The 57671-nt window shown below is 56.3% G+C and carries 46 protein-coding genes (1 of these 46 running past the window's edge); 28 read left to right on the forward strand and 18 right to left on the reverse strand.

Features of this window, described 5'->3' with window-relative positions:
- The first annotated feature begins 77 nt into the window (after window positions 1-77).
- Genes ugpA through ugpQ form a run of 4 tightly spaced genes read left to right on the forward strand, consistent with a single transcriptional unit; the run spans window position 78 to window position 3619 of the window.
- Window positions 78-965 (forward strand): sn-glycerol-3-phosphate ABC transporter permease UgpA, encoded by an 888-nt coding sequence (gene ugpA / locus GYRE_RS06115; protein WP_038253857.1) that lies wholly within the window; start codon window positions 78-80, stop codon window positions 963-965.
- Window positions 962-1807, forward strand: a complete 846-nt coding sequence (ugpE, locus tag GYRE_RS06120; protein WP_006817600.1) for a sn-glycerol-3-phosphate ABC transporter permease UgpE — start codon at window positions 962-964, stop codon at window positions 1805-1807. Before ugpA ends, ugpE begins: the two co-directional genes overlap by 4 nt.
- 1 nt (window position 1808) lies before the next feature.
- Window positions 1809-2882 carry a sn-glycerol-3-phosphate import ATP-binding protein UgpC gene (locus GYRE_RS06125; protein WP_038253858.1) on the forward strand — a complete coding sequence of 358 codons (1074 nt, stop codon included), beginning with the start codon at window positions 1809-1811 and terminating at the stop codon, window positions 2880-2882.
- Window positions 2879-3619 carry a glycerophosphodiester phosphodiesterase gene (gene ugpQ, locus GYRE_RS06130; RefSeq protein WP_038253860.1) on the forward strand — a complete coding sequence of 247 codons (741 nt, stop codon included), beginning with the start codon at window positions 2879-2881 and terminating at the stop codon, window positions 3617-3619. The genes GYRE_RS06125 and ugpQ overlap by 4 nt, the downstream gene beginning before the upstream one ends.
- Here the strand turns inward: ugpQ and GYRE_RS06135 are convergent.
- Window positions 3616-3984: a DUF2756 family protein gene (locus GYRE_RS06135; RefSeq protein ID WP_006817597.1), complete on the reverse strand. Its 369-nt coding sequence runs from the start codon at window positions 3982-3984 to the stop codon at window positions 3616-3618. The two genes, ugpQ and GYRE_RS06135, sit on opposite strands and share 4 nt — an antisense overlap.
- Window positions 3985-4108: 124 nt before the next feature.
- Here GYRE_RS06135 and ggt point away from each other — a divergent pair, with 124 nt between their 5' ends.
- Complete coding sequence (gene ggt, locus GYRE_RS06140; protein ID WP_038253862.1) at window positions 4109-5848, forward strand: gamma-glutamyltransferase; 1740 nt, start codon at window positions 4109-4111, stop codon at window positions 5846-5848.
- Between the two features lie 40 nt (window positions 5849-5888).
- On the opposite strand, the gene yhhY is transcribed toward ggt, so the two are convergent.
- Window positions 5889-6377 carry an N-acetyltransferase gene (gene yhhY, locus GYRE_RS06145; RefSeq protein WP_006817595.1) on the reverse strand — a complete coding sequence of 163 codons (489 nt, stop codon included), beginning with the start codon at window positions 6375-6377 and terminating at the stop codon, window positions 5889-5891.
- A gap of 269 nt (window positions 6378-6646) precedes the next feature.
- Here yhhY and GYRE_RS06150 point away from each other — a divergent pair, with 269 nt between their 5' ends.
- The 11 genes from GYRE_RS06150 (at window position 6647) to glgP (ending at window position 22628) form a co-directional block, all read left to right on the forward strand.
- Complete coding sequence (locus tag GYRE_RS06150) at window positions 6647-7684, forward strand: oxidoreductase (protein ID WP_038253865.1); 1038 nt, start codon at window positions 6647-6649, stop codon at window positions 7682-7684.
- A 123-nt stretch (window positions 7685-7807) separates the two neighbouring features.
- A complete protein-coding gene (locus tag GYRE_RS06155) occupies window positions 7808-8503 on the forward strand; it encodes a pirin family protein (protein ID WP_006817593.1) in 696 nt (231 codons plus the stop codon).
- A 93-nt stretch (window positions 8504-8596) separates the two neighbouring features.
- Window positions 8597-9592, forward strand: coding sequence for a gluconate operon transcriptional repressor GntR (gntR, locus tag GYRE_RS06160; RefSeq protein ID WP_006817592.1), 996 nt, complete (start codon window positions 8597-8599; stop codon window positions 9590-9592).
- Between the two features lie 138 nt (window positions 9593-9730).
- Window positions 9731-10261: a gluconokinase gene (gene gntK, locus GYRE_RS06165; RefSeq protein WP_006817591.1), complete on the forward strand. Its 531-nt coding sequence runs from the start codon at window positions 9731-9733 to the stop codon at window positions 10259-10261.
- Window positions 10261-11601 carry a gluconate transporter gene (gntU, locus tag GYRE_RS06170; protein ID WP_006817590.1) on the forward strand — a complete coding sequence of 447 codons (1341 nt, stop codon included), beginning with the start codon at window positions 10261-10263 and terminating at the stop codon, window positions 11599-11601. The genes gntK and gntU overlap by 1 nt, the downstream gene beginning before the upstream one ends.
- 287 nt (window positions 11602-11888) lie before the next feature.
- Window positions 11889-12995: an aspartate-semialdehyde dehydrogenase gene (gene asd, locus GYRE_RS06175; protein ID WP_006817588.1), complete on the forward strand. Its 1107-nt coding sequence runs from the start codon at window positions 11889-11891 to the stop codon at window positions 12993-12995.
- Window positions 12996-13246: 251 nt separating this feature from the next.
- A complete protein-coding gene (glgB, locus tag GYRE_RS06180; protein WP_038253868.1) occupies window positions 13247-15433 on the forward strand; it encodes a 1,4-alpha-glucan branching enzyme in 2187 nt (728 codons plus the stop codon).
- The gene (gene glgX, locus GYRE_RS06185; protein WP_038253870.1) at window positions 15430-17406 is read left to right on the forward strand and encodes a glycogen debranching protein GlgX; all 1977 of its coding nucleotides are present in this window, start codon (window positions 15430-15432) and stop codon (window positions 17404-17406) included. Before glgB ends, glgX begins: the two co-directional genes overlap by 4 nt.
- Window positions 17407-17434: 28 nt before the next feature.
- A complete protein-coding gene (gene glgC, locus GYRE_RS06190; RefSeq protein WP_006817585.1) occupies window positions 17435-18730 on the forward strand; it encodes a glucose-1-phosphate adenylyltransferase in 1296 nt (431 codons plus the stop codon).
- Window positions 18730-20163: a glycogen synthase GlgA gene (gene glgA / locus GYRE_RS06195; RefSeq protein ID WP_006817584.1), complete on the forward strand. Its 1434-nt coding sequence runs from the start codon at window positions 18730-18732 to the stop codon at window positions 20161-20163. The genes glgC and glgA overlap by 1 nt, the downstream gene beginning before the upstream one ends.
- Before the next feature lie 17 nt (window positions 20164-20180).
- Window positions 20181-22628, forward strand: a complete 2448-nt coding sequence (glgP, locus tag GYRE_RS06200; RefSeq protein ID WP_006817583.1) for a glycogen phosphorylase — start codon at window positions 20181-20183, stop codon at window positions 22626-22628.
- 47 nt (window positions 22629-22675) lie between these two features.
- Here the strand turns inward: glgP and glpD are convergent, their stop codons facing one another.
- A complete protein-coding gene (glpD, locus tag GYRE_RS06205; protein ID WP_006817582.1) occupies window positions 22676-24184 on the reverse strand; it encodes a glycerol-3-phosphate dehydrogenase in 1509 nt (502 codons plus the stop codon).
- Window positions 24185-24375: 191 nt separating this feature from the next.
- Between glpD and glpE the strand changes: the two genes are divergently transcribed.
- The 3 genes from glpE to GYRE_RS06220 all read left to right on the forward strand — a co-directional run bounded on the left by glpE (window position 24376) and on the right by GYRE_RS06220 (window position 26478).
- Entirely contained in the window at window positions 24376-24702 is a 327-nt protein-coding gene (gene glpE / locus GYRE_RS06210) for a thiosulfate sulfurtransferase GlpE (protein WP_006817581.1), read from the forward strand.
- A 169-nt stretch (window positions 24703-24871) separates the two neighbouring features.
- Complete coding sequence (gene glpG, locus GYRE_RS06215) at window positions 24872-25702, forward strand: rhomboid family intramembrane serine protease GlpG (protein WP_006817580.1); 831 nt, start codon at window positions 24872-24874, stop codon at window positions 25700-25702.
- Window positions 25703-25719: 17 nt separating this feature from the next.
- Window positions 25720-26478, forward strand: coding sequence for a DeoR/GlpR family transcriptional regulator (locus GYRE_RS06220; RefSeq protein ID WP_006817579.1), 759 nt, complete (start codon window positions 25720-25722; stop codon window positions 26476-26478).
- Window positions 26479-26487: 9 nt separating this feature from the next.
- On the opposite strand, the gene malT is transcribed toward GYRE_RS06220, so the two are convergent.
- Window positions 26488-29193, reverse strand: a complete 2706-nt coding sequence (malT, locus tag GYRE_RS06225) for an HTH-type transcriptional regulator MalT (RefSeq protein ID WP_038253941.1) — start codon at window positions 29191-29193, stop codon at window positions 26488-26490.
- Between the two features lie 622 nt (window positions 29194-29815).
- Between malT and malP the strand changes: the two genes are divergently transcribed.
- Entirely contained in the window at window positions 29816-32206 is a 2391-nt protein-coding gene (malP, locus tag GYRE_RS06230) for a maltodextrin phosphorylase (RefSeq protein WP_038253872.1), read from the forward strand.
- A 10-nt stretch (window positions 32207-32216) separates the two neighbouring features.
- A complete protein-coding gene (gene malQ / locus GYRE_RS06235; RefSeq protein WP_038253875.1) occupies window positions 32217-34301 on the forward strand; it encodes a 4-alpha-glucanotransferase in 2085 nt (694 codons plus the stop codon).
- A gap of 58 nt (window positions 34302-34359) precedes the next feature.
- On the opposite strand, the gene gntT is transcribed toward malQ, so the two are convergent.
- From gntT to gntX, 3 genes are all read right to left on the reverse strand, one after another.
- On the reverse strand, window positions 34360-35676 hold the full coding sequence (gene gntT / locus GYRE_RS06240) for a gluconate transporter (RefSeq protein WP_006817573.1): 1317 nt from the start codon (window positions 35674-35676) through the stop codon (window positions 34360-34362).
- Window positions 35677-35985: 309 nt separating this feature from the next.
- On the reverse strand, window positions 35986-36561 hold the full coding sequence (nfuA, locus tag GYRE_RS06245; protein WP_006817572.1) for a Fe-S biogenesis protein NfuA: 576 nt from the start codon (window positions 36559-36561) through the stop codon (window positions 35986-35988).
- Window positions 36562-36620: 59 nt separating this feature from the next.
- Window positions 36621-37295 carry a DNA utilization protein GntX gene (gene gntX, locus GYRE_RS06250; RefSeq protein ID WP_038253877.1) on the reverse strand — a complete coding sequence of 225 codons (675 nt, stop codon included), beginning with the start codon at window positions 37293-37295 and terminating at the stop codon, window positions 36621-36623.
- A gap of 37 nt (window positions 37296-37332) precedes the next feature.
- Between gntX and bioH the strand changes: the two genes are divergently transcribed.
- Window positions 37333-38115 carry a pimeloyl-ACP methyl ester esterase BioH gene (bioH, locus tag GYRE_RS06255; protein ID WP_038253879.1) on the forward strand — a complete coding sequence of 261 codons (783 nt, stop codon included), beginning with the start codon at window positions 37333-37335 and terminating at the stop codon, window positions 38113-38115.
- A gap of 117 nt (window positions 38116-38232) precedes the next feature.
- Window positions 38233-38520 carry a YdgH/BhsA/McbA-like domain containing protein gene (locus tag GYRE_RS06260; protein ID WP_006817569.1) on the forward strand — a complete coding sequence of 96 codons (288 nt, stop codon included), beginning with the start codon at window positions 38233-38235 and terminating at the stop codon, window positions 38518-38520.
- 31 nt (window positions 38521-38551) lie between these two features.
- Here the strand turns inward: GYRE_RS06260 and feoC are convergent, their stop codons facing one another.
- The 5 genes from feoC to greB form a co-directional block, all read right to left on the reverse strand.
- Entirely contained in the window at window positions 38552-38791 is a 240-nt protein-coding gene (gene feoC, locus GYRE_RS06265; RefSeq protein WP_038253882.1) for a [Fe-S]-dependent transcriptional repressor FeoC, read from the reverse strand.
- 9 nt (window positions 38792-38800) lie between these two features.
- Window positions 38801-41119 (reverse strand): Fe(2+) transporter permease subunit FeoB, encoded by a 2319-nt coding sequence (feoB, locus tag GYRE_RS06270; RefSeq protein ID WP_038253885.1) that lies wholly within the window; start codon window positions 41117-41119, stop codon window positions 38801-38803.
- Window positions 41120-41148: 29 nt separating this feature from the next.
- Complete coding sequence (gene feoA / locus GYRE_RS23595) at window positions 41149-41376, reverse strand: ferrous iron transporter A (RefSeq protein WP_071777495.1); 228 nt, start codon at window positions 41374-41376, stop codon at window positions 41149-41151.
- 340 nt (window positions 41377-41716) lie between these two features.
- A complete protein-coding gene (locus GYRE_RS06275) occupies window positions 41717-44053 on the reverse strand; it encodes a Tex family protein (RefSeq protein ID WP_038253886.1) in 2337 nt (778 codons plus the stop codon).
- An 89-nt stretch (window positions 44054-44142) separates the two neighbouring features.
- The gene (gene greB / locus GYRE_RS06280; RefSeq protein ID WP_006817565.1) at window positions 44143-44616 is read right to left on the reverse strand and encodes a transcription elongation factor GreB; all 474 of its coding nucleotides are present in this window, start codon (window positions 44614-44616) and stop codon (window positions 44143-44145) included.
- Window positions 44617-44843: 227 nt separating this feature from the next.
- On the opposite strand from greB, the gene ompR reads away from it, so the two are divergent.
- Entirely contained in the window at window positions 44844-45566 is a 723-nt protein-coding gene (ompR, locus tag GYRE_RS06285; RefSeq protein WP_006817564.1) for an osmolarity response regulator transcription factor OmpR, read from the forward strand.
- A complete protein-coding gene (gene envZ, locus GYRE_RS06290; protein WP_006817563.1) occupies window positions 45563-46912 on the forward strand; it encodes a two-component system sensor histidine kinase EnvZ in 1350 nt (449 codons plus the stop codon). Before ompR ends, envZ begins: the two co-directional genes overlap by 4 nt.
- Before the next feature lie 73 nt (window positions 46913-46985).
- Here envZ and pckA read toward each other — a convergent pair whose 3' ends face one another.
- The 5 genes from pckA to GYRE_RS06315 form a co-directional block, all read right to left on the reverse strand.
- Window positions 46986-48602 (reverse strand): phosphoenolpyruvate carboxykinase (ATP), encoded by a 1617-nt coding sequence (gene pckA / locus GYRE_RS06295; RefSeq protein WP_038253887.1) that lies wholly within the window; start codon window positions 48600-48602, stop codon window positions 46986-46988.
- Window positions 48603-48949: 347 nt separating this feature from the next.
- A complete protein-coding gene (hslO, locus tag GYRE_RS06300; RefSeq protein WP_006817560.1) occupies window positions 48950-49828 on the reverse strand; it encodes an Hsp33 family molecular chaperone HslO in 879 nt (292 codons plus the stop codon).
- Window positions 49829-49852: 24 nt separating this feature from the next.
- The gene (hslR, locus tag GYRE_RS06305; protein ID WP_006817559.1) at window positions 49853-50254 is read right to left on the reverse strand and encodes a ribosome-associated heat shock protein Hsp15; all 402 of its coding nucleotides are present in this window, start codon (window positions 50252-50254) and stop codon (window positions 49853-49855) included.
- Window positions 50255-50256: 2 nt separating this feature from the next.
- Window positions 50257-50934, reverse strand: coding sequence for a GMP/IMP nucleotidase (gene yrfG / locus GYRE_RS06310; RefSeq protein WP_006817558.1), 678 nt, complete (start codon window positions 50932-50934; stop codon window positions 50257-50259).
- Between the two features lie 60 nt (window positions 50935-50994).
- Window positions 50995-53124 (reverse strand): intracellular growth attenuator family protein, encoded by a 2130-nt coding sequence (locus GYRE_RS06315; RefSeq protein ID WP_038253890.1) that lies wholly within the window; start codon window positions 53122-53124, stop codon window positions 50995-50997.
- A 319-nt stretch (window positions 53125-53443) separates the two neighbouring features.
- Between GYRE_RS06315 and nudE the strand changes: the two genes are divergently transcribed.
- Entirely contained in the window at window positions 53444-54004 is a 561-nt protein-coding gene (gene nudE, locus GYRE_RS06320; protein WP_006817556.1) for an ADP compounds hydrolase NudE, read from the forward strand.
- Window positions 54005-54049: 45 nt separating this feature from the next.
- Here the strand turns inward: nudE and mrcA are convergent, their stop codons facing one another.
- Window positions 54050-56602 carry a peptidoglycan glycosyltransferase/peptidoglycan DD-transpeptidase MrcA gene (mrcA, locus tag GYRE_RS06325; protein ID WP_038253892.1) on the reverse strand — a complete coding sequence of 851 codons (2553 nt, stop codon included), beginning with the start codon at window positions 56600-56602 and terminating at the stop codon, window positions 54050-54052.
- Window positions 56603-56721: 119 nt separating this feature from the next.
- Here mrcA and GYRE_RS24455 point away from each other — a divergent pair, with 119 nt between their 5' ends.
- Window positions 56722-57471 carry a type IV pilus biogenesis protein PilM gene (locus GYRE_RS24455; RefSeq protein WP_038253893.1) on the forward strand — a complete coding sequence of 250 codons (750 nt, stop codon included), beginning with the start codon at window positions 56722-56724 and terminating at the stop codon, window positions 57469-57471.
- A 2-nt stretch (window positions 57472-57473) separates the two neighbouring features.
- A protein-coding gene (locus GYRE_RS06335) for a PilN domain-containing protein (protein WP_038253894.1) crosses the window boundary here: on the forward strand, window positions 57474-57671 show its beginning. The gene runs 330 nt beyond the window's last position; 198 of the gene's 528 nt are visible here — the first part of the coding sequence; its start codon is at window positions 57474-57476; its stop codon lies off the right edge, out of view.

Raw genomic sequence — 57671 nt, forward strand, 5'->3', positions numbered from 1 at the left:
CTGTTCAGAGCCGTCTTTCTCCCTCGCCCCTGTGGGGAGAGGGCCGGGGTGAGGGGAAACTAACTTAGAGTTTAACTATGTCATCATCCCGTCCGGTGTTTCGCTCCCGCTGGCTGCCTTACCTGCTGGTAGCGCCGCAGCTGCTTATCACCGTCATTTTCTTTATCTGGCCTGCGGGCGAGGCGCTGTGGTACTCGCTGCAAAGCGTCGATCCGTTTGGGCTTTCCAGCCAGTTTGTCGGCCTGGATAACTTCATTGCGCTGTTCCATGATAGCTACTACCTGGACTCGTTCTGGACGACCATCAAATTCAGCGCCATGGTGACCATCAGCGGCCTGCTGGTTTCGCTATTCTTCGCCGCGCTGGTGGATTACGTGGTGCGCGGCAGCCGTTTGTACCAGACGCTGATGCTGCTGCCCTACGCGGTGGCACCTGCCGTAGCGGCGGTGCTGTGGATCTTCCTCTTTAATCCGGGGCGCGGGCTGATTACCCATGCGCTGGCGGGGATCGGTTACGACTGGAACCACGCGCAGAACAGCGGTCAGGCGATGTTCCTCGTGGTGTTTGCTTCGGTATGGAAGCAGATTAGTTACAACTTCCTGTTTTTCTTTGCTGCGCTACAGTCTATCCCACGTTCTTTAGTCGAAGCCGCGGCGATCGACGGCGCGGGTCCGGTGCGTCGTTTCTTCAAACTCGCGCTACCGCTGATAGCACCGGTGAGCTTCTTCCTGCTGGTGGTCAACCTGGTGTACGCCTTCTTCGATACCTTCCCGGTTATTGATGCGGCGACGGCGGGCGGCCCGGTGCAGGCTACGACCACCCTCATCTACAAAATCTACCGTGAAGGCTTTGCCGGCCTCGACCTTTCCGCCTCTGCTGCGCAGTCGGTGGTGTTGATGCTGCTGGTGATTGTCCTGACGGTGGTGCAGTTCCGCTATGTTGAAAGTAAGGTGCGTTATCAATGATTGAGCATCGTCGCGGGCTGACTATCTTCAGCCACAGCATGTTAATCCTCGGCATCGCGGTGATTTTGTTCCCGCTGTACGTCGCCTTTGTGGCGGCGACCCTCGACAATCGTGCGGTGTTCGAAACCCCCATGACGCTTATTCCCGGCGGTCACTTGCTGGAGAACATGGCAACCATCTGGACCCAGGGCGTGGGGGCCAACAGCGCGCCGTTCTGGCGCATGATGTTGAACAGCTTTGTGATGGCGTTTGGCATTACGGTGGGCAAAATTGCCGTGTCGATGCTTTCTGCGTTTGCCATCGTCTGGTTCCGCTTCCCGCTGCGTAACCTGTTCTTCTGGATGATTTTTATCACCCTGATGCTGCCGGTGGAAGTGCGAATTTTCCCGACGGTTGAGGTGATTGCGAATCTGAAGATGCTCGACAGCTACACCGGCCTGACGCTGCCGCTGATGGCGTCGGCGACCGCCACGTTCCTGTTCCGCCAGTTCTTTATGACCTTGCCGGATGAGCTGATAGAAGCGGCGCGTATCGACGGCGCCTCGCCGATGCGTTTCTTCCGCGATATCGTCCTGCCGCTGTCGAAAACCAACCTTGCAGCGCTGTTCGTTATCACCTTTATCTATGGCTGGAACCAGTACCTGTGGCCGCTGCTGATCGTGCAGGACGTCAATCTCGGCACCGCTGTTGCGGGTATTAAAGGGATGATCGCCACCGGCGAAGGCACCACGCAGTGGAATCAGGTGATGGCGGCGATGCTGCTCACGCTGATCCCTCCCGTTGTTATTGTATTAGCCATGCAGCGCGCGTTCGTGCGTGGTTTAGTGGACAGTGAGAAATAAGATGGCTGGTTTAAAATTACAGGCAGTAAGCAAAAGCTGGGACGGCGGTAAGACACAGGTCATCCAACCGCTGACGGTGGACGTGGCCGACGGTGAGTTTATCGTGATGGTCGGGCCTTCCGGCTGTGGGAAATCGACCCTGTTGCGCATGGTGGCCGGGCTTGAACGGGTGACCAGCGGCGACATCTGGATTGACCGCCAGCGCGTGACCGAAATGGAGCCGAAGGATCGCGGCATTGCGATGGTGTTCCAGAACTACGCCCTGTACCCGCACATGAGCGTGGAAGAGAACATGGCGTGGGGGTTAAAAATCCGCGGCATGGGCAAAGAGCATATCGCCAGCCGTGTGCAGGAAGCGGCGCGTATTCTGGAGCTGGATGGCCTGCTGAAGCGCCGCCCGCGCGAGCTCTCCGGCGGCCAGCGCCAGCGTGTGGCGATGGGGCGCGCCATTGTGCGTGACCCGGCGGTGTTTCTGTTTGATGAACCGCTATCAAACCTCGATGCCAAGCTGCGGGTGCAGATGCGCCTTGAGCTGCAGCAACTGCACCGCCGTCTCAATACTACCTCGTTGTACGTGACTCACGACCAGGTAGAAGCGATGACGCTCGCCCAGCGGGTGATGGTGATGAACAAGGGCATTGCCGAGCAGATTGGCACACCGGTTGAGGTGTACGAGAAACCGGCCTCGCGCTTTGTGGCAAGCTTTATCGGCAGCCCGGCGATGAACCTGCTGGATGGGCGAATCAGCACCGGCGGCACCCATTTTGAGCTCGAAAGCGGTATGGCGCTGCCAATAAGCTGGCAGTTCCGCGGCTATGCCGGGCGCAGGATGACGCTGGGTATCCGCCCGGAACATATTGGGGTAAGCTCGCAGACGGAGGGCGGTATCCCGCTGGTGCTGGATACGCTGGAAATTTTGGGTGCCGATAACCTGGCGCACGGGCGTTGGGGAGCGCAGAAGCTGGTGGTCAGATTGCCGCATCAGCAGCGCCCTCAGGCGGGCAGCACGCTGTGGCTGTACCTGCCGGAGAATCATCTGCATCTGTTTGATGGAGAAACAGGATTACGCGTATGAGCCACTGGCCTTATCCTCATATCGTCGCCCACCGTGGCGGCGGTAAGCTCGCCCCGGAGAACACCCTGGCGGCGATTGATGTGGGTGCGCAGCACGGGCACACCATGATTGAATTCGATGCCAAGCTGTCGCAGGACGGTGAAATCTTCCTGCTGCATGACGACACCCTTGAGCGCACCAGCAACGCCTGGGGCGTCGCGGGTGAACTGCCGTGGCAGACACTGGCGAAAGTGGATGCCGGGAGCTGGTTCAACGGCTCCTTCAAAGGTGAACCGTTACCGCGGCTCTCAGAAGTGGCCGACCGCTGCCGTGAGCACGGCATGATGGCCAATATTGAAATTAAACCGACCACCGGCCTTGGGCCATTAACCGGCAAGGTTGTGGCGCTGGCGGCGCGCGAGCTGTGGCGCGGGATGACCGCACCGCTGCTCTCGTCGTTTGAAATTGATGCGCTGGAAGCGGCGCAGGCGGCGGTACCCGAGCTGCCGCGCGGCCTGCTTTTAGATGAGTGGCGTGACGACTGGCAGGCGCTGACGACGCGTCTTGGCTGCGTGTCGATTCACCTCAACCATCGTTTGCTGGATGAGGCGCGTGTACGGCTGCTGAAAGACGCGGGATTGCGAATTCTGGTGTACACCGTGAACAAACCCCAGCGGGCGGCCGAGCTGCTGCGCTGGGGTGTGGACTGTATCTGTACCGATGCGATTGACGTCATCGGGCCGGATTTCCAGCCTTAAGGCGTGCTGTTGTTCAGCATGTCACCATTCTGACGCGGCGGTAGCATGTGCTGCTGACCGCTGTTCTGCGATCCACCGTTGAGCATCCCGCCGTTGGTGTTCGGCAGCGTCTGATTACCCTGCAGGGCACGCTGGCTATTGTTATTCAGCTGGTTCTGCAGATTCTGTTGCTGCATCTGATTCTGCGTCTTCACCTGCTGGTTTAACATCCCTTTCTGCTGCTGTTGCTGAATGTACATATCATTCTGCATACGCTGCGTGCTTGGGTTCTGGAAGCCCGGCTGGTTCGGATTATTGGTGAGGTTCAGTGGCTGTGCAAGAGCAGCAAAAGGGAGCAATGCTGCTATCAGTAATAATCGTTTCATTCTCGTCTCCTCCTTCTGAGGCTTATCTTAAGTTTACCTCGATTCCGCCATAACGATGATTTTTTAGGAGTTCTGAACCAGGCTTAAGCGGGAGCATAAACCCTGATACCTGGAGATAATAACAATGATTAAACCTGCTTTTTTGCGTTGGATGGCGGTCGCTGCCTTACTGGCGGGCAGCACGTTTGCGGCGGCGGCACCCCCTCCGCCTCCGGTTTCTTATGGCGTTGAAGAAGATGTTTTCCACCCGGTACGTTCGCAGCATGGAATGGTGGCCTCGGTGGATGCGCTGGCGACGAACGTCGGCGTGGAGATCCTCAGGCAGGGCGGTAACGCCGTTGATGCCGCCGTTGCCGTCGGCTATGCGCTGGCGGTCACGCATCCGCAGGCCGGGAACCTCGGCGGTGGCGGTTTTATGATGCTGCGCACCAAAGACGGAAAAACGACGGCGATTGATTTCCGCGAGATGGCACCGGCTCAGGCCTCGCGGGATATGTTCCTCGATGGCCAGGGCAACCCGGACAGCAAAAAATCTCTCACTTCGCATCTGGCTTCCGGCACCCCGGGCACGGTTGCTGGCTTCTCGCTGGCGCTGGAGAAATACGGCACGCTACCGCTCAATAAGGTGATCCGCCCGGCTATCAAGCTCGCGGAAGAGGGTTTTGTGGTGAATGATGCGCTGGCAGACGATCTCAAGGTCTACGGTAGTGAAGTGATCCCGCAGCATGAAAACAGCAAAGCTATTTTCTGGAAAGACGGCGAGCCGCTGAAAAAGGGCGACCGGCTGGTGCAGAAGAATCTTGGCAAAAGCCTGGAGCTTATCGCCGAGCACGGTCCCGACGCGTTCTATCAAGGGGCCATCGCCGATCAGATAGCCGAAGAGATGCACAAAAACGGCGGACTTATCAGCAAAGCCGATCTGGCAGATTATAAGGCTATTGAGCGCACGCCGATAAGCGGAGACTACCGCGGATACCAGGTGTTCTCCATGCCACCACCGTCCTCTGGCGGTATTCACATCGTACAGATCCTGAATATCCTCGAGAACTTCGACCTGCATAAATACGGTTTCGGCAGCGCCGACGCGATGCAGATTATGGCGGAGGCCGAGAAGCACGCCTATGCCGACCGTTCTGAGTATCTGGGGGACCCGGATTTCGTGAAGGTGCCGTGGCAGGCGTTGACCAGCAAAGCCTACGCTAAATCGATTGCCGACCAGATTGATGTGAATAAAGCGAAACCATCGAGCGAAATTCGCCCCGGCAAGCTGGCGCCGTACGAAAGCAATCAGACCACCCACTTCTCGGTGGTCGATAAAGACGGTAACGCGGTAGCGGTGACCTATACGCTCAACACCACCTTCGGTACCGGGATTGTGGCAGGTAACTCCGGTATTCTGCTGAACAACGAAATGGATGACTTCTCGGCGAAGCCAGGCGTGCCGAACGTCTACGGGCTGGTCGGCGGTGATGCCAACGCGGTAGGGCCGAAAAAGCGCCCACTTTCGTCGATGTCGCCGACAATCGTGGTTAAAGATGGCAAAACCTGGCTGGTGACCGGTAGTCCTGGCGGCAGCCGCATCATTACCACCGTGCTGCAAATGGTGGTGAACAGCATTGATTTTGGGATGAACGTCGCCGAAGCGACCAACGCCCCGCGTTTCCACCATCAGTGGCTGCCGGATGAGCTGCGCGTTGAGAAGGGCTTTAGCCCGGACACGCTGAAAATGCTGGAGCAGAAGGGGCAGAAAGTGGCGTTGAAAGAGGCGATGGGTAGCACCCAGAGCATTATGGTCGGCCCGGACGGCACGCTGTACGGTGCCTCGGACCCGCGTTCGCCGGGGGATTTAACGGCGGGATATTAAGGTAGCAACCCCTCTCCCTACAGGGGAGAGGGGCAAAGCATTACTTCATCCGCGCCATGAAATAGGCATCAACATATTCACCGTTACGCAGCGCGTACTTCTTACCGGTACCTTCAATCTCGAAGCCAAATTTCTGGTACACCGCCACCGCAGGGGCGTTGTCGACAAAGACCGTCAGCTCAATGCGATCAACCCGCAGCCAGTTGTCGCACATGTCGATCATCGCACGCATCATGGCGCTTGCCACACCGCGGTTCTGCCACTGTGCGCCAACGCAGATACCGAAATCAGCGACGTGGCTGCGGCGCGGGCGCGGGCTCACCTCAATACCAAGGTGCCCGACGACCACATCATCGATACAGGCAACAAGCTGTTTGACGCCCGGTTTGTCGCCTAGCCGGTCATGCCACATCTGCTCAGAAGGATGAGGAACCTGTAGCGTGTTGTGATACACCTCCGGCTGGGCGTGGATCTGACGAATCGCGTCGTAATCTTTCGGTTCAGCGTGGCGTATCACTATCTCGCTCATTCCTAATCTCCTCATGGTTAATATCCTCTTTACAGTCGCTGAGAATAAAAAATGCGTCAACGCCTAAATTTTTCAAAAATCAGTAGACAAGCGAGAATGATAATGATTATTATTACTGTGCGTTCAGGAACACCCCTGTGGGAAACCTGAAAGCACGACATTGCTCACATTGCTTCCAGTATTACTTTTATAGCCAGCCGGGTGCTGGCTTTTTTTTATCCTTATCTTGCGCTAAGGTATGCTGAGTTACCTTCATAAAGGACAGCATCATGACCTTGCACTGCGCATTCATCGGGTTTGGTAAGAGCACCACCCGTTACCATCTTCCCTATGTGCTTAACCGTAAAGACAGCTGGCATGTGGCGCACATTTACCGCCGCAGCGCGAAGCCGGAAGAGCAGCAACCGCAGTATCAACACATCCACTTCACCAGCTCACTCAACGATGTTTTTGACGATCCAAAGGTCAAATTGGTTATCGTCTGTACCCATGCAGACAGCCACTTCGAGTACGCCCGCCGCGCGCTGGAAGCCGGGAAAAACGTGCTGGTAGAGAAACCCTTTACGCCTTCGCTGACGGAAGCCAGGGTGCTGTTTGAACTGGCGAAAAGCAAAGGGCTCACGGTGACGCCGTATCAGAACCGTCGCTTCGACTCCTGCTTCCTCACCGCCAAAAAGGCGATTGAAAGCGGTAAATTGGGTGAAATCGTCGAAGTTGAAAGCCATTTTGATTACTACCGCCCGGTGGCAGAAACCAAACCTGGCCTGCCGCAGGATGGCGCGTTTTACGGTCTTGGTGTACATACCATGGACCAAATTATCTCTCTGTTCGGCCGCCCGGACCACGTGGCGTATGACATTCGCAGCCTGCGTAACCACGCAAACCCGGACGATACCTTCGAAGCGCAGCTGTTCTATGGCAACCTGAAGGCGATTGTGAAAACCAGCCATCTGGTGAAAATCGACTACCCGAAATTTATCGTCCACGGTACTAAAGGTTCATTTATCAAGTACGGTATCGACCAGCAGGAAACCAGCCTGAAGGCCAACATCATGCCGGGCGAACCGGGCTTTGCGGCGGATGACTCCACCGGCCCGCTGGAGTATGTGAACGACGACGGCGTGACGGTGAAAGAAGTGCTGAAACCGGAAACCGGCGACTATGGCCGCGTGTACGACGCGCTGTATCAGACCATTGCCAACGGTCAGCCGAATTACGTCAAGGAATCTGAAGTTCTCACCAACCTTGAGATCCTCGAGCGCGGCTTTGAACAGCCCTCTCCGGCGACGATATCCCTCGCCCGATAAGCCTGAATGACTCCTCTGGCTTTGTTCATATTTTTTGAACAGAGGAGTCAATTTTCACCCACTATGATCCCGGCCTGATGTGGTCCACACTTATCCCATCGAAACGAACATGGGGTGAACACAATGATCTTCTTACGCAAAGCAAACGACCGTGGCCACGCGAACCATGGCTGGCTGGATTCCTGGCATACCTTCTCTTTTGCGAACTATTACGACCCGAATTTTATGGGTTTCTCCGCGCTGCGGGTGATTAACGACGACGTGATTGATGCCGGGCAGGGGTTTGGTACCCACCCGCATAAAGATATGGAAATCCTGACCTACGTGCTGGAAGGCGCGGTAGAGCATCAGGACAGCATGGGGAACAAAGAGCAGGTGCCTGCGGGTGAATTCCAGATCATGAGTGCCGGTACCGGCGTTCGTCACTCTGAGTACAACCCGAGCAAAACTGAGCGACTGCGCCTCTACCAAATCTGGATCATTCCAGAAGAAACCGGCATCACGCCGCGTTACGAGCAGCGCCGCTTTGATGCTCTGCAGGGCAAACAGCTGGTACTGTCTCCGGATGCCCGCGATGGCTCGCTGAAAGTGTACCAGGATATGGAACTGTACCGCTGGGCGCTGGCGAAAGATGAGCAGTCTGTGCATCAGATTGCCGCAGACCGCCGCGTGTGGATCCAGGTAGTGAAAGGTAGCGTGACTATCAACGGCACCAAAGCGACGACCAGCGATGGCCTGGCCATCTGGGACGAGCAGGCGATTTCGGTTCATGCCGAAGAAGGTAGCGAAATTCTGCTGTTTGACCTGCCGCCGGTATAAATAAAATCTCAACCTTCCCCTTTCTCAGGGGAAGGTTGAGTCATCTCCGTGATAAACTGAGGGAATGTTTCTCAAGCGATTTCTCTCAGGACGATGAAAAAGAAAAGACCCGTACTTCAGGATGTAGCCGATCGCGTCGGTGTGACCAAAATGACGGTCAGCCGTTTCTTGCGTAACCCGGAGCAGGTTTCCGTGGCGCTGCGCGGCAAAATTGCGGCGGTCCTCGATGAGCTGGGTTATATCCCCAACCGCGCGCCTGACATTCTGTCGAATGCCACCAGCCGGGCGGTGGGAGTCCTGTTACCCTCCCTGACCAACCAGGTTTTCGCTGAAGTGTTGCGCGGTATCGAAAGCGTGACCGATGCACACGGCTATCAGACCATGCTTGCCCACTACGGTTATAAACCGGAGATGGAAGAGGAGCGCCTGGAATCCATGCTGTCGTGGAATATCGACGGCCTCATCCTCACCGAACGCACCCACACGGCGCGTACGCTCAAGATGATTGAGGTAGCCGGTATCCCGGTGGTTGAGCTGATGGACAGCCAATCGCCGTGCCTCGACATTGCCGTCGGCTTCGACAACTTTGAAGCAGCCCGCCAGATGACCGCCGCGATTATTGGCCGTGGTCACCGTCATATTGCCTATCTCGGCGCGCGTCTTGATGAACGTACTATCATCAAGCAGAAGGGCTACGAGCAGGCGATGAACGAAGCCGGATTAATGCCGTACAGCGTGATGATGGAGCAGTCGTCTTCGTATTCATCGGGGATCGAGCTGATGCGCCAGGCGCGTCGTGAATATCCGCAGCTGGACGGGATCTTCTGTACCAACGATGACCTTGCGGTAGGCGCAGCGTTTGAGTGCCAGCGCATGGGGCTCAAAATCCCTGATGATATGGCGATTGCCGGTTTCCACGGCCACGATATCGGGCAGGTGATGGAGCCGCGTCTGGCGAGCGTCCTGACCCCGCGTGAACGTATGGGACAGATTGGCGCAGAGCGCCTGCTGGCGCGCATTCGTGGTGAAGCAGTGACGCCGAAGATGTTAGATTTAGGTTTCACGTTGTCACCGGGCGGATCTATTTAGCGCGACAACTTTGATGTAGCTCACACTTATTAATTTCCCGCACGAATGGAGATTGCTTCTCTGCAAGCCGGGGAAGACAATGTTACCGATAACTGTTACCCGTAACAATGTGATTAACTGTGCTGTGGGAGCTATACAATGAGCACGACTAACCATGATCACCACGTTTACGTCCTGATGGGCGTATCCGGCAGTGGCAAATCCGCTGTCGCAAGCGAAGTGGCGCATCAACTGAATGCCGCGTTTCTTGATGGCGACTTTCTCCATCCGCGCAGCAACATTGTCAAAATGGCTTCCGGCGAGCCGCTGAACGACGACGATCGCAAACCCTGGCTGCAGGCGCTGAACGACGCCGCTTTCGCCATGCAGCGCACCAACAAAGTGTCGCTGATTGTCTGCTCGGCGCTGAAAAAAACCTATCGCGACATCCTGCGCGATGGCAACCCTAACCTCTCTTTCATCTACCTGAAAGGCGATTTCGATCTCATCGAAAGCCGTCTGAAGGCCCGCAAAGGTCACTTCTTCAAAACCCAGATGCTGGTAACGCAGTTTGAAACCCTGCAGGAGCCGGATGCGAAGGAAAGTGATGTGCTGATCGTGGATATCGATCAACCGCTGGACGGCGTTGTCGCCAGCACCATTGAGGTGATCAACAAAGGCCGTAAATAGTGAGTACGTTAACGCTGGTGTTAACAGCAGTCGGTTCAGTTCTGCTGCTGCTGTTTTTGGTCATGAAGGCGCGTATGCACGCCTTTGTGGCATTGATGGTGGTTTCTATTGGCGCGGGTCTGTTTTCGGGAATGCCTCTCGATAAAATCGCCGCCACGATGGAAAAAGGGATGGGCGGTACGCTGGGCTTCCTGGCTATCGTCGTGGCGCTTGGCGCCATGTTTGGCAAAATTCTTCATGAGACCGGGGCGGTCGACCAGATTGCCATCAAAATGCTGAAGTCGTTCGGCCACAGCCGGGCGCACTATGCGATTGGTCTTGCCGGGTTAATCTGCGCCTTGCCGCTGTTCTTTGAAGTGGCGATTGTGCTGCTGATTAGCGTCGCCTTCTCCATGGCGCGCCATACCGGCACCAACCTGGTGAAGCTGGTTATCCCGCTGTTTGCCGGGGTGGCGGCTGCTGCTGCATTTCTGCTACCGGGGCCTGCGCCGATGCTGTTGGCTTCCCAGATGCACGCCGACTTTGGCTGGATGATCCTGATTGGCCTGTGTGCGGCGATTCCGGGGATGATTATTGCCGGACCGCTGTGGGGCAATTTCATCAGCCGCTACGTTGAGCTGCACATTCCGGACGATATCAGCGAGCCGCACCTGGGCGAAGGTAAAATGCCTTCCTTTGGCTTCAGCCTGGCGCTTATCCTGCTGCCGCTGGTGCTGGTTGGCTTGAAAACTATCGCAGCGCGCTTCGTGCCGGTGGGATCTTCTGCCTACGAATGGTTCGAGTTTATCGGCCATCCGTTCACGGCGATCCTCGTGGCCTGTCTGGTGGCGATTTACGGCCTGGCGATGCGTCAGGGAATGCCGAAAGACAAAGTGATGGAAATTTGCGGTCATGCGCTGCAGCCTGCGGGTATCATTCTGCTGGTGATCGGGGCTGGTGGCGTGTTCAAACAGGTGCTGGTTGACTCCGGCGTTGGTCCGGCGCTCGGTGAAGCCCTGACCGGCATGGGCCTGCCGATTGCGCTTACCTGCTTCGTGCTGGCGGCGGCCGTGCGCATCATCCAGGGTTCCGCGACCGTTGCCTGTCTGACGGCGGTAGGGCTGGTGATGCCGGTGATTGAACAGCTGAACTTCAGCGGCGCACAGATGGCGGCACTCTCTATCTGTATCGCAGGTGGTTCTATCGTGGTGAGCCACGTGAACGACGCCGGTTTCTGGCTGTTTGGTAAATTTACCGGCGCCACCGAAGCGCAAACGCTGAAAACCTGGACCATGATGGAAACCATCCTCGGCACCACCGGTGCCATCATCGGGATGATTGCTTTCCAGCTCCTGAGCTAAAACCCAGGCCCGGCGGGACCTCTCGTCGGGCCAGTTCTCGTATTACCCCTCATAAAAACCGCTCAGCCGAGAATAAAATCCATAATCTCGATCAACAAAGCGGCTGCGGAAAATGTTCCCTCCGTCACCTTTTTGCCCCGATAATCCCGTTGAATTAGCGCCTTTTCTGATGAGAGAACGATCATTGATTAATTTCACTTGCGACTTTGGCTGCTTTTTGTAATGTGAGGGATATCCCAGTTTCAACTGGCTCGCACAACAGCACACACCTCTGCAGGAAAAACGCTATGAAAAACGTTGGTTTTATCGGCTGGCGCGGTATGGTCGGCTCTGTTCTCATGCAACGCATGGTAGAAGAGCGCGATTTCGACGCCATTCGCCCGGTCTTTTTCTCCACCTCCCAGCTGGGACAGGCGGCACCGACATTCGGTAACGCAACCGGTGGAACACTTCAGGACGCTTACTCTCTGGAAGCACTGAAGGCACTCGACATTATCGTCACGTGCCAGGGCGGCGATTACACCAACGAGATTTACCCGAAGCTGCGTGAAAGCGGCTGGCAGGGCTACTGGATTGACGCCGCCTCTTCACTGCGAATGAAAGATGACGCCATCATCATTCTCGATCCGGTGAACCAGCAGGTCATCACCGACGGGCTGAACAACGGCGTGAAAACCTTCGTGGGCGGCAACTGTACCGTCAGCCTGATGCTGATGTCGCTCGGCGGCCTGTTTGCCAACGATCTGGTGGACTGGGTCTCTGTTGCCACCTATCAGGCCGCCTCCGGCGGCGGTGCGCGCCATATGCGTGAACTGCTGACCCAGATGGGGCAACTGCATCACCACGTGGCGGATGAGCTGGCGAACCCGGCTTCGGCCATCCTCGATATCGAGCGTAAAGTCACCAGCCTGACCCGTAGCGGCGAGCTGGCGGTTGATAACTTCGGCGTACCGCTGGCGGGTAGCCTGATCCCGTGGATCGACAAACAGCTCGACAATGGCCAGAGCCGCGAAGAGTGGAAAGGGCAGGCGGAAACCAACAAGATCCTCAACACCGCGAACGTCATTCCGGTCGATGGCCTGTGTGTCCGCGTTGGCGCTCTGCGCTGCCACAGCCAGGCGTTTACCATCAAACTGAAAAAAGATGTTTCTATCCCGACCATCGAAGAACTGCTGGCCGCGCATAACCCGTGGGCAAAAGTGGTGCCGAACGATCGTGATATCACCATGCGCGAACTGACCCCGGCGGCGGTAACCGGCACGCTCACCACGCCGGTCGGTCGTCTGCGTAAACTGAATATGGGGCCGGAGTTCCTCTCCGCCTTTACCGTTGGCGACCAGCTGTTGTGGGGCGCCGCAGAGCCATTACGCCGCATGCTCCGGCAGTTGGCGTAACATTTGCTAAACAACTATGGGGTGCGCTGACACCCCTTTTTTTGCGTAATACAAGGAGTAAGCGCAGATGTTTTATTTTTTTACCAGGAGTCAATAAAGCGTTGGCTATGCTTTAAGCAGGGGTACTGAGCAGGAACCTTGCCTGAAGGTAGGACGGAGCAGAGAGGATGCACGATGTGCTGCGCCGTTCGGGTCAAAAATGTCGCCACCGGTCTGGAAACAGGCGACACACATAAAACAGGATGAGCACCATGTCTTTCCTTATCGATAGAGACGTGATTAACGCGCTAATTGCCGGTCATTTTGCGGATCCTTTTTCCGTGCTCGGCATGCACTGCACCGACGCCGGGCTTGAGGTCCGCGCACTGCTACCCGACGCCACCGAAGTCTGGGTTATCGAAAGCAAAACCGGACGTAAAGTTGGCACACTGGAATGCCTCGACGCCCGCGGTTTTTTTAGCGGTATCATGCCGCGACGTAAAAATCCCTTCCGCTATCAACTCGCCGTGAACTGGCATGGCCAGCAAAATCTTATCGACGATCCGTATCGCTTCGGCCCGCTGCTGCAGGACGTGGACGCCTGGCTTTTGTCGGAAGGTACCCACCTGCGCCCTTACGAAACGCTGGGCGCGCACGCGGACACCATGGATGGCGTTACGGGAACGCGTTTCTCGGTATGGGCTCCGAACGCCCATCGTGTTTCAGTGGTTGGGCAGTTTAACTACTGGGACGGCCGCCGCCACCCGATGCGGTTGCGCAAAGAATCCGGTATCTGGGAGCTGTTTGTCCCCGATGCACACAACGGCCAGCTGTATAAATTTGAGATGATCGACGCGCACGGCAAGCTGCGCATCAAAGCGGACCCGTATGCCTTCGAGGCACAGATGCGCCCGGAAACGGCATCGCTTATCTGCGGCCTGCCGGAAAAAATCGAGCAAAGCGAGGAGCGCAAGCAGGCCAACCGCTTTGATGCTCCTATTTCCATCTACGAGGTGCACCTGGGCTCCTGGCGCCGTCATACCGATAACAACTTCTGGCTGAGCTACCGTGAGCTTGCCGATCAGCTCATCCCTTACGTGAAGTGGATGGGCTTTACCCACCTTGAACTGCTGCCGGTTAACGAGCACCCGTTCGACGGCAGCTGGGGCTATCAGCCTACCGGGCTGTATGCGCCAACGCGCCGCTTCGGCACCCGCGACGATTTCCGCTATTTCATCAACGCCGCCCACGCCGCCGGGCTTAACGTGATCCTCGACTGGGTTCCGGGCCATTTCCCTTCCGATGATTTTGGCCTCGCGAAATTCGACGGTACCGAGCTGTACGAGCATAGCGATCCGCGCGAAGGCTATCATCAGGACTGGAACACGCTTATCTATAACTACGGTCGGCGAGAGGTGCAGAACTATCTGGTGGGTAACGCCCTGTACTGGATAGAGCGTTTTGGCATTGATGCGCTGCGGGTGGATGCGGTAGCGTCGATGATTTATCGCGACTACAGCCGTAAATCTGGCGAATGGATCCCCAATGAGCACGGTGGACGTGAGAACCTCGAAGCTATTGAGTTTCTGCGCAGCACCAACCGTATTCTCGGCGAGCAGGTGCCGGGTGCGGTGAGTATGGCGGAAGAGTCGACCGATTTCTCGGGCGTCTCCCGGCCATCCGATATGGGCGGTCTGGGTTTCTGGTACAAGTGGAACCTCGGCTGGATGCATGACACGCTCGACTACATGAAGCTCGACCCGGTTCACCGTCAGTACCATCACGACAAGCTCACCTTCGGCATGCTCTACAACTACACCGAAAACTTTGTTCTGCCGCTCTCTCACGATGAAGTGGTACACGGCAAAAAATCGATTCTTGACCGCATGCCGGGCGATGCCTGGCAGAAGTTCGCCAACCTGCGGGCCTACTATGGCTGGCAGTTTGCGTTCCCGGGTAAGAAGCTGCTGTTTATGGGCAACGAGTTTGCCCAGGGTCGCGAGTGGAATCATGACGCCAGCCTCGACTGGCACCTGCTGGAGGGCGGGGACAACTGGCACCATGGCGTACAGCGTCTGGTCCGCGATCTTAACCACCGTTATCGCCACCATAAAGCGCTGCACGAGCTGGATTTTGAGCCTTACGGTTTTGAATGGCTGGTGGTGGACGATGCCGAACGCTCGGTGCTGGTATTTGTGCGTCGTGATAAGCAGGGTAACGAAGTTATTGTCGCCAGCAACTTTACCCCGGTACCGCGCTACGGCTATCGCTTTGGCATCAACCAGCCGGGGCGCTGGCGCGAGGAGCTGAACACCGACTCGATGCACTACCACGGCAGCAACGCCGGTAACGGTGGCGTGGTAGCGAGTGAACCGGTGGAAAGCCATGGCCGCGCCCACTCTCTGTGCCTGACCTTACCGCCGCTGTCCACTATCTGGTTGGTTCGGGAGGGCGAATGATCCTTCTTACACCAGGAAAACCTACACCGCTCGGCGCGAGCTATGACGGACACGGCGTGAACTTCACGCTGTTTTCAGCCCACGCGCAGCGGGTGGAACTCTGTGTGTTTGATGATAACGGCAACGAAATGCGCCAGCTGCTGCCGTCGCGCAGCGGCGATGTCTGGCATGGCTATCTGGCAGAGGCGCGCCCGGGTTTACGCTACGGCTATCGCGTTTACGGCGCGTGGGATCCGGCGCAGGGGCATCGTTTCAACCCGGCAAAACTGTTGCTCGATCCGTGCGCGCATCGCGTTGAAGGCGTGCTTGTGGATTCCCCGTTACTGCACGGTGGTATTCATGAGCCGGATCTCCAGGACAGCGCCAGCGTTGCGCCGCGTTCGGTGGTGGTCGATCTGCATTATGACTGGCATGACGACACACCGCTGCGTACGCCGTGGGGACAAACGGTCATCTACGAAGCCCACGTGAAGGGGCTGACGTACCTGCATCCTGAGCTGCCGGCGGAGATCCGCGGTACCTGGAAAGCGCTTGGACATCCGGTGATAGTGAAATACCTGCGTGAGCTCGGTATCACCGCGCTTGAGCTGATGCCGGTGGCGCATTTTACCAGCGAAGCGCGCCTGCAGCGGCTGGGGTTAAGCAACTACTGGGGCTATAACCCGCTGGCTATCTCCGCCCTCGATCCCCGCTATGCCACTTCCCCTGACACCGCTCTGGTGGAGTTTCGCGATGCGGTTAAAGCGCTGCATCGGGCCGGTATCGAGGTCATTCTCGACGTGGTGCTTAACCACAGTGCGGAAATCGATCTTGAGGGGCCGACCTTCTCCCTGCGCGGAATTGATAACCGTAGCTATTATTGGATAAGGGAAGACGGCGATTACCAGAACTGGACCGGCTGCGGCAACACGATCAATCTCAGCGCGTCCGGGGGCGTGGAATATGCCCTGGCCTGCCTGCGCTTCTGGGTGCAGGAGTGCCACGTTGATGGTTTTCGTTTCGACCTGGCCTCGGTGATGGGGCGCACGCCGGAGTTTCGCCAGGATGCGCCGCTGTTTACGGCTATCCGCAACGATCCGCTGCTGTCGGAGGTGAAGCTCATTGCTGAACCCTGGGATATTGGGCCTGGCGGCTATCAGGTGGGGAATTTCCCGCCGCCTTTTGCCGAGTGGAATGACCATTTCCGCGACGCGATGCGTCGTTTCTGGCTGCAGCAGGATCTTTCGCTCGGGGAGTTTGCCTCGCGCTTTGCCGCCTCAAGCGACGTGTTTCAGCGCAACGATCGAGCGCCGTCGGCGTCGGTTAACCTGGTGACAGCGCACGACGGATTTACCCTGCGCGACTGCGTTTGTTTCAATCAGAAACACAATGAGGCCAACGGCGAAGAGAATCGCGATGGCACTAACAATAACCATAGTTTCAATCATGGTATAGAAGGGATAGACGGCACACTGGAAGTGACGGAACGGCGACGAGACAGCGTTCATGCTCTGCTGACCACGCTGCTGCTGTCGCAGGGGACGCCGATGCTGTTGGCCGGTGACGAACACGGACACAGCCAGCACGGTAATAACAACGCCTATTGCCAGGATAACGCCCTGACCTGGCTCGACTGGCAGCAGGCGAACCACGGTTTGACCACGTTTACGGCGGCGCTTATCCACCTGCGTCAACGGATCCCGGTACTCACCCTGGATCGCTGGTGGCAGGAGGGTGATGGCAATGTGCGCTGGCTGAATCAGTACGCACAACCGCTTTCTACTGATGAGTGGCAATCCGGTATTAAACGTATGCAAATTCTGCTTTCTGACCGCTGGCTTATCGCCATCAACAGTACGCAGGAAGTTGCCGACATCGTTTTACCCGCGGGGGAGTGGCACGCCGTTCCTCCATTTGCCGGTAAGGATAATCCAGTCATCCTGACTGTCTGGCATGGGCCCGCGCACGGAGTGTGCGTATTTGAAAGGTCATAAGATCTGACGAGCATAAAAGGAGTTAATCATGGTTAGGCTAGAAAAAAACGATCCGTTGATGCTGGTGCGTCAGCTGCCCATTAAAACCGTTGCACTTATCCTTGCTGGCGGGCGCGGTACCCGACTGAAAGATTTGACCATTACCCGCGCGAAACCTGCCGTCCACTTTGGCGGTAAGTTCCGTATTATCGATTTTGCACTTTCTAACTGTATTAACTCCGGCATTCGTCGTATCGGGGTCATCACGCAGTACCAATCCCACACGCTGGTGCAGCATATCCAGCGCGGCTGGTCGTTCTTTAGCGAAGAGATGAACGAGTTTGTTGATCTGCTGCCTGCGCAGCAGCGCGTTCATGGGGAGAACTGGTATCGCGGCACCGCCGATGCTGTCACTCAGAACCTCGACATCATTCGCCGCTACAAAGCGGAATACATCGTGATTCTCGCAGGCGATCATATCTACAAGCAGGACTACTCGCGCATGCTTATCGACCATGTCGAAAAAGGGGCACGATGCACCGTTGCCTGCATGCCGGTGCCCGTTGAAGAGGCAAACGCCTTCGGCGTAATGGCTGTAGACGAGCACGATAAAATTATCGATTTCGTAGAAAAACCGGCGAATCCGCCGACCATGCCGGGAGACGCCAGCAAGTCACTTGCCAGCATGGGTATCTATGTCTTTGATGCAGATTACCTTTATGAGCTGCTGGAAAAGGACGACCAGAACGAAAACTCCAGCCACGATTTCGGTAAAGACATCATTCCGAAAATCACCGAGGCTGGCATGGCTTATGCACATCCTTTCCCGCTGTCCTGCGTACAGTCTGACCCCGACGCCGAGCCCTACTGGCGTGATGTGGGAACGCTGGAAGCGTACTGGAAAGCGAACCTCGATCTCGCGTCGGTCACGCCTGAGCTTGATATGTATGACCAGGACTGGCCTATCCGCACGCATATGGAATCGCTACCGCCAGCGAAGTTTGTGCAGGACCGCTCCGGTAGCCACGGGATGACGCTGAACTCGCTGGTATCCGGTGGTTGCATCATTTCGGGTTCGGTCGTGGTGCAGTCGGTGCTGTTCCCGCGTGTGCGGGTGAATTCATTCTGTAACATTGATTCGGCAGTCTTGTTACCAGACGTCTGGGTGGGGCGTTCATGCCGCCTGCGTCGCTGTGTGATTGACCGCGCCTGTGTCATTCCGGAAGGCATGGTCATTGGAGAGAACGCGGAAGAAGATGCCCGTCGCTTCTACCGCTCTGAGGAAGGCATCGTGCTGGTGACGCGCGATATGCTGCGCAAACTGCAGCACAAACAGGAGCGATAATGCAGGTTCTACACGTTTGTTCAGAGTTGTTCCCGCTGCTGAAAACCGGCGGGCTGGCAGATGTTCTGGGCGCATTACCGGCGGCGCAAATTGCCGATGGAGTGGATACCCGCGTACTGTTGCCTGCATTTCCGGATATCCGACGTGGGATCCCGGATGCTCAGGTCGTGACGCGTCGCGATACCTTCGCCGGACGTATCACGCTGCTGTTTGGGCACTACAACGGCGTGGGGATCTACCTGATTGATGCCCCCCATCTGTACGAACGCCCGGGGAGCCCGTATCACGACACCAACCTCAATGCGTACACCGACAACGTGCTGCGCTTTGCGCTACTGGGTTGGGTAGGGTGCGAAATGGCCTGCGGGCTGGACCCGTTCTGGCGTCCTGATATCGTCCATGCCCACGACTGGCATGCCGGGCTTGCGCCCGCGTATCTCGCGGCGCGTGGCCACCCGGCGAAATCGGTGTTCACAGTGCATAACCTGGCCTATCAGGGACAGTTTTATGCCCATCACATGAATGACATCCAGCTGCCATGGGCGTTTTATAACATGCACGGGCTGGAGTTTAATGGCCAGATCTCCTTCCTCAAAGCCGGGTTGTACTACGCCGATCACATTACGGCGGTGAGCCCGACCTACGCGCGGGAGATAACTGAACCTGAATTTGCCTACGGGATGGAAGGGCTGCTGCGTCAGCGTCATCAGGAAGGGCGCCTTTCGGGCATTCTCAACGGGGTGGATGACACCATCTGGAACCCGGAAACCGACCTGCTGCTGAACTCGTGTTACACCCGGGATAGGCTGGAAGAGAAGGCCGAGAACAAACGGCAGTTGCAAATCGCCATGGGGCTTAAGGTTGACGATAAGGTGCCGCTGTTTGCGGTGGTTAGCCGTCTCACCAGTCAGAAAGGGCTGGATCTGGTGCTTGAAGCGCTGCCGGGGCTGCTGGAGCAGGGCGGGCAACTGGCGCTTCTGGGCGCGGGCGATCCGGTACTGCAGGAAGGATTTCTTGCGGCGGCGGCAGAGCATCCGGGCCAGGTGGGGGTACAGATTGGCTATCACGAAGCCTTCTCGCACCGCATCATGGGCGGCGCAGATATTATCCTGGTGCCGAGCCGCTTCGAACCCTGCGGTCTGACGCAACTGTATGGCCTTAAATACGGCACGCTGCCGCTGGTGCGCCGCACCGGTGGGCTGGCGGATACCGTCTCTGATTGTTCGCTGGAAAACCTCGCCGATGGCGTCGCCAGCGGTTTTGTCTTTGAAGACAGCAACGCATGGTCGTTATTAAGAGCGGTGCGTCGTGCTTTCGTGCTCTGGTCGCGCCCGTCGCTGTGGCGTTATGTCCAGCGTCAGGCAATGAGCATGGACTTTAGTTGGCAGGTTGCGGCGCATGCTTACCGTGAACTGTATCAGCGCCTGATGTAATCACAGGAATCAAAGCTATGAATGAATCATTTAGCTATGCATCACCGACACTCAGCGTTGAGGCCCTGAAGCACTCAATTGCCTACAAGCTGATGTTTACCATCGGTAAAGATCCGGTGATTGCTAACAAGCATGAGTGGCTCAACGCCACCTTATTCGCCGTGCGCGACCGTCTGGTAGAGCGCTGGCTGCGCTCCAATCGTGCCCAGCTGTCGCAGGAAACGCGCCAGGTGTACTACCTGTCGATGGAGTTTCTGATTGGCCGCACCCTGTCCAATGCGCTGTTATCGCTTGGCATTTATGACGATGTAAAAAACGCCCTGGAAGGCATGGGGCTGGATCTCGAAGAGCTGATTGACGAAGAGAACGACCCAGGCCTTGGCAACGGCGGCCTTGGGCGACTCGCGGCCTGCTTCCTTGATTCGCTGGCGACCCTTGCTCTACCGGGGCGAGGTTACGGCATTCGTTATGATTACGGCATGTTCAAACAGAACATCGTCGACGGGCGGCAAAAAGAGTCCCCGGATTACTGGCTGGAATACGGTAACCCCTGGGAGTTCAAGCGTCACAATACCCGCTACAAGGTACGCTTCGGCGGTCGTATTCAGCAGGAAGGTAAGAAAACGCGCTGGATTGAAACCGAAGAAATCCTGGCCGTGGCCTATGACCAGATTATTCCCGGCTACGATACCGATGCCACGAACACGCTGCGCCTGTGGAATGCCCAGGCGAGTAGCGAAATCAACCTGGGTAAATTCAATCAGGGGGATTACTTCGCGGCGGTGGAAGATAAAAACCACTCCGAGAACGTATCGCGCGTGCTCTATCCGGATGACTCGACCTATTCCGGGCGTGAGCTGCGTCTGCGTCAGGAGTACTTCCTGGTGTCTGCGACCATTCAGGATATCCTGAGCCGTCACTACCAGTTGCACAAAACCTATGCCAACCTGGCGGACAAAATTGCCATTCACCTCAACGACACGCACCCGGTGCTGTCGATTCCTGAGCTGATGCGCCTGCTGATCGACGAGCATAAGTTCAGCTGGGATGAGGCCTTTGAGGTGACCTGCCAGGTCTTCTCGTACACCAACCACACGCTGATGAGCGAAGCGCTGGAAACCTGGCCGCTGGATATGCTCGGCAAGATCCTGCCACGCCATCTGCAGATTATTTTCGAGATTAACGACTACTTCCTGAAAACCCTGCAGGAGCAGTATCCCAATGATACCGGTCTGCTGAACCGCGCTTCTCTGATTGACGAATCTAACGGTCGCCGGGTGCGGATGGCCTGGCTTGCGGTGGTGGTGAGCCACAAGGTCAACGGGGTGTCGGAGCTGCACTCTAACCTGATGGTGCAGTCGCTGTTTGCCGACTTTGCCCGCATCTTCCCGATGCGCTTTACCAACGTGACCAACGGCGTGACGCCGCGTCGCTGGCTGGCGCTGGCGAATCCGCCGCTCTCCGAAGTGCTGGATGAAAACATCGGTCGCACCTGGCGCACCGATTTAAGCCAGCTCAGTGAACTTGAGCAACACGTCGATTTCCCGACGGTGAATAAAGCGGTTCGTGATGCCAAGCTGTTGAACAAAAAGCGTTTGTCGGTCTATCTTGCGATGCATCTCAATGTGGTCGCCAACCCGAAAGCGCTGTTCGATGTGCAAATTAAACGTATTCATGAATACAAGCGCCAGCTGATGAACGTGCTGCACGTGATCACGCGCTATAACCGTATCAAAGCCGATCCTGGTGCCGACTGGGTGCCACGCGTGAATATCTTTGCCGGTAAAGCGGCCTCGGCCTATTACATGGCGAAGCACATCATTCATCTTATCAATGACGTAGCGAAGGTGGTGAATAACGACCCGCAGGTTGGCGATAAGCTGAAGATCGTGTTTATTCCGAACTACAGCGTGAGTCTCGCGCAGCTCATCATTCCGGCCGCCGATCTCTCTGAGCAGATTTCGCTCGCCGGGACAGAGGCCTCCGGGACCAGCAACATGAAGTTTGGCCTGAACGGTGCGCTGACTATCGGTACCCTCGATGGGGCTAACGTCGAGATGCTGGAGCACGTCGGTGCGGACAATATCTTTATCTTTGGCAACACGGCGGAAGAAGTTGAGGAACTGCGCAAGCAGGGCTACCAGCCGCGTGAGTACTACGAGCAGGATGAAGAGCTGCGTCAGGTGCTGACACAGATTGCTACCGGTCTGTTTAACCCCGAGGAGCCGAACCGCTATCGTGACCTGGTGGATTCGCTGATTAACTTTGGCGACCACTATCAGGTGCTGGCGGATTATCGTAGCTACGTGGATTGTCAGGATCGCGTGGATGAGCTGTATCGCCAGCCGGAGGAGTGGACGACGACGACGATGCGTAATATCGCCGGGATGGGTTATTTCTCGTCAGACAGAACCATTCAGGAGTATGCGAAGCACATCTGGCATATCGATCCGGTGCGGTTGTAAAAAAATGCCCGGTGGCGATCCTGCTCGCTCACCGGGCGTTCGTTATATCATGATGCCAGCGACAATTTACCCTTTCCCACCTGCTGGGTCAGCCACTGGGCGACGCGGGACTGCTGTTCTGCGTTCAGCCACATGCCGAGTTTAGTACGACGCCACAGCGCATCGTCCATACGGCGAACCCATTCGTGTTCAACCAGATAACGCAGCTCGGCCTCATACAGTTCGTGGCCGAAATCCTCGCCTAAATCTTCAATGGAGCTGGCGTTACCCAGTACCCATTCGCTGTTGCTGCCGTAGGTGCGGGCATAGTGACGTGCCAGCGATTCGCTGATGAACGGGTAACGACGACGCAGCTTCGCCGCGTAATCATCGCGATCGCCGTCGATCTCCCCACCCGGCAGCACTGCCGTTTTAGTCCACGCCGGGCCGATACCTTTATAGTAAGGTGTCAGTTTTTCCAGCGCGTGCTCCGCGAGTTTACGGTAGGTGGTGAGCTTGCCGCCGAATACCGACAGCAGCGGCGCCTGGCCGTTGTCATCGTGAATATCCAGGGTGTAATCACGGGTGATGGCCTGCGGTGAATCCGATTCGTCATCGCACAGCGGACGCACGCCGGAGTATGTCCAGACGATATCGTTGCGGGCGAGCTGTTTCTTAAAGTGAGCGTTGTACACCTTCAACAGGTAGTTGATCTCGCTTTCATCGATCTCAACGTTTTTCGGGTCACCCTTGTACTCAACATCGGTAGTCCCGATGATGGAGAACTCATCCATCCACGGGATCACGAACACAATGCGTTTATCTTCGTTCTGCAGGATGTAGGCCTGTTTTTGCGTATGTACGCGCGGCACCACAATGTGGCTGCCTTTGATCAGGCGGATGCCATACGGTGACGGCAGATGCATGCCATCATCAAAGAACTGTTTCACCCACGGGCCGGTGGCGTTAACCAGGCCGCGTGCCTGCCAGGTGTATTTCTTGCCGGTATCGATATCTTCGGCTTCGACTACCCACATACCGTTTTCGCGTTTTGCAGACGTTGCGCGGGTGCGGGTCATGACTTCACCGCCCTTACGCGTCACCATCTGCGCATTGGCGAGTACCAGGCGGGCATCGTCAACCCAGCAGTCGGAATATTCGAATCCGCGCACGATTTCCGGCTTCAGTACGGACTCTGCGCCAAAACGCAAACCGTTAGAGCTCGGCAGGCTGGTGCGTTTGCCGAGGTGATCGTACAGGAAAAGACCAGTGCGAATCATCCACGCCGGGCGCAGGTGCGGGCGGTGTGGCAGACGAAAACGCATCGGGAACGCGATGTGCGGGGCCATTTTCAGCAGCACTTCACGCTCGGCCAGCGCCTCGCTCACCAGGCGGAATTCGTAGTGTTCAAGGTAACGCAGACCACCGTGGATCAGTTTAGAGCTGGCGCTCGACGTTGCGCAGGCTAAATCCTGGGCTTCCAGCATCAGCACGGACAAACCACGCCCTGCGGCATCCGCCGCGATGCCGGCACCGTTGATGCCTCCACCTATCACAATCAGATCTTTGGTTTCCATGCTGCTACCTCGTGGACTTTCGTTATAGCTCAAAAATGTTCGATATCGCTCATCATAGCAAACGATCGCGCTTTTGGTAACATCAAAAAAACAATTTGGAGTGATGTGTATAACAAATTAGTATTTCTCTGCCGTTTTGCTGTAATGCAGACGGTAGAATCTGTCTATCCGTAATAAATGAAGAGAACCCCATGGATCAGTTTGAATGTATTAACGTAGAAGAAGCCCATCAGAAGCTGCAGCAGGGCACGGCGGTGATGGTCGATATTCGCGACCCGCAGAGCTATGCCATGGGCCACACCCCGCAGGCGTTTCACCTGACGAACGACACGCTGGGCACGTTTATGCGTGATAACGATTTTGAGACCCCGGTGATGGTGATGTGCTATCACGGCAACAGCAGCAAAGGTGCTGCTCAGTATCTGCTGCAGCAGGGCTATGACGCGGTATACAGCGTCGACGGTGGATTCGATGCCTGGCACCGCCACTTTCCCTCGGAAGTGGCACACGGTGCCTGAGAAGGTATATACCCGTCATACCTCAAGCTGCAGATGCGCTGGCTTTCCTCACTCACCCCAGTCACTTACTTGAGTAAGCTCCTGGGGATTTGCTGCGTCGCCGCCTTCCTGCAACTCGAATTATTTAGGGTATACTGTCCCCTTTTGTGTGGAATAAGCGACCTTCCGTATGTTGATGATCACCTCTTTTACTAACCCGCGCGTTGCCCAGGCGTTTGTGGACTATATGGCAACGCAGGGTATTATTTTGACTATTCAGCAACATACGCAGAGTGATGTCTGGCTGGCAGATGAAAGTCAGGCGGACAGAGTCCACAAAGAGCTGGCGTTGTTTCTGGAAAACCCGGCCGATCCGCGCTATCTGGCGGCAAGCTGGGAATCCGGGCACACCAACAGCGGTCTGCAATATCGTCGTTTCCCGTTTCTCGCCACCCTGAAGGGCAATGCCGGGCCGTTTACACTGCTCATCGCCGCGCTGTGTATTGTGGTGTTTATCATCATGAATATTGTCGGCGATCAGCCAGTGATGCTGCTGCTGGCGTGGCCTTACGATCCATCGCTTAAGTTTGAACTGTGGCGCTACTTCACCCACGCCTTCATGCATTTCTCGCTAATGCATATCCTCTTCAACCTGCTATGGTGGTGGTACCTTGGCGGAGCTGTGGAAAAGCGCCTGGGCAGCGGCAAGCTGATTGTCATCACGGTAATTAGCGCACTGTTGAGCGGCTTTATTCAGCACAAATTCGGTGGCCCGTGGTTCGGTGGACTTTCCGGCGTGGTATACGCGCTGATGGGCTACGTCTGGCTGCGCGGTGAGCGTGATCCAGAGAGCGGTGTGTACCTGCAGCGCGGGCTTATTCTCTTCTCGCTCGTCTGGCTGGTGGCCGGGTGGTTTGATCTTTTCGGCATGTCGATTGCGAACGGTGCGCACGTCGCCGGGTTGGTGGTGGGCCTCGCGATGGCGTTTGCTGATACGCAGAATGTGCGAAAACGAACATAATTTTTCAGGGATAATCCATGAAGCAGACACAACGTCATGACGCGATCATCGAGCTGGTAAAAAAACAGGGTTACGTCAGCACCGAAGAGTTAGTGGAGCAGTTTGCCGTCAGCCCGCAGACGATCCGTCGCGATTTAAACGATCTCGCCGATCAGAAGATGATTCTGCGCCATCACGGCGGTGCCGCGCTGCCTTCAAGCTCGGTGAACACCTCGTGGCACGATCGTAAAGCCACGCAGACCGCCGAGAAAGAGCGCATCGCCCGCAAAGTGGCGAGCGATATTCCCAACGGTGCGACGTTGTTTATTGATATCGGCACCACGCCGGAAGCCGTGGCGCATGCGCTGCTCGACCACAGCGATCTGCGGATTGTGACCAATAACCTGAACGTGGCGAATACGCTGATGCAGAAAGATGATTTCCGCATCATCCTCGCGGGCGGTGAACTGCGCAGCCGCGACGGCGGGATCATCGGCGAAGCCACTCTCGACTTCATCTCTCAGTTCCGCCTCGACTACGGCATTCTCGGCATCAGCGGTATCGACACCGACGGTTCATTGCTGGAGTTTGATTATCATGAAGTCCGCACCAAGCGCGCGATCATTGAGAACTCGCGTCACGTGATGCTGGTGGTGGATCACTCAAAGTTTGGTCGTAACGCGATGGTGAACATGGGCAGCATCAGTATGGTGAACGCGGTATACACCGACACCATGCCGCCTTCTGGCGTGCTGCAGGTGATTGCGGATAATAAAATTCAGCTGGAGCTGTGCTGAGGAAAGGAATTACACCCCGTACCCCATCATCTTCAACAGCTTTTGCGCGTGCTGCACCGCGTCCTGCCGGTGCGCCACGCCAAGCTTCTGATACAGATTGCGAATGTGCGTTTTAATCGTCGTCGCCGCCACGTCGAGCTCACCGGCAATCTGCTCATTGCTGTAGCCAGAATAGATTAATCCCAGTACCTGCCATTCACGCTGGGTCAGCGGACTCGTGCGGATAAGCTCCGGTACCTGCGGGTGGTTGAGCAGGCGCTCAACAAACCCTTCGTCGAAGTGGGCGAACTTGTGGCGGTGATGCTGGTTGATATCACGCAGAATACGCTGGGCGCGGTGCTGCTCAAGTTCAGGCAATGTGTTGAGCTGGATAAGCTGGCGCAGCTGCTGCGCCATCGCTTCTCCTTCAATCACAAAGTGGCTAATGAACCCGGTGCGGTTAGCGAGCGTCAGCGCTTCCATTAATACGCGCTGGGCGTCAGCTTTGCGTCCGGCCAGCCAGTAGAGCTGGTTTAACAGCAGCAGGTTGCGGTTGAGATCGCTCATCAGTCGCAGCGTGCGCGCGTTTTCGTTTAATTCTTCAAGCACCATCTCTGCCGGGTCATACTCGCCCAGCAGGATCTGCGCCCTGGCAATGTTGCGCCACTGGCTTTGCAGGAAATGGTTGTTGGCAAACGCCGGTTTCGGGGTATGGCGCAGCCAGTGGGTAGCGGACTTTTTATCGTTGGTCATCTGCCAGTAGATAACCCGCACCTTATCGGCGTTAGAGACCCAGTCGCTGTGGTACTGACCGTTGCCGAGCAGGTTCTCCAGACGGTTCAGATGGCTGCGGGCGTTATCGAGATTGCCGCGCGCGAGCGAGGACTGCACCAGCAGTGCCAGACACTGTAGCTGCTGCTGAGGCTGGTAGGCCGCCAGCACGTTCATCCCTCTGCGGGCCACGGATTCAGATTCATCGAGCCGTGCCCATGCCCACAGCAGCTGCGCACGGATGCGTAGCAGGAACTCATGCATTGGCAGCTGTTCGAGGTGCTGATCGCGGATAAGCTGGAACGCTTTCTCCTGGGATTCCCAGGCCGCCTGTAAAAAGCCCTGCGCAAACAGAATTTCACTCTGCTGGATGAGGCTCCATAGCGCATAGTGCCAGACCTCATAGCGGCGGGCCATCTGCTCGGTCTGCTGCATGACCGCCAGCGATTTACTCAACTGGCCCTTGCAGTGCAGGACTTCACCATGCACCGATGTCGCGACGATACGGCTGTAGTAGCTGCCGAGCGGCAGTGCTTCCAGTGCGACCATCGCCAGGCGTTCCGCTTCTTCCTGATCGCCATCGTTGATAGCGACCTGAGCGCGCAGCGCGTTAAAGTCGGCATGCAGAATGTCATCTATTTCGACCGTCATCTCCTGCTCGGCGCGGGCCAGCAGGTTGTTGACTTCGCTATAGCGGTGCTGGCTCTGCATCAGCCAGGCCTGCAGCAGCACCAGGCGTGGGTTCTCCAGCAGACTTTCCCACGGCAGGGCGGCCAGAGATTCTTCAAGCAGCGACAGCTCACTGTGGTTGAACAAACCCCAGGCATGGTTCAGGAGAATATCGCGCAGCATGGTGGCATCACCTGCCGCGAGCGCATGGTGGATGGCTTCGGTCGGGAAACCCTGTGCCATCCAGCTTTCGGCGGCGGCGCGGTGGATATCCGGCAGCTCGGTGGCAAGCTCCCACTGGCAGCGCTGGCGCAGGAAGTTGCCAAACAACGGGTGATAGCAGAACCACTCGCCGGAGTCGTCCATACGCTGGAGGAACAACCCCTGGCGCTCAATCTCCTCGAGGCGCATCTGGCCGTTCTCTTCGCCGGTGACGCGGACGATCAGCGCATCGTTCATCGAGCGCAGCACGGCGCTTTTCAGCAGGAAGTGGCGGGTGGCGGTATCGACGTTATCCAGCACCTCGTCCACCAGATAGTCAGACAGATGGCTGGCGTTAATCCCCGCCAGGCGGCGCGCCGAGTCGTGGGCGGCGCTGTTATTTTGTCGGGCAGAAAGGGCAATCAGCTGTAGTGCGGTTGCCCATCCGGCAACGTCATCACACAGGCGACTGGTCTCTGCCGCTTCAATGGGGGAGGTGAGCCGGCAATCGAAAAACTGTTTGGCTTCATGGTGGGTAAAGGCGAGCTGCTGGCTGCCGATTTCCAGCAGCTGATCCCGAACCCGCAGGTTAGCGATGCCGAGCTGCGGCAGGTTGCGCGACAGCACCACCAGCGTCATGTTCTCTGGCTGATGGCGCAGGAAAAAGCGCATCGCATCGTGGATAACCGGGTTAGCAATCAGATGGTAATCGTCAATGACGAGGAATAACGGTCGGTCCCACTCCGCCAGTTCAATAAACAGCTGGGCAAACAGTGAGGTCAGGCTCGCGTACTGGCGCTTTTGCACCATCATTTCGCTGGCAGGACAGCGTCCACCGGTTGCTTGCTGAACGGCGGCAATTAAATAGCTCGCGAAGCGCTCCTGCTGGTTATCCCCCTCATCTAATGAGAACCAGCCAATGTCACGTTTACCCGCGGCCCACTGCGAAACGAGCGTCGTTTTACCGTAGCCCGCCGGGCTTGTGACCAGCGCAAGACGATAGTTGTTCGCGCCGGAAAGTTTCGCCAACAGCCGCTCCCGCACTACCGTGTGGTCAAGGCGAACCGGACGACTTAGTTTTGACGGAATTAACATAGTTAGCACTTCACTGTGACGTAAATAAGAAGGGGATTTTTTTTGCGCTTCGTAATTAATGGCTACACGTTCGGACATTGCAGAATATATTGCAAGTTATGTCTGAGTTTGATGTTTGTGAATTTGCTGTGTGTCACAAATCTTAAACAGATTTGAAAAAAGTCACTGAAACCGGTAACAGTGCTTGCTGCGCCTGGGTTAAGCGGGCGGTCGAGACGCGAATGTGCAGAGTATTTAATCTCCTGTGTTTTATTCCGGGTATCGGGTAAAGACATAACAAACGCAGGGGAAATAAGTCATGTATCGTAGTGATTAACTGGAATGTATTATTTTATATAAGTAACCATTCCTCTGGTCATCTATTTTCCGACAAAACGGCATTTCATTTTTCTGACGTATTACGCGATTATCTTCAGAAGCTTCATCGGCACTTTTCATTGCGAAAAGTCAGCCTGTAAACCGAACAGATTTGCGATCTCCGGCTAACGTTAGAGTGGCAGCGGTCACACTTTTCGCTCATCCCTGCTACTCCTCCCTGTCTAATCCCTGCCGGGATGAGGACGCTCTCACGGGAGCCGGGCACACTAGTGCCAATGTATCTTACAAGGACCAGGATTCAGTTATGTCTCAGCCTTCCTTCAATCAAGCTCAATTTCAGGCTGCTCTGACCCGTCAGTGGCAGCGTTTTGGTTTACAGGCCGCCAGCGAAATGACCCGGCATCAGTGGTGGCAGGCGGTCAGCGGCGCTCTGGCGGAGCTGCTAGCAGCGCAGCCGGTGGCGAAACCCGTAAAAGGACAGCGCCACGTAAACTACATTTCGATGGAGTTTCTCATCGGTCGCCTGACCGGCAACAACCTGCTCAACATGGGCTGGTATCAGGGCGTTAGCGACGAACTCCGCGCGTTCGACATCAACCTCAGCGACCTGCTGGAAGAAGAGACCGACCCGGGGTTGGGCAACGGAGGCCTGGGGCGTCTGGCAGCCTGCTTCCTGGACTCGATGGCAACCGTCGGGCAGTCCGCGACCGGCTACGGCCTGAACTACCAGTATGGCCTGTTCCGTCAGTCCTTCGTCGAAGGTCACCAGATGGAAGCGCCTGACGACTGGCATCGGGGCAGCTACCCGTGGTTCCGCCACAATGCGGCGCAGGATGTTCAGGTGGGTATCGGCGGTAAAGTGGTGAAGGGCCACTGGAAACCTGAATTCATCCTGACGGGAGAAGCCTGGGATCTGCCGGTGCTGGGCTATCGTAACGGCATCGCACAGCCGCTGCGCCTGTGGCAGGCTAAACACGCGCATCCGTTTGACCTGACTAAATTTAACGACGGGGATTTCCTGCGCGCCGAGAAGCAGGGCATTGAGGCGGAAAAACTGACCAAAGTGCTCTACCCGAACGACAACCATCAGGCCGGGAAGAAGCTGCGCCTGATGCAGCAGTACTTCCAGTGTGCCTGTTCGGTTGCCGATATTCTGCGTCGTCATCACCTGGCGGGCCGCAAGCTGAGCGAGCTGGCTCAGTTTGAGGTGATTCAGCTGAACGATACGCACCCAACGATTGCCATCCCGGAGATGCTGCGCGTGCTGCTGGACGAGCATCAGCTAAGCTGGGACGACGCGTGGGCTATCACCAGTAAAACCTTCGCCTACACCAACCACACCCTGATGCCGGAAGCACTGGAGTGCTGGGATGAAAAACTGGTGAAAGCACTGCTGCCGCGTCATATGCAGATTATCAACGATATCAACTATCGCTTTAAAGCGCTGGTCGAGAAGACCTGGCCTGGCAACAAAGCGGTATGGGCAAAACTGGCGGTCGTACACGATAAACAGGTGCGCATGGCGAATTTGTGCGTGGTGGGCGGTTTTGCGGTCAACGGTGTGGCGGCGTTGCACTCGGATCTGGTGGTGAAGGACCTGTTCCCGGAATATCACCAGTTGTGGCCAAACAAGTTCCACAACGTCACTAACGGCATCACACCGCGCCGCTGGATCAAACAGTGCAACCCGGAACTGGCTTCGCTGCTGGATAAAACGCTGAAAAAAGAGTGGGCTAACCATCTCGATGTGCTGATTGGGCTGGAGAAATACGCCGATGATGCAAAATTCCGTAAGCAGTACCGCGAGATTAAGCAGGCAAACAAAGTACGGCTGGCCGAGTTCGTGAAGCTGCGTACCGGAATTGAGATCAACCCGCAGGCGATTTTTGACGTGCAGATCAAACGTCTGCACGAGTACAAACGTCAGCACCTGAATCTGTTGCACATTCTGGCGCTGTACAAAGAGATTCGTGAGAACCCGAAAGCCGATCGTGTGCCGCGCGTGTTCCTGTTCGGCGCGAAGGCGGCTCCGGGTTACTACCTGGCGAAGAATATTATTTATGCCATCAACAAAGTGGCAGAAACCATCAACAATGACCCGAAAGTGGGCGATAAGTTGAAAGTGGTGTTCCTGCCGGATTACTGCGTATCCGCGGCAGAAATGCTGATCCCGGCGGCGGATGTCTCAGAGCAGATCTCCACGGCGGGTAAAGAAGCCTCCGGCACCGGTAACATGAAGCTGGCGCTGAACGGCGCGCTGACGGTCGGTACCCTCGACGGCGCGAACGTGGAGATCGCCGAGCAGGTAGGTGAAGAGAATATCTTTATCTTTGGCCACACGGTGGAAGAGGTGAAAGCGCTGAAGGCGAAGGGCTACGATCCGCTGAAATGGCGTAAGAAAGACAAGCTGCTGGACGCGGTGCTGAAGGAACTTGAAAGCGGTATTTACAGCGACGGTGACAAGCACGCCTTCGACCAGATGCTGCACAGTATGGGCAAACAGGGCGGCGACCCGTACCTGGTGCTGGCCGATTTTGAAGCCTACGTTGAAGCGCAAAAGCAGGTGGATGTGCTCTACCGTGATCAGGAAGCCTGGACACGTGCTGCCATCCTCAACACCGCGCGCTGCGGTATGTTCAGCTCCGATCGCTCGATTCGTGATTATCAGCAACGCATCTGGCAGGCAAAACGCTAAGGACAGGCCTATGGAGAATAAACGCCTTGATAATGCCGCGCTGGCGGCGGGTATCAGCCCCAGCTATATCAATGCGCATGGTAAACCGCAGTCTATCGGCGCCGAGACCAAACGGCGCCTGCTCGACGCAATGCACCACACGACTGCCGCGTCTGCGGCAGTCACACCGGTGCCTCGTGTGCAGGTTTTTACCCATGGTAAAAAAGCGACGCTGCCCGTTTCCGGGAGCGGTGAGTATGACTGGCTGTTGACTACCGAAGAGGGAAAACAGTATCAGGGGCGGGCGGTGAGCGGAAAACCGCTGGCGCTGCCCGCGCGCCTGCCGGAGGGGTATCACACCCTGACGCTGCTGCAGGATGACAGCCGCTGGCACTGCCGGGTGATTATCGCCCCGGAGCGCTGCTATGAACCCGAAGCGCTGAAAACCGGTAAGAAACTGTGGGGCACCTGCGTGCAGCTCTACACCCTGCGCTCGGAACAAAACTGGGGGATTGGCGATTTCGGTGACTTGCAAAAGATGTTGCCGGAAATTGCCCGTCGCGGCGGGTCGTTTATCGGCCTGAACCCGATTCATGCCCTGTACCCGGCAAACCCGGAGAGCGCGAGCCCGTACAGCCCTTCCTCCCGCCGTTGGCTGAACGTCGTTTATATCGATGTTTCTGCCGTGGAGGATTTCAGGCAGAGCAAAGCGGCGCAGGCGTGGTGGAAGCAGCCGGCGACGCAGAAGAAGCTGAAGGCCGCGCGGGAAACGCCATGGGTGGATTACACCGCGGTAACTGAGCTTAAAATGACCGCGCTGCGCCTGGCGTGGGCGACCTTTTCTCTGCGTGATGACGAACAGATGGCCGCGTTCCGTCAGTTTGTTGGGCGCGAGGGGGAAAGCCTGTACTGGCAGGCGGCTTTCGATGCGCTGCACGCCGCTCAGGTGAAAGCGGATCCGCTGCGCTGGGGCTGGCCTGCCTGGCCGGAAAACCTGCGTGACACGCAAAGCCCGGCGGTGAAGGACTTCTGCCAGCAGCATACTGATGAAGTGGATTTCTATCTGTGGCTGCAGTGGCTGGCTTATTGTCAGTTTGCCGCCTGCTGGGCGCAATGCCAGCAGCATGATATGCCGGTGGGCTTATATCGTGACCTGGCGGTAGGGGTGGCAGAAGGCGGCTCCGAGACCTGGTGCGATCGCGAGCTGTACTGCCTGAAAGCGTCCGTGGGTGCTCCGCCGGATATCCTTGGGCCGCTGGGGCAAAACTGGGGCCTGCCGCCGATGGATCCGCACATCATCGAAGCGCGGGCCTATGAGCCGTTTATTGAGCTTCTGCGGGCAAACATGCAGAACTGTGGTGCGCTACGCATCGATCACGTGATGTCGGTGCTGCGTCTGTGGTGGATCCCATACGGTGAAACTGCCGATCACGGAGCCTACGTGCAGTATCCGGTAGACAGTCTGCTGTCGATCCTTGCGCTGGAGAGTAAGCGTCATCGGTGCATGGTGATAGGCGAAGATCTTGGCACCGTACCGGTCGAAATCGTCGGCAAATTGCGTAAGAGCGGCGTCTATTCTTACAAGGTGCTGTATTTCGAAAGCGACCATGAAAAGCGTTTCCGTGCGCCGAAGGGCTACCCGGAGCAGTCGATGGCGGTGGCAACCACCCACGACCTGCCTACGCTTCGCGGTTATTGGGAAAGCGGGGATCTGACGCTGGGCAAAGCGCTGGGGTTATATCCTGATGAAGTTATTCTGCGTGGTCTTTACCAGGACCGGGAACGGGCGAAGCAGGGGCTGCTGGATGCGCTTCATCAATACGGCTGTCTGCCGCAGCGCGCCGGACACAAGGCTTCGCTGATGGCGATGACGCCGACGCTTAATCGCGGGATGCAGCGTTACATTGCCGACAGCAACAGCGCGCTGCTGGGACTGCAGCCGGAGGACTGGTTAGATATGGCGGAGCCGGTCAATATCCCCGGAACCAGCGATCAGTACAAAAACTGGCGGCGCAAGCTTTCGACCACCCTGGAGGCAATGTTTGCCGATGAACAGGTGAACAAGCTGATTAAGGATTTGGATAAGCGCAGAAAGGCGTTAACGAAGAAGCGCTGATGGCGTCGGGAACTGAAAGCAAGCCGGGTAAGCGCAACCGCTACCCGGCTTTTTTACATCAGATGGCCATATTCAGAAGCAGACATCCCACCAGACCGCAGACGGAGATAATAGTCTCCAGCATTGACCAGGACTTGATGGTCTCGCCGATGGTCAGGTTGAAGTACTCTTTGAACAGCCAGAAGCCTGGATCGTTCACGTGAGAGAAAATAACGCTACCAGAACCTACCGCGATAACCATCAGCTCCGGGCTCACGCCGGTGGTGGCAATCAGCGGGGCTACGATACCCCCTGCGGTAATTGCCGCGACGGTAGCAGAGCCCAGCGCGATACGCAGCACTGCCGCGATAGACCACGCCATCAGGATCGGGGAGATGTTGCTTTCGTGCATCATGGAGGCGATGTATTTATCCACGCCGCTGTCGACCAGCACCTGCTTGAACGCACCACCACCGCCGATAATCAGCAGCATCATGGCAATGATTTTGATGGATGAGGTCAGCGTTTCGTTAATCTGATCCATGGAGCGACCGCGGTTCAGACCGAAGGTGAAGAGCGCAATCAGTACCGCAATCAGGGTTGCCATCACCGGGTCACCGAGGAATTCGGCAACGGACAGGAACGCGTGACCTTTCGGCAATACCATCTCTGCGACAGCACGCATCGCCATCAGCACGACCGGCACCAGAGAGGTCCAGACGCTGACGCCAAAACTCGGCATTTCTGCTTCGGTGAAGGTTTTCGCGCTGTACAGACCTTCCGGAATTGGCTTATCGATGCCTTTCAGGCAGCGGGCAAACACTGGGCCGGCGAGGATAACGGTCGGGATCGCCAGGATGGTACCGAACAGCAGCGTTTTACCCATGTCGGCGTGGAAGATGGTGGCGATAGCGGTCGGGCCCGGGTGCGGCGGCAGGAAGCCGTGGGTGACGGACAGCGCCGCAGCCATCGGTACGCCCACAAACAGCAGAGGAATGTTCGCCGCAGCCGCAATGGTGAACACCAGCGGCAGCATCAGCACAAAGCCCACTTCGTAGAACAGCGCGAAGCCGACGGTGAAACCGGTCAGGACGACGGCCCACTGAATGTGTTTTTTACCAAACTTGTCGATAAGCGTGGTGGCAATTCGCTGGGCACCGCCGCAGTCTGCCAGCATTTTGCCGAGCATCGCGCCGAAGCCCATGATCAGCGCGAGGCTGCCGAGCGTTCCGCCAACGCCTGCCTTGATGGAGCTAATAACTTTCACCAACGGCATGCCTTGCATCAGGCCGACGGCAAGCGCCACCAGCACCAGTGCGATAAATCCGTTCATCTTGAAACGGATCATCAGCAGCAATAATAAAGCGACCCCGATAGCTACGATAACTAATGGCATGATTTACCTGGCCTTTAATTTGTTATGGGTAACGTCATTGTTTCGATGACAACTTCCAATTGCCCCATGATGGGAACAGAGTTCTTCCGGCACTGAGTCAGATCCCTTTCTATCCTTTCAAGAATAGCTGGCTAATTTTTTTACAACAGTGCTTGATGCGGATGATACGGGTAACATGGAGGGGTTGAGAATATCCCCAGCGATCAAAATGTGAATTCTGAGAGGCAGGTCATGTTATGGGGGAAGGGCACAGAAAAACCTGCCCGGTAATTGAGACATTACCGGGCAAATCGGGAGCGGGGGTAGGGCTTAGTAGTAGGAGTGCTCGCCGCGCTGGTGTTCGGTCAGGTCGCGAACGCCTTTCAGCTCCGGGAATTCGTTCAGCAGCTGCTTTTCGATCCCTTCTTTCAGCGTGACGTCGACCATGGAGCAACCGTTACAGCCGCCGCCAAACTGCAGAATTGCGTAGCCTTCGTCGGTGATTTCCATCAGGGAAACACGACCGCCGTGACCGGCTAACTGCGGGTTGATCTGCGACTGCAGCATGTACTCGACGCGTTCCATCAGCGGTGCGTCGTCGGAAACCTTACGCATTTTGGCGTTAGGGGCTTTCAGCGTCAGCTGTGAACCCAGCTGGTCGGTGACGAAATCAATTTCAGCATCTTCAAGATACGGCGCGCTCAGCTCGTCGACATATGCGGTCAGCAGATCAAATTTGAGGGCAGTGTCACTGGCTTCCACCGCATCCGGCGGGCAGTAAGATACGCCGCATTCAGCGTTAGGAGTGCCGGGATTAATCACAAATACGCGGATTTGTGTCCCTTCTTCCTGATTTGCCAGCAGTTTAGCAAAGTGCGCTTGTGCAGCATCGGAAATACGGATCATAGCGTTGGCCTAATAGTTGACTAATTTACCAGGATAATAATACGCCCCTCTGCAGGGGTCTACAAGGTACGACACAGGCACCATACCTCAACCTTCGCTGCGCCGTTTCGCAAAAGCAGGCGGGAAATCTCAGCGACAGTGCTGCCGGTTGTGACGACATCGTCCACCACAACGATATGGAGACCCCGCACGTCGAATTCAAGGTGAAAGGCATTCTTCAGGTTGTATTTGCGTAACCGCGCCGAAAGATGGTGCTGCACCGGTGTTGCCCGCGTCCGACGTAGTGCTCGCGCATACCACTGACAACCCAGCCAGCGTGAGAGCGCGGCGGCGAGTAAGTCGCTCTGGTTAAAACCGCGTCGCCACTGGCGTTTTTGCCACAGAGGAACGCTGATAATACCATCAGGCTGGCTGCCCTTAGCGTTTAACATCGCGCGCCACAGCAGCAGACGCGCGAGCGCATTTGCCAGTTCAGGCTTGCCGGAGGATTTGAACTGTTGAACCAGCTGGCTGAGCGGTGCGATGTAGTCGTTGACGGCCACCAGTTGCTGCCACGGAGGCGGTTTCTGCAGGCAGCGACCGCAGGGGAGCGTGGTGCTGGCTGAGGGAAGTCCGCATCGCGGGCAAAGCGGGTGCGGATACAGGAGCATACGGGCACAGCGTGAGCAGAATCCCCAGTGGGCGAGGGCAAGCGGTAATCGGCATAGCCAGCACAAGCTGTGGGCTGTTAGCATAGTTCACCTCGGCATATGTGAGTGAGAACAATAACTGATGAAAGAGATCTGGTGGCACACCGAAGGGGAAGGAAATTGCCATCTTGTGCTGCTGCACGGATGGGGACTGAATGCGCAGGTTTGGGATTGCATTACGCCGGAATTGCGCTCGCATTTCACCCTACACCTGGTCGATTTGCCCGGCTTTGGCCGCAGCAGCGGTTTTTCGGCGATGAGCCTGAGCGACATGGCGCAATGGGTACTGGCGCAGGCGCCGGAGAAAGCCATCTGGCTCGGCTGGAGTTTAGGTGGGCTGGTAGCAAGTCAGGTGGCGTTAACCCATCCTGAGCGGGTTCAGGCGCTGGTGACGGTGGCCTCTTCGCCGTGCTTTAGCGCACAGGGCGACTGGCCGGGAATTAAGCCCGAGGTGTTGAGCGGTTTTCAGCAGCAGCTGAGTCTTGATTTCCAGCGCACGGTAGAGCGCTTTCTGGCGCTGCAAACGATGGGAACAGAAAATGCCAGACAGGATGCGCGCAAGCTAAAAAGTGCGGTGCTGGCGCTGCCAATGCCGACAGAAGCGGTGTTGAATGGTGGTCTGGAAATCCTCAAAACGGTGGACCTGCGCGAACCGCTCAGTGGGTTGAAAATGCCCTTCCTGCGCCTCTATGGCCGCCTCGACGGCCTGGTGCCGCGCAAGATTATTCCACTGCTGGATGCGCAGTGGCCCGCCAGCCAATCGGTGGTCTTTGATAAGGCCGCGCATGCGCCGTTTATCTCCCACCCTGAGGCGTTCTGTGACGTATTACTGGATTTAAAACAAAACGTTGTCGGGAAAATTTAAGTACTGGAAAAAGTACAATTTTGCAGCAATACTCTTCATTGGTCGTTGTAAAGACTCGGTAGATGATAGCCGGACGGGCGACCACTAAAATAACAAACCATATGGAGAGTAAAGGCTATGAAATTTGTTACAGGCATTGTTGCAACTCTGGTTATTGGGTCGCTGTCTTTTGGTGCATTCGCGGCAAAAGAGATTGAGAAAGACAAGCTTCCGGAAATGATCAAAAGCGAGAAACTGGTGAAAGTGGGCACTATCACCACTTCTGACACCACTGCGCCGATGGATGCGAAACGTGAGCTGTCCAAAAAAGCAGATGAGAAAGGTGGTCAGTACTATGTGATCATTGCCGCGGACAAAGGTGACAAATACGTTCACGCCAACGCTGATGTGTACAAGAAGCAATAATTACAAGAAGCGGGCCATCTGGCCCGCTTTTTCACGACGGTAGTTCCCACCATTCCCGCAGGCAGGCTTTGCCTTCCGGACAGCTTTTACAACTCCCCGATAAACACCCGTCAGGTTCCTCCTGAATGCGCCGGGCTTTGCCCATCGCTTCCAGGCGGCTGAGCATGGCATCGATCATCGGCTGCGGGGTATTCAGGCGGGCGCTGAGCTGCTTAGCTTCCATACGTCCCTGTAATGCCAGCATGTCGCGAATTTCAATTAACGATGCCATAAATGCTCCTTAATGACAGCTGCCTTCCGGGCTCTGACAACAGCTGTTGACCGTTTTGCGGGTCGCCAGCAGGTTGACGTCCACCCGACTGCGGGCACGCCGCAGTCCGCCAATTACCACCACGTTAAACAGAATCACTGCCAGGATACACACCAGGCTGTAACGCGGGTGCTGGCTGAAGCTGCTGACCTGATAGAACAACGTCGACAGAGAGTAGGCAATGTTCAGCCCCCACAGCACTGAGAAGCCCATCCAGCCGCGGCTGGACTCGCGAGCAATCGCACCCATCACCGAAATGCACGGAATGTAGAGCAGCACGAAGATGAGGTAGCTGTACGCTGCCGCAGCACTGCCGAATTTAGTGCTCATAACCCCCATCGCGCCGGTGGCCATTTCGCCGTCACCTTTGCTTGCTTCGATTGGGTTCGCCAGTACGCTCAGGCTGAAGGTGTTTTTCAGACTCTGCCAGGTCTCTTCAACCGCGCCACCCAGCTCGTCGAGCAGGTTGAATTCGGCAGGGTTGAACTCTTCTTCCTGAATGTTCTCAGCGGTGTAGAGCGTGTTCAGCGTACCGACGACCACTTCTTTCGCCATGGCACCGGTAAACAGGCCTACGGTTGCCTGCCAGTTGTCTTCATGCACGCCAATCGGTTTAAAGACAGGGGTGATGACGCGGCTGACGGAGGCGAGAGCAGAGTCATTAATATTGTCCGCCGCTTTGCCGCTAAGGGTGAAGCTGTTCAGCGCACTCAGGAAAATACTGACGATGACAATAACTTTACCGGCACGAAGCACGAAGCCTTTCAGGCGCTGCCAGGTCTGGATAATCAGGCTTTTAAGATGCGGAACGTGGTACACCGGCAGTTCCATCACGAACGGAGAAGCCTCGCCGCGCATGATAGTGTATTTGAGCATCAGGCCAGTCAGGATGGCCATGACGATCCCCAGCACGTACAGCGAGAACACCGCCAGTGCGCCTTGCTGGCCGAAGAAGGCCGCAGCAAACACGGCAAAGATAGCCAGACGTGCACCGCAGGACATGAACGGTGCCATCATGATGGTCATCAGACGTTCACGCGGCGCATCCAGGGTACGCGCACCCATGACCGAGGGCACGTTACAGCCGAAGCCGACAATCAGCGGTACAAAGGATTTACCCGGCAGACCCAGCGACTGCATCAGACGGTCCATGACGAATGCTGCACGCGCCATGTAGCCGGAATCCTCAAGGAAGGAGAGGAACAGGTACATCATGCCGATTTGCGGTACCAGCGGCAGCACGGTGTTGATACCACCGCCGAGGCCCTGAGCAAGGAAAATGGTCAGCCAGTCCGGGAAGTGAAGCGTGGCGCCCAGCCACTGAATGCCGTGCACGAAAATGGCGACGGATCCGGCATCGAAAATCGGCTGCAGTGCGCCCCCGATGTTGATAGCCAGCAGGAACATCAGATACATCACAAACAGGAAAATCGGCAACCCGAGGAAACGGTTGAGGATGATTTTATCAACCGCAGTTGTGAAGCGGCTTGGCTCGGCGGTCAGGGTGTTGCTGACGCTGTCGCAGACGGCGGCAATGGTCTGATAGCGGGCGTCGGCAATGTGCAGTGCCGGATCGTCCATGGTGTCCTGCAGACGGGCGATTGCCGCAGGCAGTTTATCCGCAGCGGGGCCCGCGTAGGCCTGGCTGTAGATATCGCCTTCCAGCATCTGCAGACCCAACCAGCGGCGCTGCTGTTCCGGCATGCCGTGGTCCATGGCATCAGCTAATACCTGCGCTTCCTGTTTCAGCGGTTCGGCGTAATGCACCAGATCAATAGCCTGATTACCCTGATGGCGATCGATAGCCAGTTTCAGGGCTTCAATACCGCGACCACGGGTAGACACCAGCGGAACTACCGGGCAGCCGAGGCGGGCGGAGAGGGCATCAACGTCAATGCGGATCTGCTGCTTTTCAGCGATATCCAGCATATTCAGTGCCACGACGCAGGGGATGCCCAGCTCGAGCAATTGCAGCGTCAGGTAAAGGTTACGCTCCAGGTTTGAAGCATCCACCACGTTAATCAACAGATCGGCATCCCCGCTCAGGATGTAGTGACAGGCAATTTGTTCATCGAGCGAGGTTTGCGAGGAGATGGTGGTCAGCGAGTAAGTGCCTGGCAGGTCAACCAGCGTCACCTGATGGTCGGTGGTGCTGAAGGCGCCTTCTTTACGCTCGACGGTGACCCCTGCCCAGTTACCCACGCGCTGGCGTGCACCGGTTAACTGGTTAAATAACGTGGTCTTACCCGAATTTGGGTTACCAATTAAGCCAATGGTTAATTTTTTCATTCGTGAACTCGTTGTTCTGACAAACCGAATTAACGGGAAGCTGCTTCCACTTCAAGGAAAGCTAAATCTTTCTTACGTAATACCAGGTTAACGCGACGTGTTTCGATATGAACGGGGTCGCCTAAAGGTGCAACACGCACCACATTAAAGGAGGAACCTGGCAGCATTCCTAATGAAAGTAATTTCTGTCGATAAGCCGGACTAATATCTCGGGAAAACCCGGTAATTTTCCACGCGCTGTCTGGAGTGAATTGCATAGAGCCTACTTATCCTTCGCTAACTGAAAGTTGCGCTTCTGGCCGCAGAAGGACCCGAAGTATCAAAGGGAGGTTAAATAATCAACATTACGATGATAATGAGAATGGTTTTTATCTTCAATCATTAAAATGTGACTGGATGTTCAAAAACGGGATAATTTGAGCCAGGTTTGATATGGCGCAAACTTTTCACCCTTCGCAATTCTGTTCAGCGATTAATGGCAATGTTAATAGAGTGAAAAAATATCGTTTTGATAAGTTAATGCGTGGGAAATTAATGTTTTCTTAATATTAGAACAGAAGCCCTCTTATTCTGAAGAGGGCTTTTTATTTCACAGACTTATTTCTTTTTACCCATTGCGGCGGCCAGCGCATCCATCATCGCGCTGTTACCGGCAGGCTGAGTTTCACGTCCGCGCGGTTTGGCGGCACGCGCCGCCGGGCGGTTACCCTGCTCACGCTGTGGACTGCCGCCGTTGCCACGACGTGAATTACCTTCGCCCGGCTGCTCGTCAAGACGCATGGTCAGCGCAATGCGCTTACGCTGCAGGTCGACTTCCAGCACTTTAACCTTAACGATATCGCCAGCTTTCACCACCGTGTGTGGATCTTCAACGAATTTGTCGGCAAGCGAAGAGATGTGAACCAGGCCGTCCTGATGTACACCAATATCGACAAAGGCCCCGAAGTTAGTCACGTTGGTGACCGCACCTTCCAGCACCATACCTGGCAGCAGATCGTTCATGGTCTCGATGCCGTCGGCGAACTGCGCCGTTTTGAATTCCGGACGCGGGTCGCGGCCCGGCTTCTCCAGCTCTTTGATGATGTCGGTAACGGTCGGCAGACCGAAGCGTTCGTCGGTAAATTCTGAAGCTTTCACGTTACGCAGTTCAGCGCCGTTACCCATCAGGTCTTTCAGCGCCTGATGGGTCGCTGCAAGAATGCGTTCCACCACCGGATAGGCTTCCGGGTGAACGGTTGAGGCATCAAGCGGGTTATCGCCATGGTTAATACGCAGGAACCCGGCGCACTGCTCAAAGGCTTTTGGCCCCAGGCGGCTCACCTTCAGCAGTTGCTGACGGTTCTGAAACTGACCGTTCTCATCGCGCCAGTTGACGATGTTCTGCGCCATCATGCGGGTGAGGCCTGCGACGCGGGTCAGCAGCGGCACTGAAGCCGTGTTGAGATCCACACCGACGGCGTTCACGCAGTCTTCCACTACCGCGTCGAGCTTGCGTGCCAGCTGTGTCTGGCTGACGTCGTGCTGGTACTGGCCGACACCGATAGATTTCGGGTCGATTTTCACAAGCTCCGCCAGCGGATCCTGCAGACGGCGGGCGATAGACACCGCGCCACGCAGTGAAACATCGAGGTTCGGGAATTCCAGTGCCGCCAGTTCTGACGCGGAATACACCGAGGCTCCGGCTTCGCTGACGATCACCTTCTGAGCCGTTACTTTCGGGAACTGTTTCTGGACATCGAGGTAGAAACGCTCGGTCTCGCGGGATGCGGTGCCGTTGCCAATTGCCACCAGCTCTACGTTGTGCTTCTCGCAGAGCGCGGCAACCACTACGGCGGCTTTCGCTGCCTGCCCGGTGTGCGGGTAGATAGTATCGGTGGCTACCAGTTTGCCGGTACCGTCAACGACCGCCACTTTCACGCCGGTACGCAGGCCAGGGTCAAGACCCATGGTAGCGCGCAGCCCGGCAGGGGCCGCCATCAGCAGGTCGTGCAGGTTACGGGCAAAGACGTTGATCGCTTCATCTTCTGCGCGTTCACGTACGGTACCCATCAGTTCGGTTTCCAGATGCATCAGCACCTTGATACGCCACGTCCAGCTCACCACGCCGCGACGCCAGCTGTCTGCCGGCGCATTGTTCAGGCGCAGACCGAGATGGTCGATAATAATTTGCTCGCAGTGGCTCTCTTTCGGCGGCTCATCGAACTGTGGATCGGCATTCAGCGCCAGCTGCAGCACGCCTTCGTTACGGCCGCGGAACATTGCCAGCGCGCGGTGAGAAGGGGTGGTGGCAATCGGTTCATGGTGGTCGAAGTAGTCGCGGAATTTGGCGCCTTCTTCCTCTTTGCCGCTGACCACGGTGGCGACCAGATGAGCGTTTTTCCACAGGTAGTCACGGACCTTCGCCAGCAGCGTCGCGTCTTCGGCGAAGCGCTCCATCAGAATATAGCGTGCGCCATCCAGAGCGGCTTTGGTGTCGGCCACGCCTTTGTCGGCATCGATATATTTCGCGGCTTCGCTTTCCGGGTCGTGGGACGGCTCGTTCCACAGCAGATCCGCCAGCGGCTCCAGGCCTGCTTCGATCGCAATCTGTCCGCGGGTGCGGCGCTTGGGTTTGTACGGTAAATAGAGATCTTCGAGCTCGGTTTTGCTCAGGGTACCGTTAATGGCACCCGCCAGCTCAGGGGTGAGTTTGCCCTGCTCGTCGATAGACTTCAGAATGGACTGGCGACGGTCTTCCAGCTCGCGCAGGTAACCGAGACGAGTCTCCAGATTACGCAGCTGCGTGTCATCAAGACCGCCGGTGACTTCCTTACGATAACGTGCAATAAACGGCACGGTGTTCCCTTCATCAAGCAGACGAACGGCAGCTTCTACCTGTTCAGATCTGGCCTGAAGTTCACCCGCAATAATGCGGCACAGCGAATCATTCATCATGGCTATTTTTCATCTTTGTGGATCGAAAATCAGGGGATAGTTATACGGACAGACTGGCAAAAATGCCAGCCGCCGGGGATGCTCTCGGATTATTTAACGTACTCGATAGCGTTAACGTACCAGCTGGCCTCACCGGCCGGCGTGTTAACCACCGCCAGGTCTCCCACCTCTTTCTTTAGCAGGGCGCGAGCCATCGGGGAGTCGATAGAGATGTACTCTTTCTGGCCGAAGATTTCGTCGTAGCCGACGATGCGAAAACGCAGAGTGTCACCGTCGTCATTTTCAATTTCGACCCACGCGCCGAAGAACACTTTGCCCTCCTGCTGCGGGGAGTAATCGACAATGCGCAGATTCTCCAGGCATTTTGTCAGGTAGCGTACCCGGCGGTCGATTTCACGCAGGCGCTTTTTATTGTACTGGTAGTCGGCATTTTCGCTGCGATCGCCAAGGCTTGCCGCCCAGGTGACCTTTTTCGTCACTTCTGGTCGCTCTTCGCGCCAGAGGTAGTCCAGCTCGGTTTTGAGTTTTTCGTACCCTTCACGGGTAATCAATGGCGTTTTCATCGTGGTATTGCCTTACGGACTTGCTTGCCTTAGTAACGCACATAACGTATCACAAAGCGTAACGGCCAGGATTAATAATGATTTATGTGATGAAATGAACAGATAAGCTGCTGTTAAATATGCTTTGTAACAATTTCGACTAGAATTTATACCAGAATTAGCTGGTCGTAGATGCGCACTTTTTTAGAATACATTGTGCAAAACTATCCGAACCTTTGGGAGTACGAATGATGCAAGAGAACTATAAGATCCTTGTTGTGGATGACGACATGCGTCTGCGTGCGCTACTTGAACGTTATCTGACAGAGCAGGGCTTCCAGGTTCGTAGCGTGGCAAACGCCGAACAGATGGACAGGCTGCTGACCCGTGAATCTTTCCACCTGATGGTGCTGGATCTAATGCTGCCTGGCGAAGATGGCCTTTCTATCTGCCGTCGTCTGCGTAGCCAAAGTAACCCAATGCCGATCATCATGGTCACGGCGAAAGGGGAAGAAGTGGACCGTATCGTGGGCCTGGAAATTGGTGCCGACGACTACATTCCAAAACCGTTTAACCCGCGTGAACTGCTGGCACGTATCCGTGCGGTGCTGCGTCGTCAGGCGAACGAACTGCCGGGCGCGCCTTCTCAGGAAGAAGCGGTTATTGCTTTCGGTAAGTTCAAGCTGAACCTCGGTACACGCGAGATGTTCCGTGAAGACGAGCCGATGCCGCTCACCAGCGGTGAGTTCGCCGTTCTGAAGGCGCTCGTCAGCCACCCGCGTGAGCCGCTGTCCCGTGACAAGCTGATGAACCTTGCCCGTGGTCGTGAATACTCCGCGATGGAGCGTTCCATCGACGTACAGATCTCCCGCCTGCGTCGCATGGTGGAAGAGGACCCGGCGCATCCGCGCTATATCCAGACCGTATGGGGCCTGGGCTACGTATTTGTCCCGGACGGTTCTAAAGCATGAGGCGAATGCGCTTCTCACCGCGAAGTTCGTTTGCCCGCACGTTGTTACTTATCGTCACCTTGCTGTTCGTCAGCCTGGTGACGACTTACCTTGTGGTGCTGAACTTCGCTATTCTGCCGAGCCTCCAGCAGTTTAATAAGGTCCTGGCATACGAAGTCCGTATGCTAATGACCGATAAGCTGCAGCTGGAGGACGGTACTCAGCTCGTGGTGCCCCCGGCCTTCCGCCGGGAGATCTACCGTGAGCTGGGGATTTCACTCTATTCCGATGAAGCGGCTGAAGACGCGGGGCTGCGCTGGGCGCAGCACTATGAGTTTTTAAGCCAGCAGATGGCACAGCAGCTGGGTGGCCCGACCGAAGTGCGCGTCGAGGTTAACAAAAGCTCGCCGGTCGTCTGGCTCAAGACCTGGCTTTCCCCCAATATCTGGGTACGCGTACCGCTAACCGAAATTCATCAGGGTGATTTCTCGCCGCTGTTCCGTTATACGCTGGCCATTATGCTGCTGGCGATAGGTGGTGCCTGGCTGTTTATCCGCATACAGAACCGACCCCTGGTCGATCTTGAGCATGCTGCGTTGCAGGTCGGTAAGGGGATTATTCCGCCGCCGCTGCGCGAATATGGCGCCTCGGAGGTGCGCTCGGTGACCCGTGCGTTTAACCATATGGCAGCGGGTGTGAAGCAGCTTGCGGATGACCGTACCCTGCTAATGGCGGGCGTCAGCCACGATCTGCGTACACCGTTAACCCGCATTCGTCTGGCAACAGAGATGATGAGCGTTGAAGATGGTTATCTCGCCGAATCCATCAATAAGGATATCGAAGAGTGTAATGCCATCATCGAACAGTTCATCGACTACCTGCGCACCGGGCAGGAGATGCCGATGGAGCTCGCCGACCTTAACGCCGTACTGGGCGAAGTCGTCGCGGCAGAAAGCGGTTATGAGCGTGAAATTGATACCGAGTTGCAGGCCGGTGAGATTGCGGTGCGGATGCATCCGTTATCCATCAAGCGTGCGGTTGCCAATATGGTGGTGAACGCGGCGCGCTACGGCAATGGATGGATCAAGGTCAGCAGCGGGAGTGAACCGAATCGCGCCTGGTTCCAGGTGGAAGATGACGGCCCGGGGATCAAGCCCGAGCAGCGTAAGCACCTGTTCCAGCCGTTTGTTCGCGGCGACAGCGCGCGCAGCACCAGCGGTACGGGGCTCGGTCTGGCGATTGTGCAGCGTATTATCGATAACCATAACGGTCTGCTGGAAATTGGCACCAGCGAACGGGGTGGCTTGTTGATTCGCGCCTGGCTACCGATTCCGGTATCGCGCATCGCGGGACAGAAAGAGAGTTAATACGATGGTTGCCCTCTCCCACCGGGAGAGGGCGAGAAAACGAAAAACGGCAACTTGCGTTGCCGTTTTGTTTTTACCTTGGTCCTGCACTTACCAGCGCTTCACCTGCCGGCGTATCGGTATACTTCTCAAAGTTCTCAATAAACAGCTTCGCCAGCGTTTCCGCTTTTTCCTGCCACTGTTCCGGCGAACCGTAAGTATTACGCGGGTCGAGGATGTGGGTGTCTACACCTGGCAGCTCGGTTGGGATCTGCAGGTCAAACATCGGCAGCGTGAACGTCTCGGCGTTGTCGAGAGAGCCGTTGAGGATAGCGTCGATAATCGCGCGGGTATCTTTGATAGAGATACGTTTGCCGGTTCCGTTCCAGCCGGTATTCACCAGGTATGCCTGCGCGCCTGCAGCCTGCATCCGTTTCACCAGCACTTCAGCGTACTGAGTCGGGTGCAGTGCGAGGAACGCGGCGCCAAAGCAGGCGGAGAAGGTTGGCGTCGGTTCGGTTACGCCGCGCTCGGTGCCTGCCAGTTTGGCGGTAAAGCCGGAAAGGAAGTGGTACTGGGTCTGGTCAGCGGTCAGACGTGATACCGGCGGCAGAACGCCAAAGGCGTCGGCGGTCAGGAAGATAACTTTTGTCGCGTGACCTGCTTTCGACACCGGCTTAACGATGTTGTCGATGTGGTAAAGCGGGTAAGAGACTCGGGTGTTCTCGGTTTTCGACGCGTCGTCGAAATCGATAGAGCCGTCGGTGCGAACGGTGACGTTTTCCAGCAGCGCATCGCGGCGGATGGCACCGTAAATGTCTGGCTCAGCTTCTTTCGACAGACGAATGGTTTTCGCATAGCAGCCGCCTTCAAAGTTAAAGACGCCGTCGTCGTCCCAGCCGTGCTCGTCGTCGCCAATCAGGCGGCGCTTCGGATCGGTGGAAAGCGTGGTTTTACCGGTGCCGGAGAGGCCAAAGAACACCGCAACATCACCTTTTTCGCCCACGTTTGCCGAGCAGTGCATGGAGGCAATGCCCTTCAGCGGCAGCAGGTAGTTCATGATCGAGAACATCCCTTTCTTCATCTCGCCGCCGTACCAGGTGCCACCGATGAGCTGAATACGCTCGGTCAGGTTAAAGGCAACGAAGTTTTCGGAGTTGAGACCCTGCTCTTTCCACTGCGGGTTAACGCACTTCGCGCCGTTCATGACGATAAAGTCAGGCTTGAAGGTCGCGAGGTCTTCGTCAGACGGGCGGATGAACATGTTCTTCACGAAATGCGCCTGCCAGGCCACTTCGGTAATAAAACGAACAGACAGACGGGTGTCAGCGTTGGCGCCACAGTAAGCGTCAACCACGAACAGGCGTTTGCCAGAAAGCTGGTGGGTCACAAGCCCTTTGAGGTGGTTCCAGGTCTCCGTAGAGAGAGGTTTGTTGTCGTTCTTACCTTTGCCCTTATCAGCCCACCACACGGTGTCACGGGTGGTGTCGTCACGGACAATGTACTTATCCTTCGGCGAACGTCCGGTGAAGATACCGGTGTCAACGGCGATAGCGCCAAGATTCGTCAACGTCCCACGCTCGTAACCTTCCAGGTTGGGGTTGAGCTCTTCCTGATACAGCGTATCGTAATCGGGGTTGTAGACGACTTCCTGAACGTCGTTGATTCCATAAGCCTTGAGATCTTGCGGGGTTAAACCTTTAACGCGCATTTCACTGCTCCTTAGCCAAGATGTACTGCCAATAATATTAGGGTTGTTAGGGGGCTGCTGACCGCGACCAGGCTCATAGATTTACGTATCGGGACAAGCGTCTGACTTACGAAAAACTCTGTGACTCCTGTCACGAAGGAGACAGATTATGGCAGGAATGGCGCTTTATTTGGGGGAAATGTTCTTATTTGGTTAACAAATGGTTTAATTAACTGCATTAATGTGAATGTAATCGCATTCATGAAAGAAAATGACGAAATACTTTCATGGAAAATCGATTCACTTCGCGGGGGGAATAGCACGATTTGTACTCTCCCCGGGCGGGAAGAGTACAGAAACAACACCGATTAGTGAACCTGCGGATCGGCAGGGGAGGCGTTGTTGCGGATCTCCGCGATATCCATCGCGTTGAACACGTAGTGACTGCCGCAGTAGTCGCAGTGCATGTCAATTTCGCCTTCATCGGCCAGGATGCTGTTGATCTCTTCATCCGGCAGCGTTTTCAGCGCACCAGCACAACGCTCGCGCGAGCAGGTGCATTTGAATTCTACATCCTGCGGCTCGTACAGGGTGACTTCTTCTTCATGGTACAGACGCCACAGTACGTCGTTCGCCGGCAGTGAGAACAGCTCTTCCGCTTTGATGGTTTCCGTTAAGGTCGCCAGATGGTCGAAATCATTGGTCTGTGCGTCCTGAGCAGGCATCACCTGCAGCAGCATACCGCCAGCCGCCAGCTTCCCGTTGTGCTCGCCGGTACGAATGAACAGACGCGTTGGCAGCTGCTCTGAACGCTGGAAGTAATCTTCCAGACATTCTGCCAGGGTTTCACCTTCCAGACCCACCACACCTTGATAGCGCTCACCTTCTTCCGGAGAAATGGTGATAACCAGGTAGCCGTTACCCACCAGCGTTTTCAGGGTGGCGTCTTCCGCTACTTCGCCCTGCACGCGCGCGACGCCGCGCAGCTGCTGCTTGTTATTCCCGTTGATGACGGCGAGGGTCATCGGGCCATCGCCCTGCAGCTGTACGGTGATATCACCGGCAAACTTCAGAGTTGCGGTCAGCAGGCTGGTGGCTACCAGCAGCTCAGACAGTACCTGCTTTACCGGCTGCGGATACTGATGGTTGGTAAGGATCTGATCCAGGGTTTCAGACACCGTCACCAGTTCACCGCGTACGGCATAGTTTTCAAACAGATAGCGGTGTAATTGATCGTGTTGAGTCATTATCTTCTCTCTTACGGGTGACGATTATTCGTTCTCACCGTGTTTAAATCGCATCAGGTCACGGCGCTCTTTTTTGTCCGGCCTTCTGTCCGGGTGCGGCATCGTCAGCGCGTTCATTTTTCGCGCCAGCGCGACTTTCTCGCGTTTCTCGATGCTCTCAGGTGTCTCTTCATACAGCGTGACGGCCTCGCTTGCGGGACGTCGCTGTTCGGTGACGGCTTTCACCACCACCGTGCGCTCATCGTTTCCCTGACGAAGCGTGAGGATGGCATTTACTTCCACCATCTTGCTGGGTTTACTGCGCTGACCGTTGTAGTGGACCTTGCCACCATCAACCATCTCTCGCGCCAGCGCCCGCGTTTTGTAAAAGCGGGCCGCCCAGAGCCACTTGTCCAGCCTGACGCCGTCAGTGGGTTTCTCTTTCATGGTCACTCCTTCACGGTGAGTGAAGGGATTAGCGTTCGGTAATCATTCAGCCCCGGATGGCGCTCGTAGCGTTTCTCTGCCGCTCCGGAGTCGGGATTGGTGATGCCGAGGCAGTAGCGAATGCCAAATTTGGCTGCCGCATCGAGAATAGGCTCACTGTCGTCAACGAACAGCGTTTTGTCCGCCGACAAGCCGGTCTCTTCTGCCACTGCGCGCCACAGTCGCTGATCCTCTTTCGGATAACCAAATGTGTGGGTGGAAAGTAATAAATCAAGGTGTGAGTCGAGACCCGTGTGCTCAAGCTTCACCGCCAGGTTATGCGGATGCGCGTTAGTCAGCAGAATACGGCGTTTTCCACAGCGCTTCAGGGCATCGAGAAACGGCACGGTATCTTCGCGCAGTACCGCCCTTGGCCCCTGTGCGGTGGTCATGGCGCAGATATCCAGACCCAGGCGTTCGCTCCAGTAATCAAGACAGTACCAGTTTAGCGTATGCTGCACGGCATGGTACTCCTGACGAATCACCGCTTGTGCCTCTTCCGCGGTAATACCGTGCAGGGCGCCGTAGGTTTCCGGAACCAGTTTTAACCAGAAGTGACTGTCAAACGCGAGATCGAGCAGCGTGCCGTCCATATCGAGCAATACGGTATCGACATCCTGCCAGGCGATATCTAAATGCATGGTAAGACTCCAGCGGGAAGAAATGCGCGACAGATTATCACAACCTGTCGCACAGCTGTGTTACTCGTGGGTGTCCGGGGAAGGAATGAGTACCGGGTTATGGCAGCTTTCGTAATACTGTTGAATTTCTTCCAGACGGGTCCGATGTCGCTGGTAGCGACGCACGGCCTGGAATCCGCTGTAGACAGTACAAGCGAGCATCGCCAGCATCAGCAGCGTCGTGCCAAGATATCGCCAGAGTCCGGCACTATCCGGAATACGATGCAGGTTGACGTGGCGAGTGCCGTTGGCGTCGGTGTACAGATTGGTAATGATGCCTTCTGCCTTGAACGGGGTATGCATCAGCATTTCCGCCAGGCGCTGAAATTCCGTCCACTGTTCGTGGGCCGGATAGTCATACAGCGCAACGGAAGGATAAGGCTGGGAGACCAGATCGCTGCCTTCATCGCTGCTGATGAGGAAGCCACCCGGTGCCGGGCTATTGAGCGCCTGCGCAGCCCGTGCGGTTTCACGCATCACGAACGGTGCGGTAGAAGTATTCACCAGGTTATCGAGTGATTCGGCGCTAACCGGGCGCAATAGCACGTTAATCCCGTCGAGCTTACCCTGGCTTGCACGGCGGGTGAGGGTATCCCAGTCCTTGGTATTGCCCAGGTTCACGAGCGCATTCTTCAGACGCACACACTCATCCTCACTGGCGCAGAGATCTTTGGTTTTTAGCACGATGTCCGCGAAATCATCCAGCAGCACCATCCCGGATTTCTGAATAGCTGAGCGCAGCGCCGGGCTGACGCGCGAGTTGTCGTCGGGGGTAGGGTGTAGCTGGCGGTTAAGGGCCTGCACAAGCGCAGTGGCTTTGGTCACCACCTCAGACTCTGGCAGCGGCAGCGGCGGCGCGTCGTTCCAGATAATCTGCGAGCAATCAAAGGGCATAAACGGCGAGCTATCCTGCGCGGTCCAGCTTCCCGGGGAGTGGATGTTACACATCCCGGTCCCCTGGATCCGCAGGGTATCGCCCACCCGCAGGCCCGATTTCTCCAGCTGATTCACCGTCGTCGCTTCAATGGTTTGTGCTCCCTTAAGCCACGACAGGGTAAATTTGAACGGCATATTCAGCGGCACGCTAATCCACAGCATGATGACGATAAGCAGAGCGCCGCCGGCGATGATGGCGCTGCGCAGCCAGTGCTGCAACGGGAAGTTTTTGACTTCATCATGCAGCGACAGGAAGCGTCCCTGACGCGCTACATGACGGTCGAGATAGATATCGACGTCCGTCTGCTGGCCCAGGTCATTGGCAATCCATGGCTGCCAGTGGCGCGGATAGATGAGATCGATAATACCGAGCGAAATGTTATTCAGCTGTTCCTGGTTGTTTTCACCAAACAGCCCCCAGCGTTTTGGCGTACCGCGCAGACAGTGGATCTCACGTAGCGTGGTTTTAGCCGGCGGTGCGAAGAGGCCCCACAGCCCCGCGACCAGCAGCAGGAGTCCACCACCGAGTAACCACAGGGCAAAGACGTCTGGCGTAATCAGGCAAAAGTAAAACAGCAGAAAGGCGCTGACAATCAGCACCGCTTCACGCAGGCCATCAGGGCGGTTCAGCGCATGCTCTTCCCGGGTTTCCTGACGAATGTTGAGCAGCTCAATTTGCTCACTCTCCTCGCCACGAATCGATGCCTGAGTGGAGGAGATATTTTCCAGCGCATTGTGATGCGCTTCATGCCGATATTCGCTCAGGGTATGGCCGTTCAGGGCGATAACCAGCGGCAGCGAATCGGTGTAGATTAGCTCAACGCTGTTTTCGTCATTAATATACTGCTCCCAGAAAGGTGGCAGATGTACTTCAACAGAGTCAAGGAAGTAGCGCCATTTATTGGGATCGTCGGTGGTAATACCGTAGCGGGTGATTGCCCGGGTGATGGCAAAAACGGTGCCGCTCTGGGCATTCAGCGTCATTACTGCAGGTGCGATGCTGGCACCAGAGGCCAGTACCTGTTGGGTACGGTTCAGCTCTTCAAGATAGTTCTCTGCGACCTGGCGTTCATCTTCAGTCAGTTTACGTGTTGCTGCACCGGCGAAAGCATGGAGCCAGGGAAGGCGACGACGCTGCGGGCGGCACAGGAATATCCATCCCACACACACTGCGCAGGCCACTAACGCGGCAATAAAGGTTAAGAAGGTGCCCATGCTTTTCCCATTTTACTTTTTCTTACAGGTTTCGTCGGTTGCATATTTACAGTTAACGTGAGCCCGTAGTTAGCTATCGGCACGTATCGCATAGATCTTAAAGGTAAATTCCACTTAGTCGCAATGTACGAGCTTATCAGAGCATGTCAATGGCGGAAATCAGCAAATTCTCAATTGGCTTTCAAGCTATTGACTTTTTGATGTAAATGAGGGATTGATTATTAAGTTACAAAAATGTAAAGAAAGGGCAATTCACATTGCCGAAACCGTGCGGCATGTCGCACAATGATGCCTGTCATCACAGCAAAGACCCATCACAATGAGCAAATCATTACAAAAGCCAGTCATTCTGAATGTTGAAACCGTCGCGCGCTCTCGGTTATTCAATGTCGAAAGTGTGGATCTGGAGTTCAGCAACGGCGTGCGCCGCGTATACGAGCGTATGCGCCCCTCCACCCGGGAAGCGGTAATGATTGTTCCCATTGTTGACGATCACCTGATCCTTATCCGTGAATATGCCGTCGGCACCGAATCTTACGAGCTGGGTTTCTCGAAAGGATTGATTGATCCGGGCGAAAACGTCTATGAGGCCGCGAACCGCGAGCTGAAAGAGGAAGTGGGGTTTGGTGCGAACAGCCTGACTTTTCTGAAGAAGCTCAGCATGGCACCCTCTTATTTCTCCAGCAAAATGAACATCGTGGTGGCGGAAGATTTATATCCGGAATCGCTGCCAGGCGATGAACCCGAGCCGCTGCCGCAGGAGCGTTGGCCGCTGGCGCATCTGATGGACCTACTGGAAGAGCCTGATTTCCACGAAGCACGCAACGTGAGTGCGCTGTTCCTGGTGCGTGAATGGTTGAAAGGACAGGGACGGCTGTAACGTTTCCCGACAGAAAGAAAAAAGGCGCCAGAGGCGCCTTTTTGTTTAGAACAGTTCGTGTGACTCACCATTATCAATAATGGTGGTCCCCACCTCGTGCACCGCCTGCTGCGTTGGCTGCGTGCCCTCGATGAAGTACTCGGCACGGCTGTTGCCGCCGTTGGCGAGCTGGCCGGTACTGCGGTCGATATTGATGGTGACGACGCCCGGCGGTGGCGTCAGTGGTTGCTGAGGAACGCCTGCCAGCACGGCTTTCATGAAATCATCCCATGCAGGCTGCGCGCTCTTGGCCCCGCCTTCGTAACCGGAAATCTGGTCCTTAATCGCACCAGATGCGGTTGTACGGCCCAGGTCGCGGCGGTGATCGTCGAAACCAATCCACACCGACGTTACTACATCCGGGCCATACCCTGAGAACCACGCATCTTTCGAGCTGTTGGTGGTCCCGGTTTTACCCCCGATGTCATTACGCTGCAGGTCACGGCCCGCACGCCAGCCGGTACCCTGCCAGCCTGGTTCACCGAAGATGTTGGTGTTCAGCGCGCTCTTAATCAGGAATGCCAGCGGTGTGCCAATGACGTGCGGCGCATACTCCTGGCTGCCGGTCTGGGCGACGAGCGACTGGTTTGCCTGTTCCAGCTGCGGCATCGGGACGTTTGAATTCTGCGGCTCCTGAGAAATGGCAACGTCTTCGACGTCTTTGTTCTCGAGTACGTCAGATTTTGGCGTATCACCGTAGATCACCGGCAGGTTGCAGCTCGGGCATGCGATTTTTGGTTTCGCTTCAAACAGAACGCCGCCCTGGTCATTTTCTATTTTGGCAATGTAGTACGGGTCAACAAGGAACCCACCGTTTGCCATAACCGAATACCCACGAGCCACCTGCAGCGGGGTAAACGAAGCCGAGCCCAGCGCCAGCGATTCGGTGTGCACGATGTTCTGTGCCGGGAAACCGAAGCGCTGCAGATATTCTGCGGCATAGTCAACGCCCATCGCGCGCATCGCGCGGACCATCACCACGTTTTTCGATTGACCCAGACCCTGACGTAAACGAATAGGGCCTGCGTATTGCGCCGGGGAGTTCTTCGGTCGCCAGTCAGAACCCGCACCGGCATCCCAGCGAGAGATAGGCACGTCGTTCAGGATGCTGGCGAGCGTCAGACCTTTGTCCATAGCGGCGGTATAGAGGAATGGTTTGATGTTGGAACCGACCTGGCGCAGCGCCTGGGTAGCACGGTTAAACTTGCTCTGGTTGAAGTCAAAACCGCCCACCAGTGCGATGATGGCACCGTTCTGCGGATTGATGGAGACCAGCGCTGAGTTCACATCAGGAACCTGGGAGAGCCACCAGGCGTCGCCCACGCGGCGAACCCACACCTGCTGACCGGCCTGCACGACATCGGTCACTTTACGCGGCGTTGCCCCCTGCAGGGTATCGGAACGGTACGGACGCGCCCAGCGCATGCCGTCCATTTTGAGCGAGACGGAAGTACCGTCTGACAGCATCGCGGTGGCTTCCTGCGGGTTTGCGGCGGTGATCACGGCCGCAGCCAGCGGGCCATAGCTCGGTAAACTCTTCAGCGAATCGGTGATTTGTTTGCTGCCCCACGGCGTTTCACCCACTTTCCACAGCACATTGGAAGGGCCCCGATAGCCGTGGCGCATATCGTAATCCATCACGTTTTTACGCACCGCATCCTGCGCCGCAAGCTGCGATTTACGGGTGATGGTGGTGTAAACACGATAGCCGTCTTCATAGGCCTGTTCGCCGTAGCGACCAACCAGATCCTGGCGCACCATTTCTGTCAGGTACGGCGCGGAGAAGGCGATTTCTGGTGCATGGTAGCGTGCATCAATCGGCTGACGAATGGCTTCGTCGTACTGCGTCTGCGTGATGTAGCCTTCGCTCTGCATACGCGACAGCACCACGTTGCGGCGGGCGGTTGCGCGATCCATGGAGTACAGCGGGTTAAAGGTTGACGGTGCCTTTGGCAGACCGGCAATCACCGCCATTTCGCTGAGCGTTAGCTGATCGACCGTTTTACCGAAGTAAACCTGTGCGGCTGCCCCCACGCCGTAAGCGCGGTAGCCGAGGTAGATCTTGTTCAGGTACAGCTCAAGGATTTCATCTTTATTCAACAGCTGCTCGATGCGGATCGCGAGGAAGGCCTCTTTGATCTTACGCATCAGGGTCTTTTCCGGGCTCAGGAAGAAGTTACGCGCCAGCTGCTGGGTAATGGTGCTGGCACCCTGAGAGGCGTGACCGGAGAACAGCGCGACGCTTGCCGCACGGAAGATCCCCACCGGATCGACGCCGTGATGCTCGTAGAAGCGGCTGTCTTCGGTAGCAATAAAGGCCTTCACCAGCTGCGGGGGCATCTGGTTCAGGGTGACAGGAATGCGTCGCTTCTCGCCGTACTGAGCAATTAGCTCACCGTCGGCGCTGTATACCTGCATCGGGATCTGCAGACGCACGTCCTTGAGCGTGGCAACGTCAGGGAGTTGCGGCTCAATATACTTGTAGAGGCCATAAATCGAGCCTGCTCCCAGCAGAATGCAACAGACTGCAAGGATCAATAAATACTTTACGAACTTCACCGGAGATTTCCCATTTAGTGTCATTTGGGCAGTTTATAAACAAACGCGCGGTAGTATAAAGGCAAGCCTGATGCATTGATATAGCCGCAAATGTTACGGCTGATAAGGAGATCGGAAATATGGCATTCAGGTGCTGGCAGGTTGGTGTGCATATTCAGGAGCACCACGTCGCGATTGTGGCACTCTCGCAGGAGAAGATGGGGTGGGCATTGCGGCGCTGGTGGTGGATTTCGCTGCGAGAGGGTAAGACCCTGGTAGAGACGCTGCGCGGCTGGCGTCGTGAACTCCCGTATTGGCATAACGTGGCCATGGCGTTTCCCGCCAATCGAACGCTGCAAAAGCGTGTCCCTCAACCTTCGGCAGCACTGCGTGAGACTGAGCGCGAACAGTGGATGGCGCATGCTGTTGCACAGCGTCTGGAAATGGCGCCTGAAGACCTCTGCTTTGACTACAAACTTGCCGAGCCTGCCGGTGAATACTGCGTGACGGCCGTGCGGCGCCGCGAGGTCGAAGCACTTCGCCAGACCGCGCGCTCCCTGAACCTACAGCTTTCTGTTGTTTCACCAGATGCCAGTGCGCTGCAGAATTTCTTTCCTTTTTTATCGGCGCAGGAGCCGTGCATCATCTGGCAGGGGGAGGAACACTGGCTGTGGGCAACCCGCGAGGCCTGGGGAACCACGCCGCGAGCCCAATCCACGTCCGTCTCGAGCTTACTGGAGCATATCCCGGGGCAACCCGCGAGTGCCGCGTTGTGCTCCTCGGAAAGCGGGCAGTTCGATCCATGGACCCTCCTGAGTCAACAACAGCCGCCGCTACCCGCCTGCCGCACGCCGTTTGCCGTCGCCATTGCGCTGGCGCTGGGAGTGTGAGCATGACAGTTGTGAATTTTCTCCCCTGGCGTGAAAACCAGCGACAACAGTGCCTGCGTCTGTGGGGACTTCTCTTTGGCGGTACCGTACTGGTCACGATATTGCTGTGGTTCGCGCTGGGTGTTGAACAGAGAACCCTGCTCGCTGTTACCCATGTTCACAAAGCCTCGCAGGCTCTGCTTACAAAGGCGCTAACGCAG

The sequence above is a fragment of the Yokenella regensburgei ATCC 49455 genome, from assembly GCF_000735455.1.
Lineage (GTDB): Bacteria > Pseudomonadota > Gammaproteobacteria > Enterobacterales > Enterobacteriaceae > Yokenella > Yokenella regensburgei.

What these genes read in the sequence shown, in the direction of transcription:
- ugpA (WP_038253857.1), top strand. Translation starts at nt 78, where the DNA reads ATGTCATCATCCCGTCCGGTGTTTCGCTCCCGCTGGCTGCCTTACCTG.
- ugpE (WP_006817600.1), top strand. Translation starts at nt 962, where the DNA reads ATGATTGAGCATCGTCGCGGGCTGACTATCTTCAGCCACAGCATGTTA.
- GYRE_RS06125 (WP_038253858.1), top strand. Translation starts at nt 1,809, where the DNA reads ATGGCTGGTTTAAAATTACAGGCAGTAAGCAAAAGCTGGGACGGCGGT.
- ugpQ (WP_038253860.1), top strand. Translation starts at nt 2,879, where the DNA reads ATGAGCCACTGGCCTTATCCTCATATCGTCGCCCACCGTGGCGGCGGT.
- GYRE_RS06135 (WP_006817597.1), bottom strand. Translation starts at nt 3,984, where the DNA reads ATGAAACGATTATTACTGATAGCAGCATTGCTCCCTTTTGCTGCTCTT.
- ggt (WP_038253862.1), top strand. Translation starts at nt 4,109, where the DNA reads ATGATTAAACCTGCTTTTTTGCGTTGGATGGCGGTCGCTGCCTTACTG.
- yhhY (WP_006817595.1), bottom strand. Translation starts at nt 6,377, where the DNA reads ATGAGCGAGATAGTGATACGCCACGCTGAACCGAAAGATTACGACGCG.
- GYRE_RS06150 (WP_038253865.1), top strand. Translation starts at nt 6,647, where the DNA reads ATGACCTTGCACTGCGCATTCATCGGGTTTGGTAAGAGCACCACCCGT.
- GYRE_RS06155 (WP_006817593.1), top strand. Translation starts at nt 7,808, where the DNA reads ATGATCTTCTTACGCAAAGCAAACGACCGTGGCCACGCGAACCATGGC.
- gntR (WP_006817592.1), top strand. Translation starts at nt 8,597, where the DNA reads ATGAAAAAGAAAAGACCCGTACTTCAGGATGTAGCCGATCGCGTCGGT.
- gntK (WP_006817591.1), top strand. Translation starts at nt 9,731, where the DNA reads ATGAGCACGACTAACCATGATCACCACGTTTACGTCCTGATGGGCGTA.
- asd (WP_006817588.1), top strand. Translation starts at nt 11,889, where the DNA reads ATGAAAAACGTTGGTTTTATCGGCTGGCGCGGTATGGTCGGCTCTGTT.
- glgB (WP_038253868.1), top strand. Translation starts at nt 13,247, where the DNA reads ATGTCTTTCCTTATCGATAGAGACGTGATTAACGCGCTAATTGCCGGT.
- glgX (WP_038253870.1), top strand. Translation starts at nt 15,430, where the DNA reads ATGATCCTTCTTACACCAGGAAAACCTACACCGCTCGGCGCGAGCTAT.
- glgC (WP_006817585.1), top strand. Translation starts at nt 17,435, where the DNA reads ATGGTTAGGCTAGAAAAAAACGATCCGTTGATGCTGGTGCGTCAGCTG.
- glgA (WP_006817584.1), top strand. Translation starts at nt 18,730, where the DNA reads ATGCAGGTTCTACACGTTTGTTCAGAGTTGTTCCCGCTGCTGAAAACC.
- glgP (WP_006817583.1), top strand. Translation starts at nt 20,181, where the DNA reads ATGAATGAATCATTTAGCTATGCATCACCGACACTCAGCGTTGAGGCC.
- glpD (WP_006817582.1), bottom strand. Translation starts at nt 24,184, where the DNA reads ATGGAAACCAAAGATCTGATTGTGATAGGTGGAGGCATCAACGGTGCC.
- glpE (WP_006817581.1), top strand. Translation starts at nt 24,376, where the DNA reads ATGGATCAGTTTGAATGTATTAACGTAGAAGAAGCCCATCAGAAGCTG.
- glpG (WP_006817580.1), top strand. Translation starts at nt 24,872, where the DNA reads ATGTTGATGATCACCTCTTTTACTAACCCGCGCGTTGCCCAGGCGTTT.
- GYRE_RS06220 (WP_006817579.1), top strand. Translation starts at nt 25,720, where the DNA reads ATGAAGCAGACACAACGTCATGACGCGATCATCGAGCTGGTAAAAAAA.
- malT (WP_038253941.1), bottom strand. Translation starts at nt 29,193, where the DNA reads ATGTTAATTCCGTCAAAACTAAGTCGTCCGGTTCGCCTTGACCACACG.
- malP (WP_038253872.1), top strand. Translation starts at nt 29,816, where the DNA reads ATGTCTCAGCCTTCCTTCAATCAAGCTCAATTTCAGGCTGCTCTGACC.
- malQ (WP_038253875.1), top strand. Translation starts at nt 32,217, where the DNA reads ATGGAGAATAAACGCCTTGATAATGCCGCGCTGGCGGCGGGTATCAGC.
- gntT (WP_006817573.1), bottom strand. Translation starts at nt 35,676, where the DNA reads ATGCCATTAGTTATCGTAGCTATCGGGGTCGCTTTATTATTGCTGCTG.
- nfuA (WP_006817572.1), bottom strand. Translation starts at nt 36,561, where the DNA reads ATGATCCGTATTTCCGATGCTGCACAAGCGCACTTTGCTAAACTGCTG.
- gntX (WP_038253877.1), bottom strand. Translation starts at nt 37,295, where the DNA reads ATGCTAACAGCCCACAGCTTGTGCTGGCTATGCCGATTACCGCTTGCC.
- bioH (WP_038253879.1), top strand. Translation starts at nt 37,333, where the DNA reads ATGAAAGAGATCTGGTGGCACACCGAAGGGGAAGGAAATTGCCATCTT.
- GYRE_RS06260 (WP_006817569.1), top strand. Translation starts at nt 38,233, where the DNA reads ATGAAATTTGTTACAGGCATTGTTGCAACTCTGGTTATTGGGTCGCTG.
- feoC (WP_038253882.1), bottom strand. Translation starts at nt 38,791, where the DNA reads ATGGCATCGTTAATTGAAATTCGCGACATGCTGGCATTACAGGGACGT.
- feoB (WP_038253885.1), bottom strand. Translation starts at nt 41,119, where the DNA reads ATGAAAAAATTAACCATTGGCTTAATTGGTAACCCAAATTCGGGTAAG.
- feoA (WP_071777495.1), bottom strand. Translation starts at nt 41,376, where the DNA reads ATGCAATTCACTCCAGACAGCGCGTGGAAAATTACCGGGTTTTCCCGA.
- GYRE_RS06275 (WP_038253886.1), bottom strand. Translation starts at nt 44,053, where the DNA reads ATGATGAATGATTCGCTGTGCCGCATTATTGCGGGTGAACTTCAGGCC.
- greB (WP_006817565.1), bottom strand. Translation starts at nt 44,616, where the DNA reads ATGAAAACGCCATTGATTACCCGTGAAGGGTACGAAAAACTCAAAACC.
- ompR (WP_006817564.1), top strand. Translation starts at nt 44,844, where the DNA reads ATGATGCAAGAGAACTATAAGATCCTTGTTGTGGATGACGACATGCGT.
- envZ (WP_006817563.1), top strand. Translation starts at nt 45,563, where the DNA reads ATGAGGCGAATGCGCTTCTCACCGCGAAGTTCGTTTGCCCGCACGTTG.
- pckA (WP_038253887.1), bottom strand. Translation starts at nt 48,602, where the DNA reads ATGCGCGTTAAAGGTTTAACCCCGCAAGATCTCAAGGCTTATGGAATC.
- hslO (WP_006817560.1), bottom strand. Translation starts at nt 49,828, where the DNA reads ATGACTCAACACGATCAATTACACCGCTATCTGTTTGAAAACTATGCC.
- hslR (WP_006817559.1), bottom strand. Translation starts at nt 50,254, where the DNA reads ATGAAAGAGAAACCCACTGACGGCGTCAGGCTGGACAAGTGGCTCTGG.
- yrfG (WP_006817558.1), bottom strand. Translation starts at nt 50,934, where the DNA reads ATGCATTTAGATATCGCCTGGCAGGATGTCGATACCGTATTGCTCGAT.
- GYRE_RS06315 (WP_038253890.1), bottom strand. Translation starts at nt 53,124, where the DNA reads ATGGGCACCTTCTTAACCTTTATTGCCGCGTTAGTGGCCTGCGCAGTG.
- nudE (WP_006817556.1), top strand. Translation starts at nt 53,444, where the DNA reads ATGAGCAAATCATTACAAAAGCCAGTCATTCTGAATGTTGAAACCGTC.
- GYRE_RS24455 (WP_038253893.1), top strand. Translation starts at nt 56,722, where the DNA reads ATGGCATTCAGGTGCTGGCAGGTTGGTGTGCATATTCAGGAGCACCAC.